Genomic DNA, 40,438 nt, shown 5'->3' with positions numbered 1-40,438 from the left:
AGGACGCCGCCCTCTCACGGCGGTAGCGTGGGTTCGAATCCCATCGGGGGTACAGGGGAGATGTCCCGGTTCGTCTGCAACGACGAGCCGGGACATCTCGCATTTGTGGCCGTGGCAGGATCACCGGGGTGACCTCTCGCCGTGACCTCCTCCGCCTGGCCGTCGGTGGCGGGTTGACCCTCGCGGGGCTCACCGCGTGCGGCCCGGGAGGGGGGTCGACGACGACACCGGCTCCGACGGCGAGCGACCCGCTGACTCCCCCCAGTCCGATCCGTACCCCCACACCGGACGCTCCGCCACGCCGCCTCATCGCGCTCTCCTCGGCCGACCTCGACGTCCTGCACGCCCTCGACCGTGAGCCCACCGCCGCGTGGGCCGTCGACGGGACGGGCCCGCGACCGTGGCGCGACCACCCGGCACCGCCGTCGCCGGAGTGGGACGGCCCCGGACTGCCGAGCCTGCGGTCGCTGCTGCCGTTCGGGGTCGACGCGTTCGTCCTGGTCGCGGCCGACGTCACCGGGCCCGAGCTCCGTGGGTACGAGCAGCTCGCCACGGTGATCGTCGACCCGCAGGGGAGACCCGGGTGGCGGGACCACCTCGATCTCGTCGCCGGGGCCGTCGACCGCGATCCCACCCCGGCAGCCGAGACGGCCGAGAAGGCGCTCGAGGAGTGGTCGGAGGAGCAGCGCCGCCTGGGGGTCGACGCCCTCGCCGTCGTCATCGGCACCGGCGCGCGGCCCGACACCCCCGTCGCCACCCTCGCGGCGACGTCGCCACTCGGCGCCGAGATCCGTGCGCTGGGCTTCGACGTGGACTCGCGCCCCGACCCCGTTCCGTACCGGGACCTCCGGCGGCCGGGCGTGCAGGTGGTGCGGGTGGACCCGCGCGACGACGATCTCGTGGCCGCGGTGCGCCAACCCAGCGTGGCCAGCCTGCCGTGGGCGCTCGAGCGGCTCACCCGCGGCCGGCGGCCCGCGTAGGGCCGGCGCGGCGGCGTCCCTGTCGACTAGAGCCGTTTGTGGATCGCATCGGCGGCGGCGAGCAGATCGGCCGCCCACTTCACGCCGGGGCGGCGACCGATGCGGTCGACCGGGCCCGACACGGAGATCGCGGCGACCACCGTGCCGGCGGCATCCCGGATCGGCGCGGAGATCGAGGCCACGCCCGCCTCCCGCTCGGCGACCGACTGCGCCCAGCCGCGCCGCCGGACGTCGGCGAGCTGGCGCTCGGTGTACGTGGCGTCGGCGAGCAGGGTGCGCTGGGTGGCGGGGTCGGCCCACGCCGCCAACACCTTCGCGCCCGAGCCCCGTGTCATGGGCAGGATCGCGCCGACGGGCACCGTGTCCCGCAGTCCCGTCGGTGGTTCCGCGGAGGCCACACAGATCCGGCGGTCACCGTCGCGGCGGTACACCTGCACGCTCTCCTCGGTCACCTCGCGCAGGCGGGGCAGCACGGAGGACGCGGCCTCGGCCAGGGAGTCCGACACGTGCGCGGCGAGCTTGGCCAGACCGGGCCCCAGGCTCCACACCCCGGCGTCGTCACGGGAGAGGAGTTGGTGGATCTCGAGCCCCACCGCAAGCCTGTGGGCGGTCGCGCGAGGCAGCCCCGTCCGCTCGCAGAGGTCGGCCAGGACGCACGGTTGCTCGGCCACGGCGTGGAGCACCGTCATCGCTTTGTCGAGGACTCCGATCCCGCTATACTGTCTCACAGTTCGACTATATCGTCCTACATGGTGAGAATCCATCGGATCCCATCAGGGCGTGGAGTGGAGGCGTGATGAACGAGACCGTGTCCGCAGGTACGCGACCGCGGACCCTGGCCGAGAAGGTCTGGGACGACCACGTGGTGGTCAAGGGCGAGGGCGAGGGCGGGTCCCGGGGGCCCGACCTGCTGTTCATCGATCTCCACCTCGTGCACGAGGTCACCAGCCCGCAGGCCTTCGACGGTCTCCGGCTGGCCGGACGCCGGCTCCGCCGCCCGGACCTGACCCTGGCGACCGAGGACCACAACGTCCCGACCGACATCGTCGGGGGCGCGGTCAACCTCATCGCCGACCAGACCTCGCGGATCCAGATCGAGACGCTGCGTTCCAACTGCGAGGAGTTCGGTGTCCGGCTGTACCCGATGGGCGACCTCGAGCAGGGGATCGTCCACGTCGTGGGTCCGCAGCTCGGCCTGACCCAGCCGGGTATGACCGTGGTGTGCGGTGACTCGCACACCTCGACGCACGGGGCGTTCGGTTCCATCGCGATGGGCATCGGCACCTCCGAGGTCGAGCACGTCATGGCCACCCAGACGCTGGCCCTGCGCCCGTTCAAGACCATGGCCGTCACCGTCACCGGCGAGCTGCAGCCCGGCGTCACCGCCAAGGACCTCATCCTGGCCGTCATCGCCCAGATCGGCACCGGCGGCGGGCAGGGCTACATCATCGAGTACCGCGGCGAGGCCATCGAGAAGCTGTCGATGGAGGCGCGGATGACCATCTGCAACATGAGCATCGAGGCCGGTGCCCGGGCCGGCATGGTCGCCCCGGACCAGATCACCTACGACTACCTGCGCGGTCGCCCGCACGCGCCCGCGGGTGACGAGTGGGACGAGGCCGTGCGGTACTGGGACGGGCTCCGGACCGACGAGGACGCGGTGTTCGACACCGAGGTCGTCATCGACGGTGCCGCCCTCACCCCCTTCGTCACGTGGGGCACCAACCCCGGCCAGGGCGTGCCCCTGGGTGCGGCCGTCCCCGACCCCGAGTCGTTCACGGACGAGAGCGCGCGCATCGCCGCCGAGAGCGCACTGGAGTACATGGACCTCGAGGCCGGCACCCCCATGCGGGACGTGCCGGTGGACGTCGTGTTCGTCGGCTCGTGCACCAACGGCCGCATCGAGGACCTGCGCGCCGTCGCCGAGGTCGTCGACGGTCACACGGTGGCCGACGGGGTCCGGATGCTCATCGTGCCGGGCTCGATGCGCGTGCGCGAACAGGCCGAGGCGGAGGGCCTGGACAAGGTCTTCACCGCCTTCGGCGCCGAATGGCGCCAACCCGGCTGCTCCATGTGCCTGGGCATGAACCCGGACTCGTTGCTGCCGGGTCAGCGGTGCGCGTCCACATCGAACCGCAATTTCGAGGGCCGCCAGGGCAAGGGGGCCCGCACCCATCTGGTCAGTCCGTCGGTCGCCGCGGCCACCGCGGTGCTCGGACACTTCGCCTCACCCGTCGACCTCGAGCCCGCGAAGGGGGCCTGACACCTCATGGAGCCGATCACCACCCACACCGGCATCGGCGCCCCGCTGCGCCGCTCCAACGTGGACACCGACCAGATCATCCCGGCCGAGTACCTCAAGCGCGTCACGCGCACCGGCTTCGAGGACGGACTCTTCTCCTCCTGGCGGGCGAAGGAGCCCGACTTCGTCCTCAACCGGGCGCCCTACGACCGCGCCTCCGTCCTGGTCGCCGGACCGGACTTCGGCACCGGGTCCTCGCGCGAGCACGCCGTGTGGGCCCTGATGGATTTCGGGTTCCGTGTGGTCATCTCCTCGCGGTTCGCCGACATCTTCCGCGGCAACTCGGGGAAGTCCGGTCTCGTGGCCGCCCAGGTCGAGCAGGAGAACGTCGAACTCCTGTGGAAGGTCATGGACGAGCGACCGGGTATCGAGCTGACCGTCGACCTGGGGTCGCGCACCGTCACGGCCGGTGACGTCACGGTACCGTTCGACATCGACGACAACACCCGGTGGCGTCTCATGGAGGGGCTCGACGACATTGGTCTCACGCTGCGTGAAGCCGATCAGATCGCGGAGTTCGAGAGTCGCCGGCCCGCGTTCAAGCCGGTCACCACCCCACGCTGACCTCGGGATAAGAACTTGTTTCGGAGTAACCTCCGAAATGCCCCCGGCTGGCAAAAACGTGTGAGTATGCTTATGTTTAGTCGGCGCGGACCGGTACCGCGCCCGCATACCTCACCCGAAGGGGGATCCCCACGTGAACAAAGCCGACCTGATCGCCGAACTGGCGGAGCGGATGGGCGGAGATCACCAGCTCGCCACCGAGGCGCTGGAGAACACTCTCGACATCATCGTCCGGACGGTGGCGTCCGGGGAATCCATCACCATCATGGGGTTCGGCATCTTCGAGAAGAAGTCACGTGCGGCCAGGGTCGCCCGTAACCCCCATACCGGCGAGTCGATCCCGGTTCCGCCGACGTACTCGCCGGTGTTCCGGCCGGGCCAGTACTTCAAGTCCGTCATCCAGGGCACCGAGTCGCTCCCCGAAGACAGGCTCGCCGCGAAGCGCTCCAGCTCGCACCAGTCGTTCGGGGGCCTGCGCAAGAACGGTGTGAACCACCGCGAGAAGGTCAGCTGACCGACCGGCCCGCTACTGCAGTTCAGAACAGCGGTAGCGGGCTGGGGTAGTAGTCGGCGTAGGTCGGTCCCGCCCCGTCGAACCCCAGCGCCCACACGCCGGCCTTCTTGGTGGAGGCATCGCCGACGTCGATGTCGGTCGGGCCGGCCAGATCCCGGATCATCCCGGGGATGGCGGTTCCCTGCGAGGACACCACGGCGACGCCGTCGCCCGGGGCGATCGCGGCCAGCCGGGCCACGGCGGACGCCGGGTCGGCGAGGTAGGCCTCGTCGCTCAGCGCCGGTTCGACCGCGATCCCCACCCCGAGTTCGTCCGCCAGCGGCGCGAGCGTCTGTTCGCAACGGACCCTGGGCGCGCTGTACAACCGGGTCACGCCGAACGCCCGGAGCATCGGCACGAGCATCTCGGCCTGCGCCCGTCCGGACTTGTCGAGGGGACGGAGGTCGTCGTTCCCGCTCCACTGGCTCCTGCTTCCGGCCTTGGCGTGCCGGACGACGAGCAGGGTCTTCCCGGCAGGCGGGGCCGCGCAGAAGCGGGCGAGGATTTTGCGGTCCAACGGGTAGGAGACCAGATCCTTGGCCTGCTCCACCGGGAGCCACCGGATCTCGTCGACCTCCGAGTTCGGCTCGAAGGTTCCCTCGCCGGCCATCGCCGACCAGTACGTGACCTCTTTGCGGGTGTTCTCCTTGAGGGGGTAGCCGGTGGTGCCGATCCGGGACTGCAGGACGGCGGTGAATCCCGTCTCCTCGGCGATCTCCCGGACCGCCGCGACCGGCAGCGACTCCCCGGCGTCGACCTTGCCCTTGGGCAGGGACCAGTCGTCGTAGCGCGGGCGGTGGACCACCGCGCACAGGCGGGAGTCGCCGTCCGTGCGGTACAGGACCGCGCCCGCCGCGGGCACCACCCGGATCTTGACCTTCTTGCTCATCGGTCCCGGAATCCCGCGTGCAAGGAGGCCGACCGCTCCTGGTGGTCGACCGAATCGGCCCAGTCCTCCGGGGCGGGCATGCGGGTCCAGTTGGCGTCGTGCCGGAGGTGGAAGCTGCGCGTGGCCGGATCGAGGGCGGAGTCGAAGATGCGGTGGATCTGTGCCTTGAGCCGGGGATCGGTGACGGTGACCATCACCTCGACCCGGCGGTCCAGATTGCGGTGCATCATGTCCGCACTGCCGATGAGGGCCTCGTCGGCGCCCCGGAAGTGCAGGATCCGGGAGTGCTCGAGGAAGCGCCCGAGGATCGAGCGGACGTGGATGTTCTCACTCAGGCCGGGGACGCCGGCCCGCAGCGAACAGATGCCCCGGACCACGATGTCGACCGGCACCCCGGCCTGGGATGCCCGGTACAGGGCGTCGATGACCTGCTCGTCGACGAGGGCGTTCGCCTTGAGCCGGATGCCGGCCTCGCGCCCCTCGGCGGCCAGCTCGATCTCGCGGTCGATCCGTTCGATGATCCCCGACCGGATGCCCTCCGGCGCCACCAGCAGGCGCCGGTACTTGCTCACGTTGGAGAACCCGGTCAGGTGGTTGAACAGATCCGTCAGGTCCGACACGACGTCCTCGTCGGCGGTGAACAGGCCGACGTCCTCGTACAGGCGGGCCGTCTTGGGGTTGTAGTTGCCGGTACCGATGTGTGCGTAGCGCTGGAGCCGGTCGCCCTCCTTGCGCACCACGAGGCAGGTCTTGCAGTGGGTCTTCAGGCCCAGGAGGCCGTACACGACGTGGACCCCGGCCTGCTCGAGCTCGCGGGCCCACCGGATGTTGTTCTGCTCGTCGAAACGGGCCTTGATCTCCACCAGCGCGACGACCTGTTTGCCGGCCGCGGCGGCATCGACCAGCGCGTTGACGATGGGGGAGTCGCCGGAGGTCCGGTACAGGGTCTGTTTGATCGCCAGGACGTCGTCGTCGGCAGCGGCCTGCTCGATGAACCGCTGGACCGTGGTGGCGAACGACTCGTAGGGGTGCTCGACGAGGACGTCGCCCTCCTGGAGGGAGGCGAAGATGTTGCGGGCCGTCTCCCTCTCACCGAACGCCGGGGGAGTGGCCGGCACCATGGGCGGGTCCTTGAGATCCGGCAGGTCCAGCCCGTGGATCTGCCACAGCCCCGTGAGGTCCAGCAGGCCCGAGAACCGGATGACGTCGGCCGAGTCCACGTCGAGCTCACGCTGCAGGATGCGGAGCATCCGCGGGGTGGTGTCCTCCGCGATCTCCAGCCGCACGGCCGACCCGAAGCGTCGGCGGGCGAGCTCGCGCTCGAGTGCCTGCAGCAGGTCCTCGTCGCGGTCCTCCTCGACCTCCATGTCCGCGTTGCGGGTCACCCGGAACACGTGGTGCTCTACGACCTCCATGCCCTGGAACAGATCCTGGAGGTGCGCGGCGATGATGTCCTCGGCGGGGACGAACGCGTACTCGTCCGGACCGCCGCGGTCGACCCGGACGAAGCGCGGGACGTTGTGCGGGATCTTCACCCGGGCGAAGTGCTCCTGGCCCGAGTCCAGGTCGCGGATGATCACCGCGAGGTTCAGGCTCAGCCCGGAGATGTACGGGAACGGGTGGGCGGGATCCACCGCGAGGGGCGTGAGGACGGGGAAGATCGAGTTGCGGAACAACTCCGCGAGGGTGAAGCGCTCCTCGGCCGTGAGGTCGCTCCAGGGCAGGATCCGGATCCCGTGCTCCTCCAGCGACGGCCGGATCTCGTCCTCGAACAGGCGGGTCTGTTCGTCGCACAGTTCCCGCGTCCGTCGGCTGATGCGGCCGAGCTGCTCGGCGGGTGTCTGGCCGTCAGCGGAGCGTACGGACAGTCCAGTCTTGTCGCGGCGCTGGAGACCGGCCACGCGGACCATGTAGAACTCGTCGAGGTTCGAGGCGAAGATCGCGAGGAACTTGGCCCTCTCCAGCAGCGGGAGGTCCTTCTCCCCGGCGAGTGCGAGGACCCGGGCGTTGAAGTCGAGCCAGCTCAGTTCGCGGTTGAGGTAGCGGTCGCGGGGCCGGGGCAATCCCTGGAGGGCGGTCGGTTCGGCGGTCACGGGACCATTGTGGCCGATACCCCGGTCGCGTGGGCGAGGAGGCGGACGGAGGGGTCACGGAGGGCCCCGGCGGTGGCGGGACCGACGGACCGCCCCGGCAACCTCGCGAGATCCTCCGGGACGTCGACATCCCGGGCGGCGGCGGCCAGATCGCCCACCGCCGCGACCGGTACCGCGCCGCCCTCGTCGCGGTACCGGGCGGCCGAATCGACACCGAACCGGCAGACACGGGGACCGGGCGCGCCGGTCCAGAACGCCATCGTGGTCCCGGCTCCGCGGTGGTCCGTGACCGTGGCGTGCGGGTGCCGGCCGGCGATGTCGAGGATCCGCGCGAGGTGCTCGGGTCGCAGTTCCGGGAGATCCGCCGCGACCACCCCGACCGGGCCCGGGACGTCGGCGAGTGCGTTGTCCAGGGCGAAATTGAGGGGGTCACCGTGGCGGGGGTCCGTACGGGCGGGTTCGTCGACGAACTCCGCCCCCGCCCCCGAGGCCAGTTCCTCCACACGGGGGTCGGCGGAGACGACGCGAACGCGGGCGACTCCCGGGGTCTCCCGGCAGGCGGCCAGGACGTCCACGGCCATCGCCACCACGAGAGCCCTCCTGCCGTCCGCGGTGAGTGCGGGCACCAACCGGCTCTTGGCGCGCTCGAGCGCCTTGACGGGGACGACGATCGTCCACCCGTCAGCCGTCGACCCGCCGTGCCCCGCTGTGCTCATCGCCCGCCATCCTGCCAGCCGGGCCTCACGAGCGTCCTCCGCCGGGTAGCGTTTGACCACGATCCGCCTGAGGGTGGCGGTCGGGAGCAGGTCGACGGTCGGGAGGCGATGATGGCGCGGATCGCGGTGATGGGTGCGGGGTCCTGGGGGACCGCGGTCGGCAAGGTTCTCGCCGACGCCGGATCCGAGGTCGTGATGTGGGCCCGTCGGGACGAGGTGGCAGCCGGGATCAACGACGCGCACTGCAACTCCAAATACCTCCCCGACATCGTGCTGCCGGCGACGGTCACCGCGTCGACCGACCCGGCGCGGGTCCTGGCCGGCGCCGAGGAGGTCGTGCTGGCGGTCCCGTCCCAGAGTCTGCGGGGCAACCTCGAGCACTGGGTCGACCACCTCGAGCCGGAGGCCGGGGTGATCTCGCTGGCCAAGGGCATCGAGACAGGGACTCTGATGCGCATCAGCGAGGTCGTCGCGGAGGTCACCGGGCTCGACGATCGCCGGATCGCCGCGCTGTCCGGCCCCAACCTCGCGAGGGAGATCGCGGAGGGGCAGCCCGCGGCGACCGTGATCGCCTGCACGGACGACGAGCGCGCGGCCCGGCTCCAGGACGCCTTCTCCACGCCCTACTTCCGCCCGTACACCAACACCGACGTCGTGGGCTGCGAGATCGGTGGCGCCACCAAGAACGTCATCGCCCTCGTGTGCGGCATCGCCACCGGGATGGGGCTGGGCGACAACACCATGGCCACCCTCGTCACCCGAGGGCTGGCCGAGACCACCAGGCTCGGCGTGGCGCTGGGGGCCAACCAGATGACCTTCGCGGGGCTGGCGGGCCTCGGGGACCTCGTGGCGACCTGCACCTCGCCCCTGTCCCGCAACCGGACCTTCGGCGAGCGTCTGGGCAGGGGAGAGACCCTGGAACAGGCCCAGCAGGCCACCAACGGTCAGGTCGCCGAGGGGGTCAAGTCGTGCACGTCGATCCGCGAACTGTCCCGCAGGGTCGGGGTGGAGATGCCGTTGACGGAGGCGATCCACGAGATCTGTCACGAGGGGGGCGACGCCGTCGAGGTGGCGGTGCGCCTCATGAGGCGGAGCACCAAGCCCGAGTAGCCTCGGCCCGGTGAATCGCATCACCGTTGCCGTCCTCTACGGCGGTCGTAGCTCCGAGCACTCCGTGAGCTGCGTATCCGCCGGCGCCGTCATGTCGCACCTCGACCCCGCCCGCTACGAGGTCATCCCCGTCGGGATCACCGAATCCGGGACGTGGACGCTCGGCCCGGAGGACGTGTCCGACCTGCGGATCGTCGACCGCAGCATGCCGGTCGTCGACCCACACCGCCCCCGGGTCGCACTGGGGCTGTCCACCGACGACCGTGGGGTCCTGCGGTTCTCAGACGGTGACCGGGCGGGGGAGGAACTCTCACGGGTGGACGTCGTCTTCCCCGTCATGCACGGCACCCACGCCGAGGACGGGACCGTCCAGGGGTTGCTCGAACTCTCGGGCATCCCCTATGTCGGCCCGGGAGTGTTCGCCAGTGCCGCCGGCATGGACAAGGAGTTCACCAAGGTCGTCCTGGGCGCGGCGGGACTGCCGATCGGGCGGCAGGTCGTGCTCCGGCCGGGTACGGAGACACTCTCGGCGTCGGACCGCGACCGCCTGGGCCTGCCCTTGTTCGTCAAGCCGGCCCGCGGCGGCTCGTCCATCGGCATCACCAAGGTGTCGCGGGCGGAGGAACTCGATGCGGCGATCACGGAGGCTCGACGCTTCGATCCGAAGGTGATCGTCGAGGCCGCGATCGTCGGGCGCGAGGTCGAATGCGGGGTCCTCGAGTACCCAGATGGCCGGGTGGAGGCGAGCCTGCCCGCCGAACTGCACATCCCCGGCGAGCCCACCGGCGGGGAGGGCGAGACCGAGGGTGACGCGTTCTACGATTTCGACACCAAGTACCTCGACGACGTCACCACCTTCGACCTTCCCGCCGATCTGTCGGACGAGGAGACCGGGCGACTGCGCGCACTGGCCGTGGAGGCGTTCCACGCCTTGGATGCCCGGGGGCTGAGTCGGGTGGACTTCTTCGTCACCGCCGACGGGCCGGTGATCAACGAGGTCAACACCATCCCCGGGTTCACGCCGATCTCCATGTACCCGCAGATGTGGGCGGCGACGGGCGTGGACTACCCGACCCTGCTCGACACCCTGGTGCGGACCGCGCTCGCCCGCGGCTGAGACGACCGCCCTCCGGCCCCGATCGGCCGGGTCAGCCGATCGGTGCGGGATCCGGCTCGACGGCCTCGAGGGTCGCGCCGAGCGCGTCGGACAGGTCCTGGATCGGTCCGGTGCCACTGCCGTCGGGCAGCGTCACCGCGACGAACTGCGGACGATCGACCGCGACCCAGGTCGACGCGGTGACCGCCGGGTCCGGATCGGGCTCGTTGAACCACTGGACGCCGTTGACCTCCTGCAGGCCCACCCCCACCGTGAAGGTCGGCGGAGCCGGCAGCCCGCAGCGGACGATCACCGGTTCGGCATCGGGCATCCGGTACGCCGCCGCCCCCTCCGGCGCCGGTTCGGCGAGAGCGACCCGGCCGGCCTCCCCGAGCGACTCCGGGAGCGCCTCGATCAGCGTCGCGCACTCCTCGGACCCGGCTCCGGGCGAGGGGATCGGCACCGCCGCCACCGGCTCGCTCGCGGCCGCCTCTGTGGCCTCCTCACCCACCGAGCGGACCAACACCAAGACGACGGCGAGCATGATCAGCGGGACGACCACCGCGAGGACCACCACGATGGTCGACACGGGGACCGCCCGCGCACCCGGGGTGCCGGTGTCCCGCGGTCCGGCGTCATACCGGTCGGTCGGATCCGAATCCGTCGAAGCCACGTCGTGTCGTCCTTCCTCCCACGATCGGCCGCCGACTCGGGCGGCCGCTAACCTGACGGCAACGCTACAGACCCCCGCCGGTGTGCCCGGCGACGAGACACCACGGGAAGCAGAGGTGGCCGCCGTGTCCGACCGCGCCCTCACCGTCGCCGAGGCGGGCGAGGCCGCGGTGCTCGCCGTCCTGCGCGGCGCGGCCGGGCACGCCGTGGACGACCCGGTCGGCAACGGCGACGACGCCGCGGTCCTGGGACCCGCCGCCGCCACCGTGGTCACCACCGACATGCTCGTCGAGGGCACCCACTTCCGTCTCGACCTCACCGGCTGGGACGACGTGGGCAGGCGCGCGGTGGCGCAGAACGTCTCCGACGTCCTGGCGATGGGGGCCGAGTGCACACGTGTCCTGGTCGCCCTCGCCGTACCGGCCGCGACGACGATGGGGCAGATCGCGGACCTTGCGGAGGGTGTTCACGGGGAGGCCGCGCGATCCGGCGCCGTCGTGGTCGGCGGGGATCTCACCAGAGCGGACCTCGTCGTCGTCGGCGTGACGGCGATCGGCACCCTCCCGCACGGAGCCCGCCCCCTGAGGATCGACGGGGCGGAGCCCGGCGACACGGTCGCGCTCACCGGCGCGCCCGGACGCTCGGCCGCCGGGCTGGCGCTGCTCCTGGCCGGGCACCCCGACGGCCCGCTCCAGCGGTCGCACCGGGTACCCGTACCGCCGATCGGTTCCGGCACCGCCGCCCGGCTGGCTGGCGCGCGGGCTCTCACCGACGTCAGCGACGGGCTGCTGCGCGACCTGTCGGGGCTCGCGCGGGCATCGGGCGTCGCGGCCGACCTCGTCACCGACGCGCTGCCCGTCGACCCGGTCCTGGCCGAGGCCGCGGGAACACTGGGCGTCGCGGACCCCGGGCGTCAGGTGCTGGACTGGGTCCTCGACGGTGGCGAGGACCACGGACTGCTCGGGACGTTCCCACCCGGGGCGGTGATCCCGCCCGGGTTCACGGCGATCGGCACCGTCCGGTCGGGAGAACCCGGCCTGGTCACCCTCGACGGTGAGCCCCGCACGCCGGGAGGCTGGGACTCCGCGCGCGGCGCGAACTAGGGTGATCCGCATGGCTGTCTACGCACTGGGAGACCTCGAACCCGACATCGCACCCGACGCCTGGGTGCACCCCGATGCGGTGGTCATCGGCCGGGTGACACTCGGCGCCGGCGCCTCGGTGTGGCCCACCGCGGTCCTGCGCGGGGACTACGGGCGCATCGAGATCGGCGCCATGACCAACATCCAGGACGGCACGATCGTCCACTGCACGGCCACCGAACCGACGATCATCGGCGCTCACTGCGTGGTGGGGCACAACGCGCACATCGAAGGTGCGACCATCGGGGACGGCGCCCTCATCTCGTCGGGTTCGATCGTGCTCAACGGCTCCGTGATCGGGGCCGGGGCGGTCGTGGCCGCCGGGTGCCTGGTCCCGCCCCGCTTCGAACTCCCCGCCCGTCGGATGGCGATGGGAATGCCGGCGAAGATCCGCGAGGGATTCGAGGTGGACCCCGCGATGCTCGAGGGCAACACCCAGATGTATCACGACAACGCCATGCGCTACCGCGCCGACCTGCGTCGACTCGACTGACCGGTGAGCGACCGACACGCCTCGCCCACCCCGTTGGCCGACCTCCTCGACCCCGGCTGGGCTCGTGCACTCGCGCCCGTCGAGGAGCGGATCCACCGGATGGGCGATTTCCTCCGCGCCGAGAACGCGGCGGGCCGGGGATACCTCCCCGCCGCCGACCGGGTCCTGCGTGCGTTCACCCAGCCGTTCGACGACGTGCGCGTGCTCATCGTGGGGCAGGACCCGTACCCGACGCCCGGCCACGCCGTCGGACTGAGTTTCGCGGTCGACGGCGACGTGCGCCCGCTCCCGCGAAGCCTGGTCAACATCTATCGCGAGTACACGGACGACCTGGGACTGGCGGCCCCCGGGCACGGCGACCTCGGGGCCTGGAGCCGTGCAGGGGTCCTGTTGCTCAACAGGGTGCTCACCGTCGCGCCCGGGGAGCCCGCCTCCCACCGCCGCAAGGGGTGGGAGGAGGTCACCGGGCGGGCGATCGAGGCCCTGGTCGAGCGGAATCGCCCGATGGTGGCGATCCTGTGGGGACGTCACGCGCAGTCGCTGGCGCCGATGCTGGGGGACACCCCCGTGATCGCGTCCGCGCACCCGTCGCCGCTCTCGGCGTCGCGGGGGTTCTTCGGCTCACGGCCGTTCAGCCGGGCCGACGAGGAACTGCGGGGACTCGGCGTCGAGCCGGTGGACTGGCGACTGCCCGAGGATCCGCTACAGATGTAGCGGCCCCGGCCGGTCCACGACGTGGCGTTCCCGGCTCAGCCCCCCCCCTCAGCCCCGTCCGAACTCCGGGCGGCGTTTGGCGACGAACGCATCCACGCCCTCGATGCCGTCCGGCGAGACGGCGAGGCGGGCGATCGACTCGCGCTCGGCGTCGAGCTGATCCGCCAGTGTGGCGTTCTCGGAGGCACGCAGGAGCGCCTTCGCGGCGGCGTAGGATGCGCGCGGTCCGGCCGCGAGACGCACCGCCAGCGACCGGGCGGCCTCTCGGACATCGCCGTCGACGAAAGTCGTGAGCAGGCCCAACTGGAACGCGCGCCCACCGTCCATCGGTTCGTTGCCGAGGATGAACGCCCGCGCCGCGGGCTGACCGACGGCCCGCGGCAGGCGCCACGACATCCCTCCGTCCGGCGACAGCCCGATGCCCGGGTAGGCAGCGAGCAGTCGGGTGTCGGGCCCGCCGACCGAGAAGTCCGCGGCCATGGCCAGCGAGGCGCCGGCGCCGGCCGCCCACCCCGCGACCGCGGCGACCACGGGCACGGTCACCTCGTCGAGCATCCGGACGACTCCGTGCAGCCGGTCCGCGAGCTCCCGCACGTGCTCCGAACGGTCCTCGGCCGCGGCGAAGCCCGGGACGTTGCCGCCGTTGCAGAAATTCTTGCCCAGGCCCACCAGCAGGACCGACCCGGCGTCGATCTCGCCGTCGAGGAGCGCACGGAGGGCGATGGCCGCCTGGTCGACCGCGTCGGAATCGAGTGAGTTGCCCTTGCCCTCCAGCGAGACCGGGAGCGTGAGTACCCCGTCGGTGAGAGTGACGAGGGGGGTGGCGGTGAGGTCTGCGGTCATCGTGGTGCTCCCGGGTCGTGTCGGCCGTCTCGGCTAGTCGGACGGCTGTCGAGTGCAGAGGGTACTAGGCTTGGCCGGGCCGACAGGGAAGATGGCCGCAGGGGTGGGAGCGCGGTGAGGAGGGGTGATGACGCAGGAGTCGACACGTGTCGAGGAACGCCCGTCGACCCTCGACGCGCACGGGCTGCTCACGTGGGCCCGGCGGTGCGTCGAGCAGCTCGCCGCCCGCCGCGAGGAGATCAACGCCCTCAACGTCTTCCCGGTCCCCGACGCCGACACCGGAACGAACCTGCTCTACACCATGCGGGCGGCCGTGGACCGGGCCGAGGGCGAGGACGCGTGGATCTCCGAGGGCGGGGGCACCGCCGGCGCCCGCGAGATCGCCGTCGCGCTGGGCCACGGGGCCGTGCACGGTGCGCGGGGGAACTCCGGCGTGATCCTGTCGCAGGTGTTGCGGGCGGTCGGCGAGGCGGCGACCTTCACCGTGGTCGACGCCTCCACCTACCGGCGCGCACTGCGGACCGCGGTGACCCTCGTGGACCACGCGTTGAGCGAGCCGGTCGAGGGGACCATCGTCACGGTCCTGCGGGAGGCCGCGGCCGCGGCCGGACGGTCCTCCGCCTCCTCGCTGGTCGAGGTGGCCCGCGTGGCCGCCGACGCCGGCGCCGAGGCGCTCGACAGGACCACGTCACAACTGCCCGCGCTGAGCAGGGCCGGCGTCGTCGACGCCGGCGGGCGTGGGCTGCTCGTCCTGCTGGACGCCATGGTCGAGATCCTGGCGGGTCAGACCCCCGAACGGCCGGACTACTTCATCCCGAAGGACGGCGCAGAGGCGTCGTCAACGCCCGGGCACGATACGGACGAACCGCACGAGGACGCCGGGACCCGCTACGAGGTGATGTACTCCCTCACCCACTCCGACGACGCGCGCGCCGACGAGCTGCGGACCGCACTCCGGATGGTGGGCGACAGCGTGGGTGTCGTCGGCGACGGTGGCTCCGGAGCCAACGCCAGGTGGGCGGTGCACGTCCACGCCGACGACATCGGCGCCGCGATCGAGGCGGCCCTGTCGCTCGGGCGGGTCACCGAGATCCGGGTGACCGACATGCTCGACCCCGTGGGCGATCGGCCCGGGCAGCACCGGGCCCACGGCGCCGGGGACCCGCACGGTTCGGACCCGCGAACCGGCGACCCCGGGCTGCGCAAGGTCGTCGCCATCGTGCCGGAGGGGCCGCTGGCCGACCTGTTCTCCGAGGCCGGGGCGGAGACCGTCGACCCGGGGGACGACGGGGAGGGCGTGATCGACGCAGTGCTCGCCGTCGACGCCGACGAGCTCCTCGTCCTACCCAACGGCGAACTGTCCCGCGACCAGATCGGCGCCATCGATGCCGCGCTGCGCGACGGCGAGGGTCACGCACTGATCCTGCCGACCGGATCCGTGGTCCAGGGCCTGGCCGCCCTGGCGGTGCACGACCCCACGACCACCCTGTCGCTGGACGGGTTCTCCATGGCCGACGCCGCGGCCGGGACCCGGCACGCCCACCTGATCCGGGCTGAGCAGGACGCGCTGACCCTGGTGGGTCGGTGCACGGCCGGCGACCTGCTCGGCGTGGTGGGGCACGACGTCGCACTGATCGAGTCCGACGCGGTCGACGCGGTGTGTGCGCTCGTCGACCGGGTGCTGTCCTCCGGAGGCGAACTCGTCACCGTGCTGTTCAGTGACGCCTACGACGAGGCGGCGACCGAGTCGGCGCTGTCCCGCGTGCGGTCCCGCCACCCCGACATCGAGGTGGTCGGATACGCCGCCGGCCCCGGGCGGGCCGTGGCCCACGTCGGGGTCGAATGACCTCTCTGGCCACCACGGACACCCCGCTCGCCGAGGTCCTCGACCCCGGGCTGGCGGAGCGCATCACCGCGGCGTTCGGGCACCGCAGCGTCGGCGACCTGTTGCACACCCTGCCGCGCCGCTACCGTCAGCACGGACAGCGCTACGACAAGCGGGAACTGGTCGACGGCGAGCGGGTCACGGTGATCGGCAAGGTCACCACCGCGCAGACCCGCACGTACCAGACCAAGCAGCGGCAGACGCGGGAGATGCTCACGCTGACGGTGGAGGACGGCGACACCACGTTCCGGGTCGTGTTCTTCGCCGGGCGCAAGATCAAGTTCATGCTCCCGGTGGGGACGCTGGCGATGTTCGACGGCACCGTCTCCCGCTTCCGCCGGTCACTGGACCTCAAGCATCCCGAGTTCCTCGTCCTGCGTCCGGTGACCGGCCCGGGCGGCCAGCTCAAGGGGTCCGGCGACCTCGCGGCGCTGGCACGCCTGGCCGCGGAGATCGACGCCGAGGGCGGACCGAGCCTGTTCGACCGTCCACTGTTGCCCGTGTACGCCGCCAAGGAGGGGGTCACCTCCTGGGACCTGCTCGGCGCGGTGGTCACCACCCTGCGGGCGTTGGTGCCGGTGGTCGACCCGCTCGACGCCACGGTCCGGTCGGTGGCGGGCCTCATGGACCTCGACGAGGCACTGCGTAAGGCCCACCTGCCCGAGAACTCCCGGGACAAGGATCGGGCCGGGTACCGGCTGCGCTTCGACGAGGCGCTCGCGCTGCAGTTGCTGCTCGGCGCCAGGCGCCGGTTCGTCGCGCGGGACCCGGCGCCGGCCAGTCCGGTGCGCGGGGACGGGCTCCGCGCGGCCATGGAGGCCCGGATGCCGTTCGAGCTCACCGGCGGACAGTCGGCGGTACTGGAGGAGATCTCGGCGGACCTGACCCGTGATGAGCCCATGAACCGGCTCCTGCAGGGCGAGGTCGGGTCGGGCAAGACCGTGGTGGCGTTGTTGGCGATGCTCCAGGTGGTCGACGCCGGCCGGCAGTGCGTGATGCTGGCCCCCACCGAGGTCCTGGCGGTCCAGCACCACCGTTCACTGACGGCGATGCTCGGCGATCTCGGTGAGCGCGGCAGGTTGGGCGCGGCCGAGCAGGCCACCCGCGTGGTGCTGCTCACCGGGTCGATGTCCACGGCCCAGCGGCGCGCGGCCCTGCTCGACATCGTCACCGGGGAGGCCGGGATCGTCGTGGGGACGCATGCGCTGATCCAGGACTCGGTGGACTTCTTCGACCTCGGCCTGGTGGTGGTGGACGAGCAGCACCGCTTCGGCGTCAGACAGCGTGATCGTCTGCGCGCCAAGGGTCGGGCGGGGTTGGTGCCGCACCTGTTGGTGATGACCGCGACCCCGATCCCGCGGACCATCGCCATGACCGTGTTCGGGGACCTGGAGGTGTCCGAGCTCCAGGAGCTCCCCGGGGGGCGTCGCCCCATCTCCACCTCCGTCGTCCCGGCGAGGGAGAAGCCGCGGTGGCTCCAGCGGACCTGGGAGCGGGTGCGCGAGGAGGTGGAGGCCGGCCACCGTGCGTACGTGGTGTGCGCGCGGATCGACGCCGACGACCCCGAGAAGGGCGACGACGACAACGGCAGCGACCGACCGCCGTTGGCCGCTGCCGTGGACCTGCACGAGCACCTCTCCACCGGGCCCCTGGCGGGACTGAGGATCGGACTCATGCACGGCCGACTCCCGCCGGAGGAGAAGGACGCCACCATGGCGGCGTTCGCGGCCGGCGCTCTCGACGTCCTCGTCTCCACGACTGTGATCGAGGTCGGTGTGGACGTTCCCCAGGCCACCGTCATGGTGGTCATGGACGCCGAGCGCTTCGGCGTGAGTCAGCTGCACCAGTTGCGTGGCCGCGTCGGTCGGGGCGGACTGCCCGGCCTGTGCCTGCTGGTGACCAACTCCCGCACCGGGGGTCGCTCGATGGAGCGGCTCGATGCCGTGGCGGCCACGACGGACGGCTTCGTGCTGGCGCAGTTGGACCTGGTGCAGCGCCGCGAGGGCGATGTCCTCGGGGACGCCCAGTCGGGTGCCCTCTCGGCGTTGCGGTTGCTGTCGGTGGTGGACGACGGTGAGGTGATCGAGATCGCCCGGCGCCACGCCGAACAGATCCTGGAGTCCGACCCGGGGCTGCACGCCCACCCGGCGCTCGCGGAGCGGGTCCGCCGCCTGGCCGGTTCCGAGGAATCCGACTACCTGTTCAGATACTGACCCACGACCACAGGGAAGACATGACCCGCATCATCTCCGGCCGCCTGCGCGGGCTGACGATCACCGTGCCGCCGGCCGGCACCAGGCCCACCACGGACCGTGTCCGCGAGGCGCTCTACAGTGCCATCGGAAGTCGGGTCGACCTGGACGGCGCCGCCGCTCTCGACCTGTTCGCGGGCTCCGGCGCACTCGGGCTCGAGGCTGTCTCCAGGGGAGCCGACGTGGCGTGGTTCGTCGAGGAGAACCAGCGCGCGGTGGCGTGCCTGAAGAAGAACACGGCGGGCGCGTCGTCGTCGTCGTCGTTGTCGTTGTCGTCGTCGTCGTCCTCATCGTCGTCGTCCCCGCTCCGTCTCACAGTGAAGCGCGCGGCGTTACCCGCCGCGGTCCGTGGCCGGTGCCCCGTCGAGGGCGGATTCCACCTCGTCCTGGCCGACCCCCCGTACGAGCGGTCAGCGGAGCTGGACGAACCGGTGCTGGAGGCCCTGCTCGCCGGGGGGTGGCTCGCGGAGGACGCGCTCGTCGTGTGGGAGCGGTCGAAGCGGGACCCGGCCGTGCGGTGGCCGGGCGGGTACGAGGTCGTGTTCGAGCGCACCTACGGCGAGACCGCCGTGGAGATGGCCCGGCGTGTTGATACGGTCGCCCCATGACCACCGTCGTGTGCCCAGGCTCCTTCGATCCGGTGACCCTCGGGCACCTCGACATCATCCGGCGAGCCGCCGCGCTGTTCGACGACGTGATCGTGTGCGTGGTCGCCAACCCCAACAAACAGGGCACCTTCTCGATCGACGAGCGCAAGGCGATGATCGACGAGGTCTGCGCCGACATTCCCGGGGTGCGGGTGGACAGCTTCTACGGACTGCTCGTGGACTACTGCCGCGATCAGGGTGCCACCGCGGTGATCAAGGGCCTGCGCGACTCCACCGACTACGACTACGAGTTGCCGATGGCCCACATGAACCGTTCGATCGCCGAGATCGACACCGTCTTCCTGCCCACCCGGGCCGACCTGGCGTTCGTCTCCTCCTCGCTGTGCCGCGAGGTCACCCGACTCGGCGGCGACGTGTCCCACCTGCTGCCGGAGCCGGTCGCCCGCGCCCTGACGGAGCGCCTGGGCTGACGGGGAGGGGCGGGGCAAGCGGCGTCGGCCCGCCGGACCTACCGGACACACCGCCCACGCACCGGCCCGGCGACCTGTGTTGCGGGCACACTGGTGGGGCAAGAGTGACGATCCGGTGAAGGGACGAGCGTGTACCGAGTGTTCCAGGCCCTCGACGAGCTGAACGCGATGATTGAGGACGCCCGCAGTCTGCCCATGACCGCGAACTGCGTGGTGCCCCGGCACGAGTCCCTGCTGTTGCTCGACGACATCCGTGACTCGTTCCCCGGCGAACTCGACGACGCCCAGGACGTGCTGGACCAGCGCGACAGGGTGCTCGCGGAGGCCGATGCCACCGCCCGCGAGACGGTCGCCGCCGCCGACGCCGAGGCGGACCGCACCCTGCGCGAGGCGCGCGAGGACGCGGACGCCATGCTCGCCGACGCCAAGGCCCGCGCCGACCGCATGGTCGCCGAGGCGACCACCCACGCCGACGGGCTGGTGGGCGACGCCCGCGCCGAGTCGGCGGAGCTCCTCGACCGCTCGCGTCGGGACGCCGAGTCCACCACGAGCCGCGCCCGCGCGGAGGCAGACCGGCTCGTCGAACAGGCCAACATCCTCTACGACCGCACGATCACCGAAGCCCGGCAGGAGCAGCAGCGGATGCTGTCCGAGTCCGAGGTCGTCCGCATCGCCGACGAGGAGGCCGCGCGGGTGCGAGACGCCGCGCACGCCGAGAGCGAGCGTCGGCGCGAGGAATGCGACGCCTACATCGACGAGAAGATGGCCCGGTTCGAGGAGTTCCTCGGCACCACCATCCGCACCGTCAGCCGGGGTCGCGAGGAGCTGCACGGTGTCGCCCCGGTCGGGCGACGGGAGCCCACCGGCCGGCGGGGGGTCCGCGAGGACGAGCGCCCGGGCGACGGGTACGGGGACTACTGACCCCGGCGGGTAGTCTGCTGGGCGTGTCCACCACCTCCCGTACCCCCCGCCACGGCCGGCCCGCCGCCGATTCGCTCGTCCTCGACACCCGCGTCCTCGGACGCGCCCCCGGCTCGATGGTGCCGGTGCAGCGTGCCGCCGTCCTCCCCTCGGCCATCGGCGTGGAGTTCATCCGGATCCCCGAGGGCTCCGAGGTGGACCTCGACCTCATGCTGACCTACGTCGACGAGGGCGTGCTCGTCACCGGCTCGGTCACCGGTCGGGCCGAGGTCGAGTGCGCGCGCTGCCTGGGCGAGTTCTCCGCCCCGGTGGGCGTGGACCTGACCGACATGTACGCGGCCGAGGGCACCGCCGCGGCCGAGGCCGCCGAGCAGGACGAGGTCCGCCTGCTGGACGGCGACCTGCTCGACCTCGAGCCCGCGCTCGTCGACGCGTTCGGTCTGGAGTTCCCCATGTCGCCGACGTGCACCGACTACGGCCACGACGAGTGCATCAACCCGGACACCCCCGCTCCCGACGGCGTCTCCGGCGACGCCGAGGGCCGGATCGATCCCCGGTGGGCCGGGTTGGCGGAGAAGTTCGGGTCAACCGGAGCCGGCGACGCCGGTGAGGACCGCGCGTGACGGAGCAGCCGTCGCCACTGGACTCCGTCCTGGGGGTCGCCCTCCCCGTCGACCTCGCCACCCAGGCTCTGACCCACCGCTCGTACGCCTATGAGCACGGCGGCCTGCCCCACAACGAGAGATTGGAGTTCCTCGGCGACGCGGTGCTCGAGTTGGTCGTGACGGAACACCTCTACACGGCGTACCCGGATCGTCCCGAGGGCGACCTCGCCAAGATCCGTGCGAGCCTGGTCAACACCTATGTCCTGGCCGACATCGCCCGCGAGCTCGGTCCCGGCGGCCTGGGAGATCACCTGCGGCTCGGCCGCGGTGAGGAACTGACGGGCGGCCGCGACAAGCACTCGATCCTCGCCGACACCCTCGAGGCGGTGTTCGGGTCCGTCTACCTGACCCACGGGCTCGAGACGGCCCGGGGTCTGATCGAACGGATCATCGGTGACCGACTGCAGGTGGTCCCGCATCTGGGGGCGGCCCTCGACTGGAAGACCAGTCTGCAGGAGAAGTGCGCGTCGACGGGCAGGCCCAGGGTGCGGTACGAGATCACCTCCACCGGGCCGGACCACGACAAGACCTTCGCCGCGGTGGTGTTCGTGGGCGACGAGTCCCTGGGCGAGGGGACCGGTCGCACAAAGAAGGAGGCCGAACAGAAGGCCGCCGAGCAGGCGTGGGCCGCCCTGGACGGGACCACACGCTGACGTGCCCGAGCTACCCGAGGTCGAGGTCGTCCGCAGGGGCCTGGCCGATCACGTCGTCGGTCGTGCGATCACGTCCGTGGAGGTCACCGGCGCCCGCACCGCGCGCCGGCAGCCGGGCGGCGCCCCCGAGATCGTCGCGCGTCTGACCGGCCGCACCGTCAGCGGCGCCCGGCGTCGCGGCAAGTACCTGTGGCTCACCCTGGACTCCGACCACGCGGCGGGGGCGGACTGCCTGCTCGTACACCTGGGGATGAGCGGGCAGATGTTGGTCGCCGAGGGCGGTGCGCCGCCGGTACGCCATCTGCACGCGCGAGCCGAGCTCGACGACGGCAGGGAGCTGCGTTTCGTCGATCAGCGGACGTTCGGCGGGTGGACCGTCGTCCCACTGGCGGAGGCTCTCGACGGCACGGGGGAGCTCCTGCCCGCGCCGGCCGCCCACATCGCGGCGGACCCGTTCGAGCCCGGGTTCGACCCCCTCGTCGCCGCCCGGACGATCCGACGCCGGGACACCGAGATCAAGCGCCTCCTGCTGGATCAGACCGTGGTCTCGGGGATCGGCAACATCTACGCCGACGAGGCCTTGTGGCGCTCCGGTCTCCACGGCCGCCGGCGGTCCGGCGCCGTGACACTCCGCGCCGTGACCGGGGTCCTCGAGCACGCCCGCGAGGTGATGGCGGACGCGCTGGCGGCCGGCGGCACCTCATTCGACGCGCTGTACGTCAACGTCAACGGCGCCTCGGGGTACTTCGATCGCTCCCTCGACGTCTACGGACGGGCGGGCCTGCCGTGCGCGCGGTGTGGGACGGCCGTGGTGCGGGAGGACTTCATGAACCGCGGTTCGCACTTCTGCCCGGTCTGCCAGCCCGCGCCACGCCGGTCCCGCCCGCCACGTCGGTCCCGCGCGCCGCGGCGGGGCTGAGGTGGCCCGCTGACCGGTCGTACGATGACCGCATGACTGAGTCGACGCCCCCCACCCCCACGCAGACGCCCGCGCCGGCCGCCCCGCAGGCGGCGCACCCCGCTCCCGATCTCCGTGTCGAACGCACCGGGACCCGACGCTACGTGGGGACATCTTCCCGGGGAGCCCGGGTCGAGATCGGCTCGGCCGACGTCGAGGGGGTGTTCACCCCGGGGGAGTTGCTCAAGATCGCGCTCGGGGCCTGCACGGCCATGGCCTCCGACTTCACGATCTCCCGCCGGTTGGGTGACGACTACGCCGCGACCGTTCGCGTCTCCGGAGACGCCGACCGCGAGAACGAGCGATACCCGCTGCTGGAGGAGAGCTACGAGCTCGACCTGTCCGGGCTAGACCCGGCGATGGCCGAGCGACTGGTGGCGATGATCCGGCGCTCGGTGGACAAGGCGTGCACCGTCGGCCGGACCCTGACCGCGGGGACCGAGATCGCGCTGGGGTTCGAGACCGGCGGCGCCGACGCCGAGACCGGCGGCGCTGACGCCGGAAACGGGGGCGGCGCGGCATGAGCGCACCGGATCCCGACCAGGTCCGGTTGGTCGCCTGGGTCCACGGCCGCGTCCAGGGCGTGGGCTTCCGCTGGTGGACCCGCAGTCGGGCACTCGAACTGGGCCTGAGCGGGTACGCGGCCAACAAGCCGGACGGTCGCGTCCACGTGGTGGCGGAGGGACCGGAGTCGGCGTGCCGTGACCTGGTGGAACTTCTCCGCGGCGGCGGGACCCCCGGCCACGTGGACCTCGTCGTCGACACCTGGGAGCCGGCCCGGGGCGGACTCCCGGGATTCGTCGAACGCTGACCTAGGATCGACAACCGTGTATCTCAAGTCGCTGACGCTCAAGGGCTTCAAGTCCTTCGCGGCGCCGACGACCCTGAGATTCGAGCCCGGAATCTGCTGCGTGGTGGGGCCCAACGGGTCGGGCAAGTCCAACGTCGTCGACGCCCTGACCTGGGTCATGGGCGAGCACAGTGCCAAATCGCTGCGCGGCGGCAAGATGCAGGACGTCATCTTCGCGGGGACCACGGGAAAGCAGCCGCTCGGCCGCGCCGAGGTCACCCTCACCCTGGACAACTCCGACGGCGTGCTGCCGATCGACTACGCCGAGGTGTCGATCACCCGCCGGATGTTCCGCGACGGCGCCGCGGAGTACGAGATCAACGGCGACCGCGCCCGACTCATGGACGTGCAGGAACTGTTGTCGGACTCAGGGATAGGCCGCGAGATGCACGTCATCGTCGGCCAGGGCAAGCTCGCCGAGATCCTCGAGTCCAAGCCGGAGGAGCGCCGGGCGTTCATCGAGGAGGCCGCCGGCATCCTCAAGCACCGGCGCCGCAAGGAGAAGGCCCAGCGCAAGCTCGCCGGGATGCAGGGCAACCTGGACCGGTTGAACGATCTCACCACCGAACTGCGGCGCCAGCTCAAGCCGCTGGGGCGGCAGGCCGAGGTCGCGCGCCGGGCGCAGACCATCCAGGCGGACCTGCGCGACGCCACGTTCCGCCTCGCCGCCGACGACCTGGTCACCCGTCGACGCGAGCTCGCGGATGCCGAGAGTGTCCGCTCCCGGTTGGCGGACCAGGTCGCGCAGGCGGTCGACCGCAGGGACGAGCTGGTGCGGGCCGTCGCAGACACCCAGGCCGAGCTCGATCGGTTGACCCCGGACGCCGACGCTGCGCAGCAGCGGTGGTTCGCCCTGTCGACGTTGGCCGAGCGGGCCCGCGCCACCGCCCGGATCGCCGCCGACCGCGCGCGGTCGCTGGCCGCCGAGGTCGCCGTGCACCACGGCACCGACCCGGACGAGCTCGACCGCCAGGCCGAGCGGGCCGCCGCGCACGAGGAGGACCTCGCCGCTCAGGTCGACGCCGCCGCCGAGAAGGCCCGTCTGGCGACCGAGGCGTTGGGACGGGCCGAGTCGACGCTCGCCGCGCTCGAGGCCGAGCACCTCAAGGCCGTCCGGGCGATCGCGGACCGCCGGGAGGGCGTGGCCAGGCTCGCGGGCAAGGTCGAGACCCTCGCCGCGAGAGTGGAGTCCACCCAGGCGGAGATCGCGCGCGTGGACGCCGAGGCGGAGGTCGCGCGCACCGCCGTGGTCGACGCCGAGGCCGAGTTCGACGCCGTCCACGCCAGGGTGGGGGCGCACGAGCAGAGCGAACGGACCCTCGACGAACACCTGGGGCGGGCCGAGCGCGCCCACCTCGCGGCACGGGCCCGGCTCGCGGAGTTGCAGGGGATCGAGCGGGAGGCCGACCAGCGGATCGCGCGGCTGGCCGCCCGGATCGAGACTCTCGAGCAGAACAAGGGCGCCGGGGACGGCGCCGAGTGGGTCCTGCGGCATCTCGGGGCCGACGCCGTCGCCGGGACGGTGGGGGAGATGCTCGGCGTCCGCGACGGGTGGGAACGCGCCGTGGGGGTCGCCCTCGGGCCGGCCGTCGACGCGGTGGTCGTGGACACCTCCGTGAACCGCCGGCAGGTCCTGGCGGCCCTGCGGGAGGCCGACGCGGGCCGGGCGGGTCTCGTGGGAGCCGGGACGCCGGGTGGCGACTACCGACTGGAGGTCGACCTGGTCGGCGGGGCATGCTGGGCGCTGGACGTGGTGGACGTCCCGGAGGACCTCGTGGCGGCGGTGACCGCCCTGTTGGTCGACGTGGTCGTGGTCGACGACCTCGCCGCCGCCCACGCCCAGGTCGAGGCGGACCGCCGCGTGCGCGCGGTCACCCGCGACGGTGAGCTGGCCGGTGCGGGGTGGACCGTGGGCGGGTCCGCGTCGGGGCGCACCGGGTTGGAGATCCAGTCGGCGATCGACGCCGCGGTCGTCGAGCGCGACGCCGTTCGGGCCGAGATCGAGACCACCCGCGCCGAGTTGGCCGGCGCGTCGGCCGAGGACACCGAGCGGGCGGACCGGTTCTCCGAGACGCTCGCCGCCATCAGCGAGTCCGACGCCGCGATCGAGGAGATCTACGCGGAGCTCGCCCGTATCGGCCAGCGGCGCCGTCGCGCCGAGGCCGAGGTGCGGCGCCTGGAGCAGACCCGCCGGATCTCGGTGGACAAGCTCGACGCCGCGCGCGCCGAACACGCCGAGCTGACCGACCGACTCGCCAGGGCCGGGGACGACGACGAGGTCCGGCCACCCGAGGACGACGGGCGTGGTGCCGCGCAGGCCGCGGTGGCCTCGGCCCGGGCCGCGGAACTCGAGGCCAGGCTCGCCCACCGGTCCGCCGAGGAACGGGCCGCCGGCGTCCGCGGCAAGTCGGCGTCCCTGCGGCGGGCCGCGCAGGCGGAGCGCGAGTCCCGGGCCCGGGCCGCCAGGGCGGCGGCGCAGCGGCGCCGCGGCGCGGAGGTCGCCGGCGTGGTCGACGAACTCAGCGGGCGGCTGCTCTCGCGGCTCGACGAACTCATCACCGCCGCCGGAACCGAGCGGGACCGGCTCTCGGCCGCGCGCGCCGAGGCCACCGCCGGTGTCGCCGCGCTGCGCGGTGATCTCGCGGCGGCCGAGTCCGAGGTCTCGAGGCTCGGCGACGCCGCCCACCGCGACGAGATCGTCCGGGCGCAGCTCGAGGTCAAGGTCTCGGAGCTCGAGGCGGCGGTGCTCGAGCGTCACGGTATCGAACCGCAGGCCCTCGTCGAGGAGTACGGCCCGGACGTGGACCTGCCGCCGTCGGCGTTGGAGATGCAGGAGTACGAGGCGGCTCGCGAGCGAGGCGAGGACGTGACCCCGCCGCCGCCGATGCCGTTCGTGCGCGCCGAACAGGAGCGTCGTCTCAGGTCGGCGCAGAAGGACCTGGCCACCCTGGGCAAGGTCAACCCGCTGGCGTTGGAGGAGTTCGCGGCGCTGGAGGAGCGCTACGCGTTCCTGTCCACCCAGCTCGACGACGTGAAGAAGGCCCGGTCCGACCTCGAGGGGGTGATCGACGACGTCGACGAGCGCATCGAGCAGATCTTCACCGAGGCGTGGGTCGACGTCGAGCGCGAGTTCCGGGGTGTCTTCTCCACGCTCTTCCCCGGAGGGGAGGGGCGACTGATCCTCACCGAGCCGGAGGACATGCTCGCCACCGGGATCGAGGTGGAGGCGCGGCCACCGGGAAAGAAGGTGAAGCGGTTGTCGCTGCTGTCCGGCGGCGAGAAGTCGCTCACCGCGGTCGCCATGCTGGTGGCGATATTCAAGGCCCGCCCCAGCCCGTTCTACGTCATGGACGAGGTCGAGGCGGCGCTCGACGACACCAACCTGCGGCGCCTCATCGGGCTGTTCGAACAGCTGCGGGAGACCAGCCAGCTCATCGTCATCACGCACCAGAAGCCCACCATGGACGTCGCCGACGTGCTCTACGGCGTGTCGATGCAGGGCGACGGCATCTCCAAGGTCATCTCCCAACGCATGCGCTGACCCGTCGACGGCGCGCCCCCCCGGCGTCGCGCTGGCAGGATGGGGCCATGACTCATTCAGAACTGTTCATGGACCCCGGTCTCGCGCGTGCCGCGCGAGCGTTGTGCCTCGTCTCCACCAAGGTGGTGGCGCTGCGCTCCGGACTGGACGAGCAGCGGATCCGCGAGTACGAACGGGGAGTGGGCGCACTCGACGCGGCCGAGGTGCAGGCGTTGACCGACGCCCTGACCTACTTCGGCGCCCGGTTCATCCCGGAGAGCGACCGAGGGGGAGTGGGTGTGCGTCGCAAGTTCACGCGGACCAAGGTCGAGATGATCGACACGTGGGAGGCAGAGGGCGGCCCGGTCGGGGAGGACGACGTCTAGGTCACGGACGGCCCGGTCGTCGCCCGAGTGCGACGTGCCGGCCTCCGTGCACGTGCCCGAGGCGTCGCCGCTCGCTCACGAGCGCCGGAAGACCGCCCGGAGCCGTTCACGGTTGACCACGCCGATCGCCCGCAGCGGGATCCCCGCCGGGCACACCCGCGAGCACTCCCCGTAGAGCGAGCAGGGACCGAACTCCTCGTCGGCGGCGCTGACCATCTCGCGGGCGCGGGCCGAGCGGTCGGCGCCCGCGACGGGCATGAGGGCGAGGTGCCCGAGTTTGGCCCCCACGAACAGGTTGGCCGAGCCGTTGGGGCAGGCCGCCACACACGCCCCGCACCCGATGCACGCCGCGAAGTCCAGTGCGGTCTCCGCCGTGTCGTGACCCTGGAGGGTCGAGTCCGCGTCCGGGGCGGCGCCGGCCGGGATTCCCACATGGGCCGCGGACTCGACGACCCCGTCCAGAGCGGACCGGTCCACCACCAGATCGCGGATGACGGGGAACACGGCGGCGCGAAGCGGTTCGATGCGCAGGGTGTCCCCGTCGGCGTAGGGGGTCAGTCGCTGGTGACACGACGGGGTGTTCTCCGCGGGACCGTGCGGGCGACCGTCGACGGTGACGCCGCAGGCCCCGCAGATCCCCTCGCGGCAGTCGGAGTCGAACGCCACCGGTTCAATGCCCGCGTCCACCAGGTCGGCATTGAGTACGTCGAGCAGCTCCAGCACACTCATCTCCGGCCGGGCGTCGCCGACCTCGAACTCCTCGTACCGGCCGGTCTCGTCGGGTCCGGCCTGTCGCCAGACGCGCAGGGTCAGTCTCACCGGGTCTGCCTCGTCACTGTCGGCCTCATCGCTGTCCGCCTCAACGCTGTCCGCCTCATCGGTAGTCCCTCGCGGTGGGGGCGACCGCCGAGAACTCCAGCGGTTCCGCATGGCGGGTGAAGCACCGGGGCCCGCCGCGATCATCGCCCTCGGAGGCCCAGCTGGAGGCGAAGGCCCACCGCCGGTCGTCCCGCAGGGCCTCCCCGTCGGGCGTCTGGTGCTCGTCGCGGAAGTGGGCGCCGCACGACTCGTCGCGGTCCAGAGCGTCGACGCACATCAGTTCCGCCAGCTCGAGGAAGTCGGCGACCCGCCCGGCCAGTTCGAGCACCTGGTTGAGGTGACCGCCTGTGCCCGTGACCCGCAGGTCGGTCCAGAACCGGGTCCGCAGGTCACGGATGCGCTCGATCGCCCGGGTCAGGCCGTCGGCCGTCCGTGTGACGCCGCACCCCGAGTAGAGGATCTCGCCGAGCTCACGGTGGAAGTGCTCGGGCCCGGTCGAGCCGCCCACCGCGAGCAGGTTCCGCACCCGCGACCGGGCGCGGGCCACGGCGGCCACGACCACCTCGTCGTCGTCGCCCGGTAGGTCGTCCCCGAGGCGGGTGGCCAGGTGCGCCGGCACCGAGTAGGGAAGGGTGAACCACCCGTCGACGCTCGCGCTGAGCAGGGAGTTGGCGCCGAGCCGGTTCGCGCCGTGATACGCCCAGCCGCATTCGCCGCCGACGAACAGGCCGGGGATCGACGTCTGCAGGTCGAAGTCGCTCCACAGCCCGCCCATCGTGAAGTGGCACGTCGGCGCGATGCGCATGGGTACGGCGTACGGGTCCTCGCCGGTGGCGTGGGCGTACATCTCGAACAGGTTGCCGTAGCGCTCGGTGATCGTCCCCCGGCCGTCGCGGGCCAGGGCGTCACGGAAGTCCAGGTAGACGGAGTTGCGGCGTGGCCCCACCCCTCGCCCGGCTCGGATCTCGGCGGTGATCGCCCGGGAGGCCACGTCGCGGGGCACGAGGTTGCCGAAGGCGGGATAGCGGCGCTCGAGGAAGAAGTCGCGGTCGGCGTCCGGGATCTCACCGGGCGGCCGGTCGTCGCCGTCGTGGAGCGGGACCCAGACGCGGCCGTCGTTGCGCAACGACTCGCTCATGAGGATCGTCTTGGCCTGCCAGTCGTTGTCCTTGGGCAGCGCGGTGGGGTGGAACTGCACGAACGACGGTGAGGCGAACAGGGCCCCCCGCTGGTGCGCGCGCCACACCGCCGACGCGTTGGAGTGGATCGCGAGCGTGGAGTCGTGGAAGACGGTCCCGTAGCCGCCGGTCGCGAGGACGACCGCGTGCGCGGTCTCGGCCCGGATGTGGCCGGACACCAGGTCGCGGACCACCACACCGTGGCACCCCGAATCGTCGACGACGAGGTCGAGCATCTCGTGGCGGGTGTGCAGCGTGACGGCGCCGGCACGGATCTGCCGCTGCAGCGCCGAGACGCCCGCGAGCTGGAGTTGTTGGCCGGTCTGACCGCGGGAGTAGTACGTGCGCGAGACCTGCACGCCGCCGAAGGACCGGGTCGACAGGACGCCGCCGTACTCGCGTGCGAAGGGGGTCCCGATGGCGGAGAAATGATCGATCACCCGCGCGGATTCCTCGCCCAGCCGGAACGCCTCGGCCTCCCGCCCACGGAAGTCCCCGCCCGAGACGGTGTCGGCGACGAACCGGGCCACGGAGTCTCCGTCCACCCGGCGGCCGCGGGCGGCGTTGATCCCGCCCTGGGCGGCCACGGAATGCGCGCGCCGGGCGGCGTCGTGGTAGGTGAACGCGGTGACCCGGTAGCCGAGTTCGCCGAGGGCGGCCGCCGCGCCGGCCCCGGCCAGGCCCGTGCCGATCACCACCACGTGGAGGTGGCGGCGGTTGGCCGGTGCGACCAGGCGGTAGGCGTCGCGACGCCTCGCCCAAGCGGAGGCCGGGTCGCCCCCGGGTGTGCCGGAGCTCAGCACGTGTCCCTGTCGTGCGTCGGGCACGAGGACGGGGGGCGGGGTGAAGGTCACGTCAGCCACCCGGCCTGGACCGCGATCGGGATAGCGGCGTTGCCCAGCAGCACGGCCACCGCGGCGATCCCGCCCACGGTCGTGATCACCGCCCGGCTCCGGACGCCGGTCACCCCGAGGTCGCCGGCCGCCGTGCGGACGCCGTGGGCGACGTGCAGGGCCAGCAGCACCATGGTGATGCCGTAGAAGGCCGCGACCCAGGGCCGCGAGAAGCTGGCGACCAGATTGGCGTACGCCGTACCGGGCTCGAACGCCTCCGACGCGGCGGGGGCGGTGCCCGTGGTCATGTCGAGGACGTGGAAGACGACGAAGAGCAGCAGCACCACTCCGGTGAGCAGCATCGAGCGGGCGCCGAACGAGCCCGCCGTCAGCCCCGTCCGCCGGCGGTGCGGGCCCGCGGACGCGTGGGAGCGCCGCACCAACACCACCGCGCACCAGACGTGCGCCACCAGACCCAGGACCAGCACGACGCGCAACGCCCACAGGACGCCCTCGTGGGGGACGAGGGGGTACAGCAACGTCCGCAGCCACGCGGCGTAGGCGTCGAAACCCGTGGCCCCGCCGAACACTTTGAGATTGCCGACCATGTGCACCACCACGAAGGCGGTGAAGAGCAACCCCGTCACCGCCATGATGGTCTTGGCGAGCCAGGTGGGCGGGGCCGGGGCCCGGCGGAGGGGGCGCTGGCGTACGGACGTACCCCCTGGCTGGGCGGCGAGCTCGACCACGTGGGCTCCTCCCCGGACGACGACAGGCGCCAGTCTAGGTCCGCCACAGCCCCCCGGGACCGAGATGGCGACGGGTGCGGTCGGCCATACTGGGCACCGTGACTACCACCACCTGGATCATCATCGCCGTCGCCGCGGTGCTGCTGCTGGCCATCATCGCCCTCGTCGTGGGTCTGCAGCTGCGCAAGAAGCGGCAGATCTCCCTCACCAGGGCCGCCGAGCGCAAGGAGCTCACCCGCGAGGAGCGCTCCGGCAACTATCAGGCCGGGACGGGGTTCTCGTTCGCCCAGGGAGGGGGCGGCGCCACGGCGGCCCCGCCCAGGGAGCCGGTGCGCCGTGACCCGACGCCGCGGGAGGACCTGCCGCCGGCGACACCGGCCCCACGGCCCCCCGCGCCGCCGTCCCCTGCGACGGGGGCCGCCCCCGCGGCCGAGCCCGCGACCGCGCCGGATGCGGCGCCCGAGACGGCCGCCCCCGCGCCCGAGCCGGACGTCGATCCCGGCCCGACCGAGGCCACCGAGGTCGTCGAGCCCGCCCCGCTCGAACCCGTCGTGGTCCCGCCCGAGGTGCCCGACGAGGAGATCCCGGCGCCCCCGGAGACGGTCACCGGGACCCCGGAGCCGGTCGCCCCGGTCGAGCGCATCGACCCGGCCGCCGGCCGCCTCGACCGCCTGCGGGGCCGCCTCGCGCGGTCGCAGAACACCGTGGGCCAGGGGCTGCTGGGTCTCCTCGGCGCCGGCGATCTCGACGAGGCCGCCTGGGAGGAGATCGAGGACACGCTGATCATGGCCGACCTCGGTTCGGCCACCACCGAGCTCGTCGTGGACCGCCTGCGGGCGGAGATCGCCACCCGACAGGTCCGCACCGAGGCCGAGGTGCGCGATCTGCTGCGGCAGACCCTCATCGACAACCTCCACCCCGAACTCGACCGCTCGCTGCGTGCGCTGCCGAACGACGGGACGCCAGCCGTCCTCCTCGTCGTCGGCGTCAACGGCACCGGCAAGACCACCACCACCGGCAAACTCGCCCGCGTCCTCGTCGCCGACGGTCGCGAGATCCTCCTCGGCGCGGCGGACACGTTCCGCGCCGCCGCGGCGGATCAGCTCCAGACCTGGGCCGAGCGGGTGGGCGCTGAGGTCGTCCGCGGCAAGGAGGGCGCCGATCCCGCCTCCGTCGCCTTCGACGCGGTGACCCGCGGGGTCGAGACCGGCGTCGACGCCGTGCTCGTGGACACCGCCGGTCGCCTCCACACCAAGACCGGGCTCATGGACGAGCTCGGCAAGGTCAAGAGGGTGGTGGAGAAGAAGACCCCCGTCGACGAGGTCCTGTTGGTGATCGACGCCACCACCGGGCAGAACGGGCTCATGCAGGCGCGCGTGTTCAAGGAGGTCGTCGACATCACCGGCGTCGTGCTCACCAAGCTCGACGGCACCGCCAAGGGCGGCATCGTGTTCCAGGTCCAGCACGAGTTGGGCGTGCCCGTGAAGCTCGTCGGACTGGGCGAGGGGGCCGACGACCTCGCGCCGTTCACCCCCGAGGCCTTCGTCGACGCGTTGCTCGGCACGTAGGTCCCGGGCGACGCGGCCGGGACACACGACCGGAACAGGGGACCCGAGCGCGTTACAACCCCGAAACATCAGGGCACATCCGGTGCAACACGACCAAGGAAATCTTCATGTCGACGGGGAGCGAAGAGTCGCTCACCACGTACGAGACGAGGAGGACCGCACCGTGATAGGTGACAGTGTCGCGTTGCTCGCCCAGGAGGCGACGCCGGAGATCGATACGGGAGACACGGCCTGGATGCTCATCGCAGCATCTCTGGTACTGCTCATGACGCCCGCCCTGGCGCTCTTCTACGGTGGCATGTCCCGGCAGAAGTCCGTGCTGAACATGATGATGATGTCGTTCGGCGCGATGGGCGTGGTCGGCGTGATCTACCTGCTGTGGGGATGGTCGATGTCCTACGGCAGCGAGTCGGTCCTGGGGCTGTTCGCCAACCCCTTCGAGATGTTCGGGCTCTCCGGGGTGATCGGTGACGCCACCGAATGGGCGGTCTCCGGCTCCGGCGCCTACCCGCAGGTCGTCGACGTCGCCTTCCAGGTGACCTTCGCGATCATCACCGTCGCGCTCATCTCGGGCGCGATCGCCGAGCGCGCCCGGTTCGGCACCTGGCTGGCGTTCGTCGGCGTCTGGGTGACCCTGGCGTACTTCCCGCTCGCCCACATGGTGTGGGGCGGCGGACTGCTCTCCCACTCGGACAGTGGGCTGGCGGCGATGATCTTCGGGACCGTCGACGACGGCGAGGGCGGGCTGACCGCCGCCGTCGCGCCCGTCGACTTCGCCGGCGGAACCGTCGTGCACATCAACGCCGGTATGGCCGCGCTCGTCCTGGTCCTGCTCATCGGCAAGCGGCTCGAGTTCGGTCGCACCGCCTACCGCCCACACAACCTGCCGCTGGTCATGCTCGGCGCCGCCCTGCTGTGGTTCGGCTGGTTCGGGTTCAACGCCGGTTCCGCGTTCGGTGCCAACGGCGCGGCGGGCCTGGCGTGGGTCAACACCACCGCCGCCACCGCCGCCGCGATGCTCGGCTGGCTCCTCGCGGAGCGTATCCGTGACGGCCACGCCACCAGCCTCGGTGCCGCCTCCGGCGTGGTCGCCGGCCTCGTGGCCATCACCCCCGCCGCCGGTTCCGTCCACCCGCTCGGCGCGATCGCCCTCGGTGCGATCGCTGGCGCGCTGTCCGCGCTCGCCGTCGGCCTCAAGCACCGCTTCGGCTACGACGACGCCCTGGACGTGGTGGGCGTGCACCTGGTGGCAGGACTGTGGGGCACCATCGCCATCGGCCTGTTCGCCACCGGCACCTTCGGAACGGACGCGGGAGTGTTCTACTCCGCGGACGGATGGCGACTCCTGGTGGTCCAGATCGTGATCGCCGTGGCCGCCCTCGTGTTCACCGGCATCATGACCGCGATCGCCTGGGCGATCTGCCGGCCGCTCGGCTGGAGGATCGACAAGGCCGACGAGCAGGCGGGCATCGACGGTGCCCAGCACGCCGAGAGCGCGTACGAGGCCTCCACCAACGCGCTCATCCGCTGAGCCGACCACTTCGAAAGGAACCCACGACATGAAGCTCGTCACCGCGATCGTCAAACCGTTCACGATCGACGACGTCAAGGCAGCACTGGAGCAGGCCGGCATCCACGGCCTCACCATCAGCGAGGTCCAGGGATACGGACGCCAGAAGGGCCACACCGAGGTCTACCGCGGCGCCGAGTACGCCGTGGACTTCGTCCCCAAGATCAGGGTGGAGGTGGTGGTCGACGACGAGACCGCCGACACCGCGGTCCAACTGATCGTCGACGCGGCCCGGACCGGCAAGATCGGCGACGGCAAGGTCTGGGTGACCCCCGTCGAGAGCATCGTGCGCGTCCGCACCGGTGAGGAGGGCACATCCGCGATCTGACCCTCGGGCAGAACCCGGCGCGCGGTCGCCCCGTCACAGGGGTGGCCGCGCGCCGTCGTGTGCGGCGGGCGCCTTGCTCGCCCGGTCCCGCGCACCCCGTGCGCACCCGTTCACAAAGGTGAAACCTGTACGCACCGAGGCGGTGACACGGAGGCGACATTCTGGACCCCGACGGATGAGGGAAGGGGAGTGCCATGGCGGTCACGGCGGACGGCGAGCGCGCCACGGCGCTGCGAGCGGGACGCGAGCGGATCCTCTCCGCCCCGCGCGAGAGCCTGCCCGCCGCGCCGTTGAGGGACGCCCTGTGTGAGCTCTACGAGATGGAGCTGGGGCGGCTCGCCGACGAGGCCGGGATCGGCCCGGGATCGGGGTTCGCCCTGATCGCCTTCGGCGGGTTGGGGCGCCGGGAGGTCCTGCCACACTCGGACCTCGACCTCGTCCTGGTCCACGAGCGGCGCCCGGACCGCGACGTGGGTGAGCTGGCCGACGCCCTGTGGTACCCGCTGTGGGACTCCGGGGTCGGACTCGACCACAGTGTCCGCACCGTCGACCAGTGCCTGGCCGTGGCCGCCGCCGACGTCTCGGTCGGGCTGAGCCTGCTGGACGCCCGCGTGATCGCGGGAGACGCGGACCTGGGAGCGTTGGTCGCGGACGGCGCGCGTCGGCAGTGGCGGGACCAGATCGCCTCCCGCTTCGACGATCTCGTCGACGCGGCGGCCGCCCGGCGGCACCGGGCGGGGGTGATCGCGCACCGTAGCGAACCCGACCTGAAGAACGGGGCCGGTGGGCTCCGAGACGCGCAGCTCGTCGCGGCCCTGGGCCTGGCCCACCTCAGCGACGGTCGGCCCGTGGTCCCGGGTGGGATGGCGCGCGCGCACCGGCTGGTGTTGGACGCCCGGACCGAATTACACCGGGTGAGCGGACGCCCCCGCGAGGTGCTGCACGCCGAGTACGGCGACGAGGTCGGCGAGGCGTTGGGCCTGGGGGACCGGTTCGATCTCGCCCGGGCGCTGAGCGACGCCTCCCGCACGATCGCGTTCACCGCGGACCAGGCTATCCGTGGCTCGTGCGCGGCGCTGTCCTCCCGGGGACTGACCGGCCTGCTGCGGAGGTCGCCTGTCCGTCGGCCCCTCGACGACGGGGTGGTGGAACACGCGGGGGAGGTGACGCTCGCCCGCGCGGCCCGCGTGGCCGACGACCCCTGGCTGGCGCTGCGGGTGGCCGCGGCCGCGGCCCGGTTCGGGCTGCCGATCGCGACCTCCACCCTCGGCGTCCTCGCCGAACGCTGCCCCGTCCCGGACGGTCAGTGGCCGGCGGAGGCCCTGTCCGACCTGCTCGTGCTCCTGGGCTCGGGTGAGGCGCAGATCCCCGTCCACGAGGCTCTCGACCGGTGCGGGTTGTGGGAACGGCTGCTACCGGAATGGTCGGGGGTGCGGGATCTGCCCGCCCGCGACCGGGCGCACATCTACACGGTCGACAGGCACCTGGTGCAGACGTCGGTGGAGGCGTCCCGCCTCACCACCTCCGTCGCACGGGCGGACCTCCTGTTGCTCGCGGCGCTCCTGCACGACCTCGGGAAGAGCCGTGACGGCGACCACAGCGAGAACGGGGCGGACATGATCCGCCCGATCTGCGCGCGGATGGGCCTCGGCGGCCGTGACACCGAGACCCTGACACGCATCGTCAGGCACCACCTGCTGCTCCCGGCGACCGCCGCGAGACGTGACCCCGCAGATCCCGCCACCGCCGAGGCCGTCCTCACCGCGCTGGACCGGGACGCCGTCGCCCTCGACGTGTTGGCCGCCCTCACCGAGGCGGACTCGCTCGCGACCGGGCCGACGGTCTGGACCACCGGACGTGCCGGGGCCCACGCCGCGCTCGTGGCGGCGTGCCGCAAGGCGCTCGGCCCCCGGCCCGCCGCGGTGCAGGCGCCGACGGTGAACGCCTCGCGGCGACACGGGCCACCGGACGTCGTGGTGGACCTCCGGGCGGCGGACTCCGGGACCACGCACGAGGTCACCCTCGTCGTCCCCGGTGGAGGACGTTCGCTGGCGGTGACCGCGGAGGTCCTGGCCGCCCACCGGTTGGAGATCGTGGACGCAGAGATCGACCTCCGTCCGCCGGGCGGGATGCGCGCGAGGATGACGGTCTCGACCCGCTTCGGTGACCCGGTGGACGGCCGCGTGCTCCGGCAGGATCTGCGCCGGTCGATCGACTCCGGGCTCCCCGCGCCACTGCGCGCCGCGCTGTCCCGGGGGGCGGCGCTGCCGATCGGACCCCCGCAGGCCAGATCCTCCGTTCTGATCTCCCACCGGACCGACGCCGACGGTGTGCTGATGGAGGTGCGGTCGGAGGACCGGCCCGGCCTGTTCGCCCGGGTGGTGTCCGCGATCATCGACGCCGGCGCCCGGATCGACTGGGTGGTGGTGCGCACCAGGGGAGCGGCCGTGGAGGACGTGTTCGCGCTCTCCGGCCCCGGAGCGGTCTTGAGTACGGCCGGTCAGGTGGAGGCGCTACTGCCACGACGTGATCCCACGACGCCCGCCGTGGCGCATGCCGATACCCTGTGATCAGTCGTCGCCGACGACGCCGGGAACCGTGCGCGCTCCCGGGCCGCGAACCAGGGAGCTGTTGCCGTGTTCGAATCCTTGTCCGACCGCCTCACAGGTGCGCTCAAGGACCTGCGCGGAAAGGGTCGGCTCAGCGACGCCGACATCGACGCGACGGCCCGTGAAATCCGTCTGGCGCTGCTCGAGGCCGACGTCGCCCTGCCGGTGGTGCGCGAGTTCATCTCCCGGGTCAAGGAGCGCGCCAAGGGCGCCGAAGTCTCCGAGGCGCTCAACCCCGCCCAGCAGGTCGTCAAGATCGTCGACGCCGAACTCACCGCCATCCTCGGCGGCGAGGAGCGGCGGATCGAGTTCGCCAAACAGCCCCCGACGGTCATCATGCTGGCGGGCCTGCAGGGCGCGGGTAAGACCACCCTGGCGGGCAAATTGGCGCACTGGCTCAAGGCGCAGGGGCACACACCGCTCCTGGTGGCCTGCGACCTACAGCGACCCGGAGCGGTCGACCAGCTGCAGATCGTCGGTGAGCGTGCCGGCGTGCCCACCTTCGCCCCGCACCCCGGGACCTCCGTCGGGGGCGACGGTGAGGTGATCGGCGTCCAGGAGCCGGTGTCAGTGGCGCAGCGCGGACTGGCTCACGCCCGCGCCAAGATGCACGACGTCGTGATCGTCGACACCGCCGGTCGACTCGGCATCGACGAGGAGATGATGGCCCAGGCCCGGGGTATCCGGGACGCCGTCCAGCCCCACGAGACCTTCTTCGTCCTTGACGCGATGATCGGTCAGGACGCGGTGATCACCGCCGAGGCCTTCCGTGAGGGCGTCGGCTTCACGGGTGTCGTGCTCACCAAGCTCGATGGTGACGCCCGCGGTGGCGCCGCGCTGAGCGTCCGCGAACTCACCGGGACGCCGATCATGTTCGCGTCCGACGGCGAGAAGCTCGAGGACTTCGACGTCTTCCACCCCGACCGCATGGCCAGCCGGATCCTCGGGATGGGCGATGTGCTCTCGCTCATCGAACAGGCGGAGACGGTCTTCGATGCGCAGGAGGCGGAGAAGACCGCCGCGAAGATCGGCTCCGGCGAGCTCACGCTCGAGGACTTCCTCGACCAGATGTTGATGATCCGCAAGATGGGGCCCATCGGGAACCTGCTGGGCATGCTGCCCGGCGGCAAGGAGATGAAGGCCGCCGTCGGGGACATCGACGAGAAGTACCTGGACCGCATCCAGGCGATCATCCGCGGCATGACCCCCGAGGAGCGCGCGGACCCGAAGATCATCAACGGCTCGCGCCGTCAGCGCATCGCGAACGGTTCGGGAGTCACGGTCACCGACGTCAACCAGTTGGTCGACCGGTTCTTCGAGGCCCGCAAGATGATGAGCCGCATGGCGGGCCAGATGGGAATGCCCGGGGCGGGACGCAAGAACCAGCGCAAGAGCAAGAAGGGCAAGGGCAAGGGAAAGGGCCGCGGTCCCACCCCGCCCAAGCAGCGGGGGATGATGCCCGGGGGGATGCCGGGGATGCCGCCCGGGATGCCCGGTATGCCGCCGGGCGGGATGCCCGACCTGTCCCAGTTGCCGCCCGGACTCGACCAGCTCCCGCCGGGGCTGGAGGGGATCGATCTCAACGACCTGAAGTTCCCCAAGCGCTGACCGGTCCGCCCGACGCGTCGATTGGTGCCCACCGTCCCGGACTGTCTAGACTGGCCCGCTGGACGCCGTCACCGGTGGACCCTCGTGGGTCCGTGCCGAACGGCGGTCACCCGGAAGGCGAAACCGGGCCCCGCCAGCAGGGCGGGCGCCGCTGAATCGCCACGTGACCCGCAACAGAAAGCGAGACGCCTCATGGCCGTCAAGATCAAGCTCACCCGCCTCGGCAAGATCCGTAACCCGCAGTACCGGGTCGTCGTCGCCGACGCCCGCACCCGTCGCGACGGGCGCGCCATCGAGACCATCGGTCTCTACCGCCCCAAGGAGGAGCCGAGCTTCATCCAGATCGACTCCGAGCGCGCGCAGTACTGGCTCGGTGTCGGCGCCCTGCCCACCGAGGCCGTCGAGCAGCTGCTCAAGATCACCGGCGACTGGCAGAAGTTCAAGGGGATCGAGGGCGCCGAGGGCACCCTGAAGACCGCCGAGCCCAAGCCCTCGAAGCTGGACCTGTTCAACAAGGCCCTCGAGGACGCCCAGGGCGAGCCGTCCGCTGAGGCCATCACCGCCAAGCGCAAGGCAGAGAAGGCGAAGAAGGACGAGGCCAAGAAGGCCGAGCAGGAGGCCGCGAAGGCCGCCGAGTCCGGCGAGGGCGAGGCCGCGTCGGCTGACGCCGAGACCGCCGAGGCCTGAGACAGATGAATGACATGGTCGTCGACGCCGTCGACCACCTCGTCCGCGGAATCGTGTCGGACCCCGACGCGGTGTCCGTCCGGTCGAGTGGTGGTCGGCGCGGCACCGTGATCCGTGTGGCCGTCGCGCCCGAGGATCTCGGCCGTGTCATCGGTCGGGGTGGCCGTACCGCCTCCGCGATCCGGACCATCGTCTCCGCCGTCGGCGGCGACGGTGTACGGGTCGACGTGGTCGACACCGACCGCTGACCCCGCCCGTACACGTCGGCAATCGGAGGACTCGGACCATCATGGAGCTCGTCGTGGGACGCGTCGTCAAATCGCACGGCGTCCGCGGCGAACTGGTGGTGGAGGTTCGCACCGATTCACCCGAGGAGCGATTCGCCGTCGGGACCCGACTCGTCGGGCGGGTCGGTCGGGGTGATCGGGCCACCGACCGCGACGTCACCATCGAAGCCGCCCGGCAGCATTCCGGGCGGCTTCTGGTGCGTCTGGAAGGCGTCGGCGATCGGGACACCGCGGACGCACTCCGCGGCATGCTGCTGCTCGTCGACTCGGATGCGCTGGAGGATCCGGAGGACCCGGACGAGTACCACGACCATCAACTGGTGGGCCTGCGGGTGCTCGATACCTCGGGTGCCACCCTCGGCGAGGTGACCGAGATCGTGCACACCGCGGCCGGCGAACTCCTCGCCATCCGGCTGGCCGACGGAGGCGACGCACTGGTCCCGTTCGTCTCCGAGATGGTCCCCGAGGTGGACGTCGTCGCGCGGACGTGCGTCATCGACCCGCCGGAGGGGCTGCTCGACCTGGGGACGTCGTGACCGCTCGCCCCGATGGTGGGGGCGGTCCGCTCATGCACCTCGACGTCATCACGGTCTTCCCCGAGTACCTCGCCCCGCTGCAGTTGGCGTTGATCGGTCGGGCCGCCGACCGGGGCATAGTCGACGTCGCCGTTCACGACCTCCGGGGCTGGACCCAAGATGTCCACAAGTCGGTCGACGACACCCCGTTCGGCGGTGGGCCGGGCATGGTCATGCGCCCGACGGTGTGGGGCGAGGCGCTGGACGACCTCGTGCCGCCGCCGGGGACGGCGATGAGCGAGCCGGGGGACGGTCAGACCCGCCCACTCCTGATAGTCCCGACGCCCGCCGG

At 72.0% G+C, this 40,438-nt stretch carries 39 protein-coding genes (1 of these 39 running past the window's edge); 30 read left to right on the top strand and 9 right to left on the bottom strand.

Annotated elements, in window-relative coordinates:
- Window positions 1-128 precede the first annotated feature (128 nt).
- Window positions 129-980 carry an ABC transporter substrate-binding protein gene (locus NR111_RS01560; RefSeq protein WP_206472335.1) on the top strand — a complete coding sequence of 284 codons (852 nt, stop codon included), beginning with the start codon at window positions 129-131 and terminating at the stop codon, window positions 978-980.
- A 26-nt stretch (window positions 981-1,006) separates the two neighbouring features.
- Here the strand turns inward: NR111_RS01560 and NR111_RS01555 are convergent, their stop codons facing one another.
- Window positions 1,007-1,708, bottom strand: coding sequence for an IclR family transcriptional regulator (locus tag NR111_RS01555; protein ID WP_067717512.1), 702 nt, complete (start codon window positions 1,706-1,708; stop codon window positions 1,007-1,009).
- 68 nt (window positions 1,709-1,776) lie between these two features.
- On the opposite strand from NR111_RS01555, the gene leuC reads away from it, so the two are divergent.
- The 3 genes from leuC (at window position 1,777) to NR111_RS01540 (ending at window position 4,360) form a co-directional block, all read left to right on the top strand.
- Complete coding sequence (leuC, locus tag NR111_RS01550) at window positions 1,777-3,243, top strand: 3-isopropylmalate dehydratase large subunit (RefSeq protein WP_206472333.1); 1,467 nt, start codon at window positions 1,777-1,779, stop codon at window positions 3,241-3,243.
- A gap of 6 nt (window positions 3,244-3,249) precedes the next feature.
- Complete coding sequence (gene leuD, locus NR111_RS01545; protein ID WP_206472331.1) at window positions 3,250-3,846, top strand: 3-isopropylmalate dehydratase small subunit; 597 nt, start codon at window positions 3,250-3,252, stop codon at window positions 3,844-3,846.
- Window positions 3,847-3,979: 133 nt separating this feature from the next.
- Entirely contained in the window at window positions 3,980-4,360 is a 381-nt protein-coding gene (locus NR111_RS01540; protein WP_154827745.1) for an HU family DNA-binding protein, read from the top strand.
- A gap of 22 nt (window positions 4,361-4,382) precedes the next feature.
- Here the strand turns inward: NR111_RS01540 and NR111_RS01535 are convergent, their stop codons facing one another.
- The 3 genes from NR111_RS01535 to cofC are packed head-to-tail and all read right to left on the bottom strand — an operon-like array spanning window position 4,383 to window position 8,097.
- Window positions 4,383-5,288, bottom strand: a complete 906-nt coding sequence (locus NR111_RS01535) for an NUDIX hydrolase (RefSeq protein WP_154827743.1) — start codon at window positions 5,286-5,288, stop codon at window positions 4,383-4,385.
- On the bottom strand, window positions 5,285-7,381 hold the full coding sequence (locus NR111_RS01530; protein ID WP_206472329.1) for an RNA degradosome polyphosphate kinase: 2,097 nt from the start codon (window positions 7,379-7,381) through the stop codon (window positions 5,285-5,287). Before NR111_RS01530 ends, NR111_RS01535 begins: the two co-directional genes overlap by 4 nt.
- Window positions 7,378-8,097, bottom strand: a complete 720-nt coding sequence (gene cofC, locus NR111_RS01525; RefSeq protein WP_206472327.1) for a 2-phospho-L-lactate guanylyltransferase — start codon at window positions 8,095-8,097, stop codon at window positions 7,378-7,380. The genes NR111_RS01530 and cofC overlap by 4 nt, the downstream gene beginning before the upstream one ends.
- A gap of 111 nt (window positions 8,098-8,208) precedes the next feature.
- On the opposite strand from cofC, the gene NR111_RS01520 reads away from it, so the two are divergent.
- Window positions 8,209-9,207: an NAD(P)H-dependent glycerol-3-phosphate dehydrogenase gene (locus NR111_RS01520; protein WP_096907217.1), complete on the top strand. Its 999-nt coding sequence runs from the start codon at window positions 8,209-8,211 to the stop codon at window positions 9,205-9,207.
- 10 nt (window positions 9,208-9,217) lie between these two features.
- Complete coding sequence (locus NR111_RS01515; RefSeq protein ID WP_154827737.1) at window positions 9,218-10,324, top strand: D-alanine--D-alanine ligase family protein; 1,107 nt, start codon at window positions 9,218-9,220, stop codon at window positions 10,322-10,324.
- 31 nt (window positions 10,325-10,355) lie between these two features.
- Here NR111_RS01515 and NR111_RS01510 read toward each other — a convergent pair whose 3' ends face one another.
- The gene (locus tag NR111_RS01510; RefSeq protein WP_206472325.1) at window positions 10,356-10,976 is read right to left on the bottom strand and encodes a DUF3515 domain-containing protein; all 621 of its coding nucleotides are present in this window, start codon (window positions 10,974-10,976) and stop codon (window positions 10,356-10,358) included.
- 124 nt (window positions 10,977-11,100) lie between these two features.
- Between NR111_RS01510 and thiL the strand changes: the two genes are divergently transcribed.
- From thiL to NR111_RS01495, 3 genes are read left to right on the top strand one after another with little or no spacing between them, the layout of a single operon-like run.
- Entirely contained in the window at window positions 11,101-12,078 is a 978-nt protein-coding gene (thiL, locus tag NR111_RS01505) for a thiamine-phosphate kinase (protein ID WP_256819564.1), read from the top strand.
- 10 nt (window positions 12,079-12,088) lie between these two features.
- On the top strand, window positions 12,089-12,610 hold the full coding sequence (locus NR111_RS01500) for a gamma carbonic anhydrase family protein (RefSeq protein WP_206472320.1): 522 nt from the start codon (window positions 12,089-12,091) through the stop codon (window positions 12,608-12,610).
- Between the two features lie 3 nt (window positions 12,611-12,613).
- Complete coding sequence (locus NR111_RS01495; protein ID WP_206472318.1) at window positions 12,614-13,324, top strand: uracil-DNA glycosylase; 711 nt, start codon at window positions 12,614-12,616, stop codon at window positions 13,322-13,324.
- Between the two features lie 48 nt (window positions 13,325-13,372).
- Here the strand turns inward: NR111_RS01495 and NR111_RS01490 are convergent, their stop codons facing one another.
- Entirely contained in the window at window positions 13,373-14,167 is a 795-nt protein-coding gene (locus NR111_RS01490; RefSeq protein WP_256819561.1) for an enoyl-CoA hydratase-related protein, read from the bottom strand.
- A gap of 127 nt (window positions 14,168-14,294) precedes the next feature.
- On the opposite strand from NR111_RS01490, the gene NR111_RS01485 reads away from it, so the two are divergent.
- The 12 genes from NR111_RS01485 (at window position 14,295) to NR111_RS01430 (ending at window position 27,335) form a co-directional block, all read left to right on the top strand.
- Window positions 14,295-16,013 (top strand): DAK2 domain-containing protein, encoded by a 1,719-nt coding sequence (locus tag NR111_RS01485; protein WP_256819560.1) that lies wholly within the window; start codon window positions 14,295-14,297, stop codon window positions 16,011-16,013.
- Window positions 16,010-18,265 (top strand): ATP-dependent DNA helicase RecG, encoded by a 2,256-nt coding sequence (recG, locus tag NR111_RS01480; protein ID WP_206472312.1) that lies wholly within the window; start codon window positions 16,010-16,012, stop codon window positions 18,263-18,265. The genes NR111_RS01485 and recG overlap by 4 nt, the downstream gene beginning before the upstream one ends.
- 20 nt (window positions 18,266-18,285) lie before the next feature.
- Complete coding sequence (gene rsmD, locus NR111_RS01475) at window positions 18,286-18,912, top strand: 16S rRNA (guanine(966)-N(2))-methyltransferase RsmD (protein ID WP_256819557.1); 627 nt, start codon at window positions 18,286-18,288, stop codon at window positions 18,910-18,912.
- Window positions 18,909-19,382, top strand: a complete 474-nt coding sequence (gene coaD / locus NR111_RS01470) for a pantetheine-phosphate adenylyltransferase (protein ID WP_096905307.1) — start codon at window positions 18,909-18,911, stop codon at window positions 19,380-19,382. Before rsmD ends, coaD begins: the two co-directional genes overlap by 4 nt.
- Before the next feature lie 129 nt (window positions 19,383-19,511).
- Window positions 19,512-20,303, top strand: coding sequence for a DivIVA domain-containing protein (locus NR111_RS01465; protein WP_119192434.1), 792 nt, complete (start codon window positions 19,512-19,514; stop codon window positions 20,301-20,303).
- A gap of 23 nt (window positions 20,304-20,326) precedes the next feature.
- Window positions 20,327-20,926, top strand: a complete 600-nt coding sequence (locus NR111_RS01460; RefSeq protein WP_067717567.1) for a DUF177 domain-containing protein — start codon at window positions 20,327-20,329, stop codon at window positions 20,924-20,926.
- A complete protein-coding gene (rnc, locus tag NR111_RS01455; protein WP_206472308.1) occupies window positions 20,923-21,621 on the top strand; it encodes a ribonuclease III in 699 nt (232 codons plus the stop codon). The genes NR111_RS01460 and rnc overlap by 4 nt, the downstream gene beginning before the upstream one ends.
- 1 nt (window position 21,622) lies before the next feature.
- Window positions 21,623-22,540: a bifunctional DNA-formamidopyrimidine glycosylase/DNA-(apurinic or apyrimidinic site) lyase gene (mutM, locus tag NR111_RS01450; protein WP_206472306.1), complete on the top strand. Its 918-nt coding sequence runs from the start codon at window positions 21,623-21,625 to the stop codon at window positions 22,538-22,540.
- 32 nt (window positions 22,541-22,572) lie between these two features.
- Complete coding sequence (locus tag NR111_RS01445) at window positions 22,573-23,103, top strand: OsmC family protein (protein ID WP_206472304.1); 531 nt, start codon at window positions 22,573-22,575, stop codon at window positions 23,101-23,103.
- On the top strand, window positions 23,100-23,390 hold the full coding sequence (locus NR111_RS01440; protein WP_067717574.1) for an acylphosphatase: 291 nt from the start codon (window positions 23,100-23,102) through the stop codon (window positions 23,388-23,390). The genes NR111_RS01445 and NR111_RS01440 overlap by 4 nt, the downstream gene beginning before the upstream one ends.
- A 16-nt stretch (window positions 23,391-23,406) precedes the next feature.
- Window positions 23,407-26,970: a chromosome segregation protein SMC gene (smc, locus tag NR111_RS01435; RefSeq protein WP_206472303.1), complete on the top strand. Its 3,564-nt coding sequence runs from the start codon at window positions 23,407-23,409 to the stop codon at window positions 26,968-26,970.
- A gap of 47 nt (window positions 26,971-27,017) precedes the next feature.
- Window positions 27,018-27,335, top strand: coding sequence for a helix-turn-helix transcriptional regulator (locus tag NR111_RS01430; protein ID WP_256819552.1), 318 nt, complete (start codon window positions 27,018-27,020; stop codon window positions 27,333-27,335).
- Window positions 27,336-27,410: 75 nt separating this feature from the next.
- On the opposite strand, the gene NR111_RS01425 is transcribed toward NR111_RS01430, so the two are convergent.
- From NR111_RS01425 to NR111_RS01415, 3 genes are read right to left on the bottom strand one after another with little or no spacing between them, the layout of a single operon-like run.
- Window positions 27,411-28,154, bottom strand: coding sequence for a succinate dehydrogenase/fumarate reductase iron-sulfur subunit (locus NR111_RS01425; protein ID WP_256819551.1), 744 nt, complete (start codon window positions 28,152-28,154; stop codon window positions 27,411-27,413).
- A 55-nt stretch (window positions 28,155-28,209) separates the two neighbouring features.
- Window positions 28,210-30,186: a fumarate reductase/succinate dehydrogenase flavoprotein subunit gene (locus tag NR111_RS01420; RefSeq protein ID WP_374210672.1), complete on the bottom strand. Its 1,977-nt coding sequence runs from the start codon at window positions 30,184-30,186 to the stop codon at window positions 28,210-28,212.
- A complete protein-coding gene (locus NR111_RS01415; RefSeq protein WP_206472649.1) occupies window positions 30,183-30,818 on the bottom strand; it encodes a succinate dehydrogenase cytochrome b subunit in 636 nt (211 codons plus the stop codon). Before NR111_RS01415 ends, NR111_RS01420 begins: the two co-directional genes overlap by 4 nt.
- A gap of 194 nt (window positions 30,819-31,012) precedes the next feature.
- On the opposite strand from NR111_RS01415, the gene ftsY reads away from it, so the two are divergent.
- The 9 genes from ftsY to trmD form a co-directional block, all read left to right on the top strand.
- Window positions 31,013-32,482, top strand: a complete 1,470-nt coding sequence (ftsY, locus tag NR111_RS01410) for a signal recognition particle-docking protein FtsY (RefSeq protein WP_256819549.1) — start codon at window positions 31,013-31,015, stop codon at window positions 32,480-32,482.
- A gap of 163 nt (window positions 32,483-32,645) precedes the next feature.
- Window positions 32,646-34,013 (top strand): ammonium transporter, encoded by a 1,368-nt coding sequence (locus NR111_RS01405; RefSeq protein WP_256819548.1) that lies wholly within the window; start codon window positions 32,646-32,648, stop codon window positions 34,011-34,013.
- Window positions 34,014-34,041: 28 nt separating this feature from the next.
- On the top strand, window positions 34,042-34,380 hold the full coding sequence (locus NR111_RS01400; protein ID WP_154827704.1) for a P-II family nitrogen regulator: 339 nt from the start codon (window positions 34,042-34,044) through the stop codon (window positions 34,378-34,380).
- Window positions 34,381-34,574: 194 nt separating this feature from the next.
- Window positions 34,575-36,950 carry a [protein-PII] uridylyltransferase gene (locus NR111_RS01395; RefSeq protein ID WP_256819547.1) on the top strand — a complete coding sequence of 792 codons (2,376 nt, stop codon included), beginning with the start codon at window positions 34,575-34,577 and terminating at the stop codon, window positions 36,948-36,950.
- A 66-nt stretch (window positions 36,951-37,016) separates the two neighbouring features.
- Window positions 37,017-38,597 carry a signal recognition particle protein gene (gene ffh / locus NR111_RS01390; RefSeq protein WP_154827700.1) on the top strand — a complete coding sequence of 527 codons (1,581 nt, stop codon included), beginning with the start codon at window positions 37,017-37,019 and terminating at the stop codon, window positions 38,595-38,597.
- A gap of 192 nt (window positions 38,598-38,789) precedes the next feature.
- Window positions 38,790-39,284, top strand: a complete 495-nt coding sequence (rpsP, locus tag NR111_RS01385; protein WP_067717594.1) for a 30S ribosomal protein S16 — start codon at window positions 38,790-38,792, stop codon at window positions 39,282-39,284.
- A 5-nt stretch (window positions 39,285-39,289) separates the two neighbouring features.
- On the top strand, window positions 39,290-39,532 hold the full coding sequence (locus tag NR111_RS01380) for an RNA-binding protein (RefSeq protein WP_067717596.1): 243 nt from the start codon (window positions 39,290-39,292) through the stop codon (window positions 39,530-39,532).
- Window positions 39,533-39,573: 41 nt separating this feature from the next.
- Window positions 39,574-40,107 (top strand): ribosome maturation factor RimM, encoded by a 534-nt coding sequence (rimM, locus tag NR111_RS01375; protein WP_067717598.1) that lies wholly within the window; start codon window positions 39,574-39,576, stop codon window positions 40,105-40,107.
- Window positions 40,108-40,139: 32 nt separating this feature from the next.
- Window positions 40,140-40,438, top strand: partial view of a tRNA (guanosine(37)-N1)-methyltransferase TrmD gene (gene trmD, locus NR111_RS01370; protein ID WP_256819600.1) — the start only. The gene runs 484 nt beyond the window's last position; only the first 299 of its 783 coding nucleotides appear in the window; it begins with the start codon at window positions 40,140-40,142; the stop codon falls past the right edge of the window.

It is taken from the genome of Dietzia sp. Die43 (assembly GCF_024519835.1).
Taxonomy (GTDB): Bacteria; Actinomycetota; Actinomycetes; order Mycobacteriales; family Mycobacteriaceae; genus Dietzia; species Dietzia kunjamensis.
This window is presented reverse-complemented; position numbering and strand designations above follow the sequence as displayed.

Coding starts and splice junctions, on each gene's coding strand:
- NR111_RS01535 (WP_154827743.1), bottom strand. CDS start 5,288: ATGAGCAAGAAGGTCAAGATCCGGGTGGTGCCCGCGGCGGGCGCGGTC.
- NR111_RS01440 (WP_067717574.1), top strand. CDS start 23,100: ATGAGCGCACCGGATCCCGACCAGGTCCGGTTGGTCGCCTGGGTCCAC.
- NR111_RS01415 (WP_206472649.1), bottom strand. CDS start 30,818: ATGGCGGTGACGGGGTTGCTCTTCACCGCCTTCGTGGTGGTGCACATG.
- NR111_RS01520 (WP_096907217.1), top strand. CDS start 8,209: ATGGCGCGGATCGCGGTGATGGGTGCGGGGTCCTGGGGGACCGCGGTC.
- rsmD (WP_256819557.1), top strand. CDS start 18,286: ATGACCCGCATCATCTCCGGCCGCCTGCGCGGGCTGACGATCACCGTG.
- leuD (WP_206472331.1), top strand. CDS start 3,250: ATGGAGCCGATCACCACCCACACCGGCATCGGCGCCCCGCTGCGCCGC.
- rpsP (WP_067717594.1), top strand. CDS start 38,790: ATGGCCGTCAAGATCAAGCTCACCCGCCTCGGCAAGATCCGTAACCCG.
- rimM (WP_067717598.1), top strand. CDS start 39,574: ATGGAGCTCGTCGTGGGACGCGTCGTCAAATCGCACGGCGTCCGCGGC.
- NR111_RS01500 (WP_206472320.1), top strand. CDS start 12,089: ATGGCTGTCTACGCACTGGGAGACCTCGAACCCGACATCGCACCCGAC.
- NR111_RS01485 (WP_256819560.1), top strand. CDS start 14,295: ATGACGCAGGAGTCGACACGTGTCGAGGAACGCCCGTCGACCCTCGAC.
- leuC (WP_206472333.1), top strand. CDS start 1,777: ATGAACGAGACCGTGTCCGCAGGTACGCGACCGCGGACCCTGGCCGAG.
- NR111_RS01380 (WP_067717596.1), top strand. CDS start 39,290: ATGAATGACATGGTCGTCGACGCCGTCGACCACCTCGTCCGCGGAATC.
- cofC (WP_206472327.1), bottom strand. CDS start 8,097: ATGAGCACAGCGGGGCACGGCGGGTCGACGGCTGACGGGTGGACGATC.
- NR111_RS01395 (WP_256819547.1), top strand. CDS start 34,575: ATGGCGGTCACGGCGGACGGCGAGCGCGCCACGGCGCTGCGAGCGGGA.
- NR111_RS01400 (WP_154827704.1), top strand. CDS start 34,042: ATGAAGCTCGTCACCGCGATCGTCAAACCGTTCACGATCGACGACGTC.
- coaD (WP_096905307.1), top strand. CDS start 18,909: ATGACCACCGTCGTGTGCCCAGGCTCCTTCGATCCGGTGACCCTCGGG.
- NR111_RS01445 (WP_206472304.1), top strand. CDS start 22,573: ATGACTGAGTCGACGCCCCCCACCCCCACGCAGACGCCCGCGCCGGCC.
- NR111_RS01430 (WP_256819552.1), top strand. CDS start 27,018: ATGACTCATTCAGAACTGTTCATGGACCCCGGTCTCGCGCGTGCCGCG.
- recG (WP_206472312.1), top strand. CDS start 16,010: ATGACCTCTCTGGCCACCACGGACACCCCGCTCGCCGAGGTCCTCGAC.
- NR111_RS01490 (WP_256819561.1), bottom strand. CDS start 14,167: ATGACCGCAGACCTCACCGCCACCCCCCTCGTCACTCTCACCGACGGG.